Here is a 57,671-nt window from a genome sequence, read left to right as displayed (position 1 = left end):
AATTTATGGAAACTTAAAATTAGATAGTGGCTCTATAGACATTGGTGAAACAGTTAAGGTCGGATACTTCTCTCAAGGTAATTACCACATGAAAGAAGAACTTCGTGTAATAGAATATATTAAAGAAACTGCAGAATTTGTTGAAACAGCTAATGGCGATAGAATAAGTGCATCGCAAATGCTAGAAAAGTTCTTATTCCCACCTGAAACACAGTGGACACCCATTTATAAACTATCTGGTGGGGAAAAAAGAAGGTTATTTCTTTTAAAAGTATTAATAGAAGCTCCTAATGTACTTTTACTGGATGAGCCTACAAACGATTTAGATATATCAACACTTCAAATTTTAGAAGACTATATAGAAAACTTTAATGGACCTGTAATGGCCGTATCACATGATAGATACTTCCTAGATAAGATATCTAACAAGATATTCTCCTTTGAAGGAGGAGGTAATGTTCTAGAACACACCGGAAACTACTCCGACTTTATTAACTTTAAGCAGAACTTATCCACAGAAAAGGAAGAAAAATCAGAAATTAAAAAAGAAACTGTTGATAAACCTATGGATAAAAAATGTGATAAGCCAAAGAAAGCTCTAAAATTCTCCTATAAAGAACAAAGAGAATACGAAGAAATCGAAAACATAATAGCCTCAATAGAAGAAAACTTAGATAATATAAAAGTAGAAATTTCTAAAAACAGTACAAACTATTCAAAACTACAAGAATTATTGCAAGAAGAAGCTGAAACAGAAAATCTACTAGAAGAAAAAATGGAAAGATGGGAATACTTAAACGAACTCGCAGAAAAAATAGAAGAATCTAAGAAAAATTAGAAAAAATTTATATAAAGAACTAGATAAAAAAACTGTGTAGTTATGGAAATAACTTTTGTAGCTACACAGTTTTTTATTACTGATAAAATCAAATTTGATTTTCATAATATCACTTATAGTATTTTATATATTTTGTATAAATAATTTACATTTTACTAATTCCAATTAGTCTTATTCTTTAATAAATAGATTGCTTTAAGATCTTCCTTATTTTTTTCAATTCTAAAAGTTCATTCATTAAATCCTCAGAAATAACATTCTTTGAGTCCTCTAAAAAGTTATGATCTTCTTCCAATGAATCCAAACGATTACTAATAGATATTATTCATAAAAACTATATACATCTACTTAGTTATTCATATACTAGTATTTATAATATATTTTATAAATTACTTATATCTAATGCCCTTAGCTCACTATATTTAATATAATTTAATTTTTTATTAGGATATATATTTTAGTACATTAAAATAGCCAGTTAAAATTATTTTAACTGGCTATTTTCAATCTTAATTAAATTTCAAATTCTAATACACCTAAATTCCCCATAGGAAGTGATTTTAGAACCTTACCTTTTTGAAATACATAACATCCTCCGTTAGCCCTACCAGGTTCATCAACTAAACTATTTATCATACATACTGGAGAATTTATATCCTTTACCCTATTTATATATTCATCTAAAAACTTCTCATTCCATTCTTTCACTGCAAAATCAACATATAAAGGCCAAAGAACCATATCTACATTAAGTGCTTTTATTTCATGTAATCTTTTATCATCCCATAGGTCGCCACAAATTGCAGTTGCAAAAGTTTTATTCATAAATTTAAATATATGAAATTCTGATCCCTCTTTATAATAACTAGATGCTATTGGTTCCTTCCACCCTGAAGAAACCCTTTTAAATATATCAACAATTTCTCCTTTTTTATCAATAACTAAATTACTACTAAATAAATTTCCTTTATATTTCTCTATAAACCCAAAAGAAATACATTTATTATAATACTTTGCTTTGTTTTTTAACTCTACAATTTTATTATCATTAATAGATAATGCTATCTTATAATCTTCCTCAAAACTCCATGTTAGACCTTCAAATCCTTGCAAAAAGGACTCTCCAAAACATAATAAATCTATATCTGAATTAGCATATTGAACTAGATAATTTTCTATTTGTTTAATATTATAATTAATATCTCCATCTTTATTTTTTGATGATACTAATCCTATTTTCATACTTTACCCCCATAACTAAATATACTAAAAACACTAATATTTTATATTTAGATATTTATTTTTACCATATGTATAAACTTTTATATTTTTCTCCTTTAATATCTACTATTATAAGACTTATATTTTAAATATTTGTATTAACGTAAATATTAAAAATATTTAAAGTGTTTAAATATTCTTATAATATCATATACTCTCATAAATTTCAAAGAAAGTATATTAATTTATTATATAGAATCAATATATTACAAAATGTTTATAATAAAATCCGTCTTAAATAAAAAACTTAGATTTATTTAAGACGGCTAATCAATTATTTATTCTTTTTCTTTTAATAATACATTTAATATTAATGCTACAATAGTACCTGTTGAAATCCCTGATGAGAAAATCATTTTTAAAGATTCAGGTAAATTAGTTATAACTTCTGGACGGAATGTAACCCCTAATCCTAACCCTATGGATGTAGCAATAATTAACATATTACGATTGTTTAATTTTACTGTACTTAAAGTTTTTATTCCTGCAGCAGCTACAGTTCCAAACATAACTATACCTACCCCTCCTAATACAGGTTGAGGCATAATATTAATAAGTGCTGCAAACTTAGGTAATAACCCCAATATGACTAATAGCATTCCTGCCATCATAGTTACATATCTACTAGCAACTTTAGTAAGTGGAATTAATCCTATATTCTGACTAAAGCATGTATTAGGTAATGCACCAAAAACTCCTGCAAGTAAACTTCCAACTCCATCTGCTAAAACACCTGATGAAATACATTTTTCAGTAGATTTAACTTTTGAAACCTCAGTTATAGCTTTAAGACAACCTACTGTTCCAATAATAGTTACAAAATACGCTGGAATAAAGGGTAATAAAGTTTCTAAACTAAATTTAATATCTAAAACCCAAATTTTAGGAAAAGATACCCAACTCGCTTCTTTTACTGTAGCAAAATTCACCATTCCAAGTGGAATACAAATAATATACCCAATAACCATTCCTATTAAAATTGAAGCACTACTTATAAGTCCCTTTCCATAATGATTTAATAAAAGAGTAATCATCATTACACATAAAGCTATTAAAATATTTTTTAATGAACCATATCCTATAGAACCAACACCACCAGCTGCCCAATCTATAGATACAGGTAGTAGTGTTAATCCTATTAAACTAACTACAGTTCCTGTTACAATTGGAGGAAATAATTTCATTAATGGTTTTACAAAAAAACTTAATATAATTTCTATAATGGCCCCGAATACTGTAGCTCCTAAAATTCCTACTAACCCAAATTTACTACCTATTGCAATTGAAGGTGCTACAAAGGTAAAGTCTGTCCCCATAATACAAGCAACTCTTGCACCTATAGGTCCCACACCTCTTGATTGAATATAAGTTGCAAGTCCTGCTGCTAAAATTGTACTACTTATTAATAATGTTGAAGTTTTAGAGTCAAATTTTAAAGCTGTTGAGACTACAATTGGTACTACAATTATTCCACCAAAGGCAGCAAAAATATGTTGTAGTGCTAATAGAATTTGCATAAATGCATTTGGTTTATCATTTACCCCATACATTAGTTCAATATCTGTTTGATTGTTTTCCATTATATAGATCCCTCTCTTTCCTTATAACTCAAAAACTCATCGGTTATGTATACTAGTATAAGAATTCTTTTCTAAAAATATAAAACACCTCAATCTAATTGAGGTGTCATCTATAAATAAATAAAAATATTCATTTACTAAATTTCATCCCCCGTAGTCTACTAATTTATGGTTAGTAGGTAGAAACTTTCGGACCATATTACCGACGATATACGAGTTTTTATATGTAATTATAACATATTTTTTATTATTTCTATTCCTATTTTATTAAAAATTTTAATAAATCATTTATTTTAATATAATATACTCCTTAAAGTACAACATTTAAGTATTAAATTTTATTTTTGTATTATTTACTTTAACTTTTTCTAAAATAGCATATTTATACCTATGACAAGTTTCATATAAACCTTTTTAAAAAGAGCTTGTTTAAAAAGTAATACTCTTAATTTAATAGATCATTTCTTATCTTTTAAAAATCTAAGTCCACTTATGCAAATATAATAATTGTACAATACTATTGCTATATAAGAATACTTTTTATCTTTTAAAAACAATAATAAAATGAATGTATTTACTATAATACATATTATTAATAAAACTTTCTTGAAATTCATCATACAATAACCTCCTAGTACTCAAATAAAAAATATAGATATAGAAATACCACTTATTCTCTTCACATTTATACTTTTTATAATTGAGCAAATTGAACAATTGATTTTTAATTTTAATGAAAATAAGTTACTAAAACACTAAAAATTAATTTCTCATAATATAACTACATCTATATATTTTACTCCTCTTTCTTCTTTCAAAATTGAGTTTATCTTTTCAAACATTTCATTCACATATTCATCCTTAGGATCAATATCTATGGCTTTTTTTATCCATTTATAAGCATTTTTAAAATCACTAAGCTCATAGTAACAGTGAGCAATATCTATTATATTATCAATATCATCAAACTTATTCTCAACAACAAATAACAATTCATTCAATGCTTTCTCATATTCCTCTATATCAATATATGCTATACCCTTATTTCGTATAGCTTGTATACATTCATTGTCATATTTATAAGCTAATTCATATTCATCTAATGCTTCATTATCGAAGTTTAACAAATAATAGCATATTCCTAAATTCAAATGAGTTTCTGACTGTTCAATATTAATACTTAATGATTTCTTATAACATTTTATCGCTTCTTCGTATTTTTCAACCTCATAATAATATACCCCTAGATAAAAATATGCATCCTCATCATCTGGGTCTATATTAATTGCTTCATTAAACATTTTACACGCATCTGTTAACAAACCTTGCTTTAGATAAACTCTCCCTAGATTAATAACTGGTATTACTGTTTCTGGACACTCATCAATTATCTTTTTAAAAGTATCTGCTGCTAATTTATATTTTTCTAACCAAAAATAACATAATCCAATATAATTTAAACAATTATAGTAGTTATCTATACTAATGCATTTTTTAAAATGATTTAATGGCTTTTTATATTCCCCTTCTTCATAGTAACTTTCTCCAATTGCATAATATTCATCGAAATTCATATAATATAACCTCCTGTAATCCACTTAATACATACTAAATCTTTAGGAGAAAAAATATAAGTTATTACATATAAAAGAATAGGCATAGCAAAAGATGCTCCTACTTGAATTAAAGGTGGCATTTTCCCTATATTTTCTTCTGAAAAAATCATTCTACCAATAGACGCCCCCAAAATAGCTAAGCCTGCTCCTAAAATGTTAAACTTCTTTTTATGATTCATCTAATTTCATCTCTACTTTCTTATGATAATTAATTTTGATTATTTCTAAACCTTATTATATAATTTTATGTTTGTAGAAATCTCAAATATTTTGTCATAAACGTTTTTCTACAAATCAATTTATATAGTTTTTAGATATATTAATTTTAGATTTAATAAAATTCTTTTTAAAATTAAAAAATCTCTATAACTTAGTGCCAACACTAATTATAGAGGTTTAATTTTTATATAATTACACCGTAAAATTCACATTACAATTCTTTATTATCCTAATATGTATCTATAATATATATCTAGGGGACAGATATAATCTAGTTGTATTTCCTCAATATTATAATTGCAATTGTCTACAAGTCTATTAAATTCTTTAACAATTTTTAATAAGTGTTCATTTAACTCAGGATTATATAATGGATATGACCAAGTATGTGCTGTACTATATCCTTCTAACCACATGGATAATTCTTGATCGATTAAATTATCTTGCCCATCTTTTGTGGAAAACTTAATTCCTTTGCTCAATAAATTTTTCATATAAGACAATAGCTCCTTAAGCCTAATTGCATCCTTATATTTTATATAAAAGTTCTGTGACTTTAGTGTAGGAGTATAATTAGCCTTATTTATTTTATTGTCTTTATTATTATATAATAACTCCATGTCAGTTTTCTTATCCCAATATGAATATCTAAGAAGTACATCATCTTTCCCATTATCTAAATTATAAATAGTCCAAGAAGAAATCGAATGATTTAAACTATTTTTTCTATAATAAAACGCAACTGTTCCAGTTGCCTGATATGATTTCTTTGTCTTTTTTATATAAACAATATAAGGTTCTTTTGTAAAAATATTTGCTAATTGTTCAAATTGTAAAAGTTTCAAATTCATAGTTGGCTTGCATAAACTTCTTATGTTTTTAGCATTCCCCTCTTCAATTGCTAAATCATTATTAAACATAGTAACTCACCTCCGTTATTACTTATATGAATTTTTCAATCATCCAAATATTACAACTAATAATCTTAATTTTATTTTGTAATTTATTTAGGTGCTCTTTCTATAGAAGTTACTACTCCTGAAAACTTGAAATATTCTATAATCACCTTATTATTTTGATGATAATTTAACACTGACATGCTTTCATCCAAAAGAAATTTTTTTCGCTTTCCCTTTGAGTCTGTAGCAGTAATACTAGCGTACACACTTTTTTTAAAATAATCATATTCAATATCTCTATCTTTATCAATTATTGTAAATACATTTTTAATTGATTTTCTTAATATCATATCTAATAACGTTCTTAAAAATCTTAATAACAAAGGTACAAAATATCCTAAACTTATTACATAAAAAGTTGGCAAGAACACTTTTATAACTCTAGTATTGGGGGTATTAAAATCATCAGTATATATCCACACTAATCCTAAATTACCAAGTATAAATGTTATGGACATTGGTAGAGAATCTAATAAAAACTTTTTCAAAATCTTATTTTTCATAATAAAAATTAACCCCACTTTTTTAATCACAAGTTGTATGTAATATTAATAATTTTATTCTAATGATATTCTGATTCCTGTCGCAACTAAATGCTTTTTCTCTACTCCATTCTGAAAAATTCTCCACACTTCATCATCTGTGGAAGTATCCGGCATTATATCTAATACATAATTATCACTAAAGGAAATTTCCAATTCTCCAAATTGATCCAATTTAACTGATTTGACCACTAGTTTGCTTGGGTGCAACTCAAACAATTTTTTCAATATCTCATCACATAGATTTGCCCCTTCAATATCCCAATCAAATTCATCACTATACTCAATTTTACTATTAGGAATATATTTATCGTATGAGCCAACAATAATTTTTGATATATCCATTAATCTCCAAGGACATTGAACGTGTAATGCATATTCAGCTACCTCTCTGTAACTCCCCCTTCTATTATCCTTTACTTTAATCCTTCTTCCAAAACCAAACCAGATAAGATCACAAACTCTTCCTGTATCTATTAATGGAAGTCCTATAATTTTTACTAATTCTTTATATGCTATACTAAAATCCATAATATCGCCTTCTCCTTTTACTGTTTATCTAGCTGTGGAAATAAATGTATAGCCTGATACCTTATTTCTTAATAATCATACCCCTGACCAGTTATACTTTGATGTAATAGCTGATAATACTAAACTACCAAATTGATATTCATAATATAAACATTCCTAAAAAATTTTAGTGTTTACATAAATTCTTTAAAATCAACTTTTTCTATAACATTTTTGTACAAGATTTTCTCTAAAAATACACCAAATGAAACCTCCTCAGCTGCATTACCTACTCTCACAACAATCCCGTAATCTTTACATAATTCCATGCAAAGTCTCCTGTAGTTAATTTTATATACCTCCGGTTGTAAATTCTTGTTAAAGTCATTTAGTAACGCTTCATTAAACACTCTGATAATTTCAGATTCCCCCATTAAGTCAACCCTTGAAGCTATTATTGTACTTATACCATCAAACTGATTAACTATTTCTACAGCTTTTTCAATGTTATCCTTATCAAACTGTAAAAGACCGCAAAAAATGCTACCAGTATCAACTTGAAATTCTACTTCCTTGCTTTTTACGAATCCTGAAAAATCACTTCTAACTTCAACCTTTTTCCACAATTTTTTATATCTTGAAATTGATGAAATAGGATCAGATATACCACAATACATTATTATATATAACTTATACTCCCATAGTGAATTAATTGTGTCTAATAGCTTACTAAAAAAACTTGCCTGTTCTTTTATCAAACCAGCCTCATCCTCTTCAAAAACCATCTCAGCTTCTATGCTTATGCTACTTATCTGAGGATTAAAACCATTCTTTTCTGTATTCCAAAACGCAAAGTATTTTGTTGAATCTTCATAATACTCAGTCCATATATCCATTTCCTACCTCCATTAATAAAAGAAATTTAATGACTATAGTCTAATGAAATAATATCTTTTATAGAAATTAGGAATACTGAAGTTAAAGATAAAATCCTTAGAAACATTTTCTTTTATATTACTAACTTTTTATTTTTTTAATTGCTTTTTCCGTTTCTTTTCTAATCCAGCTTTTTTCATGATGTAAGAATGGCTCAATATACTTTATTAATTCATCATTCTTAAAATATCCTAAAGCCATAATAGCATGTCCATTAACATCATCATCCTTTAGTAGTTCAATGAGTATTGATATAGCTTTTAAATCATCATAACTTTCGACCTCAAAACCATAATCATTAGCTACTTCAATTAATTCTTTCATTAAAATATTATCCTTGTCCATTTTTATTCTCATTAAACTAATCTCCTATATTTTTATAAATTCATTATGATTAGTCACTGTTTAGAAAATATATTTTACTTATTTTTATTAAACATCAGATAATCATCAATTAATGTTTTTTCAAAAGCAGACCAATGGCAAGCTGGTAGACTTATTTTATCTTCTGGAATATATTCATCCTTTGGTGTAGGTAAGTCAACATAATTTCCTATAAAACTTAATTTCTTAGTTGGAATTACCCTTTTTGATGTAGATATCATTGTAGTTAGATATTTAGGGAATCCTTCTGATCTAGATGTTTGAATATATTCTAATTCTACAATTTCCTCTCTTGAGTTAGGAATTGTCTCATCTTTTGTTATTTGTATATATATAATTGGTACTGTATGCCCTGGCCACCAAATATCATTATATGCTTTTCTAATAAGTAAATATCTATTACTTAATCCTTTTTCTTTTGCATAATCACTTTCTAGTTTGTAAGCATACATATCTCCTATATTCCATTCACATTTATAAAACTTATATTGAGATATCTTTTTTTCTGGCGGCATTGGTGACATTAGTTTCTGTTCTAATTCCTGTAATACTTTCTCCCTAACTTTATATTCTCTTTGATTAATGGCTTCTTTTTCCCATCGCTCTAAATTTGTGCTACTCTTTAAATACTCAAGAGCTTTCTCCTTTACAAAAGATAAAAGTCTACCTAAATTCCATTGAGTGTCTGCTAGTGCAAACCAAAACACTGGTGCTTCATCCTCATCTAAAATAATATCTTCATTATCATCTATCAATTCTTTGGTTACTTCCTCATTTGTTTTTCCACGTTTCAATTGGTCTTTGTAATAATCTCTTACATCTTCTGCTACATCATCTTGATATAACTTTGGTCCCCAAGATGCCATTTTTCACCCTCCTTACTTTCCTGTCCAGTATAGTATTTCATTTGATATTTTATTACCTATATCTGCTTATTTTGAAATAGTATAAACAATATACCCTAGTTTACCCTAAAATTCTATTCGCTTATTATATAACATACATTAAATAATATTTTGCCTTCGTCTAATAACTTTAAATACTCGGAAAAAGTCATGGTTCCACAAACTATTTCTTTATCATGACTTTGATAACTTCCTAATATCATTATAGTTCTTTCTGGGGAAGTCTTAATCAGCCCTCTAACTATTTTCTCAAAATCAGTTCGGTATTTTTTTCTTATAATTAAAGGTGTTAAATCTTCTTTTATGTCTTCATCATCTATCCAATATGGCATAGAGACGTCTTTTATATCTTTTTCAAAATCAGAATCACATATAGTGTACGCATCAAATGCCCCATTCTGATCTTCAACTAAAGAATACCACACGCCCTTAGCCCTCGTCATAAATGGCCAAATTTTCCTATACCTACGAAAACCATCTTCTATTTCATTCTTAACTGTTATTGTAGATTCAAAATTTGTATGATATAGTTTCTTTGGTCTAACAACTAATAATTTTAAATCGTATGACATATTTTCTCCTCCTAATCTGGTAAAATGATTTATAACCACCTATAAGCAAAATTTAAATTATTAATGTACAAAATATGATGGTTGAAAATATACATTTTTTATATTATTTTCTACTAAAACTTTATATAATTTATTTGAAACAATTAATCTTTTAAACTTATTAGGTGAACTACCAAACCAATTTTTAGTATAGCAAATATCAAGTCCCCTCCATGCTTCTCTATTAAAATTTAAAAGAGTTTTACATAGAATAGAATCCTTTAATTATCCATAAAATCTAGAATAAATTCACTATAATTTCTCCTTTTAGTTTGTTATTTTTTTAATAGATATTTTTTCAAAATGAACTAAAACTGTTGCTCCTGATGCAAAAAGTATTTCATGCGATAATGTTTTTTCATCTATCTGGAAAAACTCATCATATCCATAATCATCAAATCCTTCATATACTCTCTTTTTTCTTTTAGACACATCTGATTGTTGTTGATAATTGATTGATATCTTTTTTATTTTTTTATATACAATATTCCATACATTATCCCCATTAGTAATAACTACACTGAATTCTACTGGATCTACATACCCTTTTTGCCCATGTATAACCTCAAAATTTCTTAACTCATAATCATGAAACCCATATTCTTGCTCATATATTTTTATAAATTTTTTAGGCAGCAAGCCTTTTACAATGTTAAATATTTCATAATATTCTTTGTCATTTTTATCCCACTCTAAATATGCCTTTTCTCTTTCATCTTCTGAATCACTATTTATTTTATTCCATAATTCATTAGTAAAATATCGCATTTTATTCTCCTTTAATGGATTATTAGTAAAATAATCAAATAATTCTCCTCATGTATCATAGCTATATGGAATTGAATCATATTTAACTTCAAATAAATATGAAAGAAACCATCTTAAATCGTCATTGTCAAACTTTAATACGTTATACTACTATTTTAATGAATCTCTCAAACTATCTACTTTTTGTATTCCTCTAAAATATTAAAACTTCTATATTGTAGAAATTATGGTATAATTAAGCTATAAATACAATGTAAAATATGAGGAATTGTATGAGGCGTGAATTTAAAATATTAACACCTTTAATAATAATTTTATCATTAAGTTTAACAGGTTGTGCAAGTAATTCTGGAAAAACATCAAGTAAAGAGGTAAAAACTACTTCCCAGGTTGAAACATATGATTTGATAAAATACAAAGACTCATATGTAGGTGATAATAGTTCTGTAAGAAATTTAATAGCAAAATTACCTGCTAATGAGTATAATTCAGGATTTAGTTTACAAACTAATAAAAAACCATATAGAATAACTATTAACTATAAAGCAAATCAAAATTTGGGGGAAGAAAATTATAACAAGTTTTGGAATGATAAAAAAGTTAATGAGCTTTTGGAAAAAAACGCAGTAGTATTATTATCTCTTATACAAAATGCTGATGTTATAGAATTTAATGTAGATAACATAGGCAAAACCCCTTATAAATATGATCGAAAGAGTTTAGAACAAAAATATAGTGGTAATTTAAAAGACTTATTTAAAGATAATGCTTCATTTAAAAAATTTTTAAACGAATAATAATTCAAAAATTGTATAAAGTTTATTAAGAGAAGTCATTTGACTTCGCTTAATAATGTATATGTTATAACTAATATCTTAAACCCAAGCATTAAAAAGCTGTTTCAAAATAAGCTTTTAATTATTTTAAAACAGTTTAAATAAAATATTCTAGTTTACTCTAAAAATCTATTCACGTATTATATAACATACATTAAATAATATAATTTCTTTTGTTTAACAACTAATACATTTAAATCGTATGACATATTCCCTCCATTATTTTTAATATACTAAGCCTTATTATATAATTTTATATTGTTAATGAAATCAGTAATAAACTTAATTTTATTGTGTAATTTACTTAGGTGCTCTTTCTATAGAAGTTGCTACTCTTGAAAATTTAAAGTATTCTATAATAACCTTATTTTTTTGCGATAATTTAATAATGACATACTTTCATCTACAAGAAATTTTTTTCGTTTTCCCTTTGTATCTATAGCCTTGAGAATAGTATATTTATTTTCTTTGAAATAATCAGAACCACCATCTTTATATTTGTCAATTATTGCAAACTCATTTTTAATTGATATATTTGATATGATATAAGTGATACCCTTAATACTCTTAAGGCTCTAGGTATGGAATATAACAACATTATCGTATAAAAAAATGGAAAGATAACTTTTATTACTCTAGTGTTTGGCGAATCAAAGTTATCGATATATATCCATACTTCACCAATAGTTAGAACTATACTTAGAGTAGCAAGAAACAAAGCGCCTAATAAAAAGTTTTTTAAAATTTTCTTTTTCATAATATATATTAACCCCACATTCTATATCCTAAAGCTAAAACAAATCCCGTAAACCTCATAACCCCATTACTATTTCTTTATATATGAATCAAATCTTACGCTACCTAAATATTTGTTTAATTATATCATTTTGTCTATTTCTTATATAGAAATATTTTTCTTAAAATCCCCATTTGAATCATCTTTAACTTGAAATATATTAACACTTGCATTTTTAAATATATGACTGCATTGTGATACACTCCCTGTTAAACTATATTACACTTCTATAGGTTGTTTACTTTCACAAAAAGTATCCAGAACTTCATAAATATTATTGCCTAGTTTAGCCAAATAATCATCAAATGCAACATAAAACTCCCCATTTTCAGACATTAAGAGAACCAATTGTTCATTCTGTGTTTCTCCAATAACTACAACTGATTTTCCAATTCTCTCTTCATAATCAAGTACATTCCCCCTATAAATACCATTAACACCTCTGATAGGGTCAATATATATTTTATCGGTAGACTTAGGTCTTCTGAAGGCTGGTATAATTATATCCAATCCTCCAAATCGCTTTAAAAATTCTATATTAAGCTCACTTAGATTGTAACCTTCACTCTTATATGCTTTCTCATAAACTGAAATATCAATATTACGAGAAATATCCCATCCCGATTTTTTTAAAATTTCAACTGCTTTATTTGGTTTTTCTATTTTTTATCTCCCCTCTACTACTTAGTTACTACATTTACCCCAATTATTCCATCATTTTTAATAGGTAATGTATTTATATTTTTTAATTCTTGTGATTTGAACTTTATTTCTTTATTAATCATTGTATCTATTACGTTTTTTAAAGACAAAATCATTTCTTGTGCTTGCTTATAATTAATATAAATTTTAGCTTCTCCATTTTCTTTAGAGTTAATTTCTAGCTCAATCATAGGTTTTCCTAAAATCGCAAGTGTAATAGTTCCCTTATTTTCTTCATCAAACTCCGTACCTTCAACATTCATAACTAACAATTTTTTGTATTATTCATTGATTAAGCTCCTTATATTATTTAAGTATATTAGGTAAATCTCCTGGAATAAAACAATTATACCTAGATTCTAGACTGTTAATATGATAGTATTGACCTTTATGTAAATCTGGTATTTCAGTATGGTAGGGACGTTATTCATATATAATTATAACTGTTACCAATAAGAAACATAAATCATCAGGAAAATATGGGTATTTCCAATTAAATAATCCTTTTGAAAAGTTTTTATTATTAAATTCAATTAAACTTTTATTGAATTATTTATTATTCGTTTTTGAAAAATCTAATAGTGCTTGATTTAAGAAAATATCTATGTTCTCAAAATGATACATAGGACACTCCGTTAACCCTATCCTAAAAAACTTTGGTATATTATCTGCATAAGAAGCATCATTCCCTATTACAGTTATATTCCTTTCTTTTAATTCCCTTTTAGCCCACCAACTGAGCATTCCACAATTACCATACCTTCTTCCAAGAACCATATCCTCATAATCCTGCAATGGTATGTACTCTAAATTATTCGTAATATCATATGTAGGTGGTTTATCCCCTGACCAATCATATAGACCAAATAATATACGTTCTTGAAAATACTCATCTTGTTTTAACACAGAAAAAGGATTTCTTAATACCTTTAAAACTCTAAGTAATACATATTTTCCATAATACTTTTCACCTTTTATCTTCTCATGATTTAGTTGATAACATAATACATCCCCAGGTTTCCAAGGAGATATTATTACAGTTGGTTTTCTTACTTTCTTTCTCTCTGGCATGGGAGATAATAAAGTTTCTCTTAAATTTTCTAATACCTTTTTACGTTTTTCGTAATCTTTTTCTGCCCCTTTTATATTCCATCTTTCTAAATCGTCACCAATATTTATAAACTCTATAGCAGCGTCTCTTATATCCTCCGTTAATCTTCCTTTTTTCCATTGTGCTAATGCTAAAGCAAACCAAAATATTGGTTCATCCTCTGTTCCTTCACATTCATCAAAATAATACATATTAAATATTATAGATGTGGCCTCTTCATCGCTAGCTCCCACTGATAATAAACTGTTATATTCACTTCTTATATCATCTGCCACATCATCTGAAAAAATCGCTGTTCCCCATGCTCCCATTGAACTTCCCCCTATTGTATTTGTTATTTTTTCTATGCTCATTTATATTGTTTTACTTCATAATTTTAATTTATTTTACTATATTAAGTCTTATTATATAATTTTGTGTTTATAGAAATCTAGTTTATCTTGTCGCAAGACTTCTTATACCTAGAATATAAGTAATATTTTCATACACAATTATAACAAATTTATTATAGTATTAATTTATAATTAATATGATTATAAAATATACAATCCTAACTCTTTCCTAAAAATAAGATAAAAACAATTAATTTTAACTACTTTTCTCTATTTAAGCTTTATATCATTGTAACTATATTAAATTACTAATCTACAAAATATGCTGGTTGAAAATATACATTTTTTATATTATTTTCTACTAAAATTTTATATAATTTATTTGAAATAATTATGTCTTTAAACTTACTAAGTGAACCTCCAAACCAATTTTGTGTATAGCAAATATCAAGTTCTTTCCACGTTTCTCTATTAAAATTTAGAAGGGTTTTACATAGAAAATATTCATATTCTCCACATTCATGACATAATTGTCCCTTTTCTATAATAGATGGCTCTATTATCTCTCCAATACCTTCATGCAATATCAAGTGATAAAATCCATTAACTATCTTATTTTCTTTCCCCATCTGATAAATAGGCTCATATTCTACTCCAGAAACATTTTCTTTTTCAAATAAAAGTTTTACTTTTTCTGACACAATAGTTTCTATACCTCCAACATATGTTGACATAATATCATACTTCTTTATTTTTTATAATCAACATGAATCTTTGTCCTATATAATGATAATTTATTTGTTCCACATTTATAGCATTTATTATCTTTTGAATCAACTACATAAGAGTCCTTCGCATAATCATCTGTCCAAAACCAAAGAATCTCAGAGTTTTCCAATTCCTTTTTACTAAAATTATATATTCTCCTAAAAATATAGCTGTAAATATTATTTTCCTGTAAAAATGCAATTAAATCCTTATAGTCTTTTGAATGAGTATAAAAATTATAAGCTACTAACTTTCCATTTTTGCTATCTTCTGTATCATAAACATAATATTCTTGCCACTGAAGTAGCATTTCTTTATAAACTTGGGGTATATATATCCATACCTTTTCTTTCAATTTTAGTCTACCTCCACTATTCTTCTATATGAAGGACATTATAAAATAATAATATATCACTCCTTCTTACTAAGCCTTATTATATAATTTTATGTTTGTAGAAATCCCGAATATTTTGTCATAAAAGTTTTTCTACAAATCAATTTATATGGTTTTTAGATATGTTAATTTTAGATTTAACAAAATTCTTTTTAAAATTAAAAAACCTCTATACTTGATATTCCTCTACTATCATTTTACTTCTCTCCTCTTAATAAAGGTCTATGAGTAATATTATTTGTCCTTTTATAAAAATTTAAATCTTGACCAAGTAATTTCTTACCAACTGTAATTTACGCAATCCAGACACTCCCTAAATTACATTCACTACCATGCTTCATAATAGCATCTAAATCAGGTGTATGCCATTTTATGAGGTTTTATTGATTAACTTATACTTTCCTAGGGTAGTGCTCTAGTATCTCCTTTTCGATATCAAAGCAGAGTTTTTAGAACACCTTTTTCAACTGATAATCAGCTCTCACTACAGAATAAGATACTATTTCCAAAACTCACTCCCTTTCACCAAAGCTAAATATACCTCCTTCGATGTAAAGTTACTCTCTTTTAAATCAAACTGTTCTAAAAAATATGACAAACCCTCTATCCATATATCATCATCCTCACTTAAGGATTCTATAACAGCATCCTCTAAGTATGGAATAAATACATGTTTAGGTATTGTCCCCAAAACTTCCATCACTATATTTGAACCAGGCCAGTTAATATCCTGTAACCATCTTAATAATCCTGGTATTACTTCTCTTATTTTAGGATAACCCAATTTAAATAAAACCTTTGCTGCATTTTGCCAATATTCTTTACTGCCTGGTTGTAATAATTCCTTTGGATTTAAGTCTATTATTGAAGCAATGTTACAAATAGCTTCCTCCTGAATATCCAAACTAAGATTCCAACTTAAATTTAATAATATATTACTATCCATCTTTATCCTCCTACCTTCCGTCCCAAAATATTGCTTTAATTATGGATGTATATGGATGTGTGGCATTCTCTGCATTAAGTCTAGACATAATCCAGTCACTAATAGTCAGTGGCTTAGTTGGTATAACACTACAATGATTTACCCCATCAATTTTAGCATGTACTGTACCTGTTACATTTACTGCTTGTATAGTTGTAACAACATATTTCCCTGTTCTTATTCCAGAATCATTTTATTTAAATGGTAACTAATTTACGTACAGCAGCCATGTATCTAACTAAAATAGTTACTACTTTAAACTATATGCCGTTAATTGGTATCACCATTGCAGTTAACCAAAAGTTTATTAAATTATTTACTAGACATTACTATACATAAACTTTTGCTAAACTGTATATGTTATAACTAATATCTTAAAACTAAGCATAAAAAAACTGTTTCAAAATAAGCTTTTAATTATCTTGAAACAGTTTAAATAAAATATCCTATATAATTATGAATAATCCTATGTTATATTATCTATTTTAATGCACCTCACTAGCCCTCTGGTTTGTTTACATTCTGCTATCATATTATTTATAAATCTTTATATTTTTTAAAGTTCTCTTTTAAATTTCTGTATCCACTAGTATATTCTATTTGGGGATATTTTAAAACTAGCTTGCTTAATACATCCTCTACACCTTCTATACATCCCTTCTTAAATGCATCATATTCTACAACATTATTTTTAGACATAGGCACTTTATCTGGTGATGAATATACTAGTTTTTCTCCATCATACCAAACCCCTTCTTTTTTATACCAGTTATTATCATCGATATCAGCTATTATTACATGTTCTCCTTTTTTCTCAAATACAAGTGCTCCATAAATTTGCTCTTCAGGATCTGTATACAATACTTTTCCATCTTTATTTAATTGATATGGTAGGCTTATAAGTTGTTCAATAAATACATATAATGGCCCATAAAACCCTGTACCTAAACGTAACTTTGGATCTAAGCATTCTTCTTTAAAAAAATTGTTATCGTTTATTTTAATATATACATTAGTCCATGGATTATATAATAGATTTCCATTATCAAAATCTTCAGCCATGTCCTCATAAAATTCTGGTTCTAAAATTATCTTAAACTCTTCTTTATTCATTATCTATATCCTCCTATTATTGGATATCCAGTTCTTATATCTCCCGTATCTGCATCATATGCTACTTTTACCAAACAAAATTCCCTTATACCTATATGAATTCTTTATTCCTACCGTACCCTTTAAAACCCCTTCTATGAATATCAGCTTTCCTCAGGTATCATAGTTATAAGTTACACTTCTTTTTCTGATTTATCTGTTAATGCTATTATATCATTTTGGACGTTTCTTATATAGAAATACTCTTTACCATCTACATTTTTCTCTATTCTTATTCCAAAACTATTATATTGGATGATATATTTTTATTGTTTTCACTTATAGATTTTAACTATATTCCATGCTCCCATTAAATTTTCCCCTATGAATTTGTTATGTTTTCTATGCTTATTTATATTATTTTAATTCATAATTTTAATCTATTTTACTATATTAAGCCATATTATATAATTTCGTATTTGTAGAAATCCAGTTTATCTTGTCGCAAGACTTCTTATACCTAGAATATAAGTAATATTTTCATTTACAATTATAAAAGATACTATCCTAACTTTTTCCTAAATAAAAAACTTCTAAGAATGTGCAACCATTCTTAGAAGTAAAAGTATACTTTAATTAAAATTATCTTATTTAATCTAAGATTCTAATAACGTAAAACGCTCAAAAATTACTTTTTAATACTTTGCACATATAAAATATTAATAAGCAGAATTTAAGTTATTTACTATTCATTTTTGAAAAATCTAATAGTGCTTGATTTAAGAAAATCTCTATATTCTCGAAATGATACATAGAATATTCCGTTTCCCCTGTTTTAAAAAACTTTGGTATATGATCTTCATAAGAAGAATCATGCCCTATTACAGTTATATTTTTATCCTTTAACTCTCTTTTAGACCACCAGCTTAACCTTCCACAGTTACTATACATCCTTCCTAGAACTATATCTTCGTAATCTCTTAATGGTATATACTCTAAATACTTTGTAATATCAGATGTTGGTATTTCATCTCCTGACCAATCATATAAAGCAAATAGTACTTTTTCTTCAAAATACTCATCTTGCTTTAAAACAGAAAAAGGATATCTTAATATCTTTAAAACTCTAAGTAATACATATTTTCCATAATACTTTTCACCTTTTATCTTCTCATGATTTAGTTGATAACATAGTACATCCCCAGGTTTCCAAGGAGATATTATTACAGTTGGTTTTCTTACCTTTTTTCTTTCTGGCATGGGAGATAATAAAGTTTCTCTTAAATTTTCTAATACCTTTTTACGTTTTTCGTAATCTTTTTCTGCCCCTTTTATATTCCATCTTTCTAAGTCTTCTCCACTATCTATAAAATCTATAGCAGCATCCCTTATATCCTTTGTTAGTCTCCCTTTTTTCCATTGTGCTAAAGCTAAGCCAAACCAGAATATTGGTTCATCCTCTGTTCCCTCACATTCATCAAAATAATACATGTTAAATATTATAGATGTAGCTTCTTCATCGGTAGCTCCCACTGATAATAAACTGTTATATTCACTTCTTATATCATCTGCTACATCATCTGAAAAAATTGCTGTTCCCCATGCTCCCATTGAATTTCCCCCTATTGTATTTGTTATTTTTTCTATGCTTATTTATATTATTTTACTTCTTAGCCTTAATTAATTTTAATATAGCAAGCCATATTATATAATTTTGTGTTTGTAGAAATCTAGTTTATCTTGTCGCAAGACTTCTTATACCTAGAATATAAGTAATATTTTCATATACAATTATAAAAGATACTATCCTAACTTTTTCCTAAATAAAAAACTTCTAAGAATGTGCAACCATTCTTAGAAGTAAAAATATACTTTAATTAAAATTCTAATAACCTTAAATAATTAAAAATTATTTTTTAATACTTTGCTCGTATGAAATATTAATAACCAGAATTTAAGTTATTTACTATTCATTTTTGAAAAATCTAATAGTGCTTGATTTAAGAAAATATCTATATTCTCAAAATGATACATAGAATATTCTGTTATATGTGTTCTGAAAAACTTTGGTATATTATTTTCATAAGATGAATCATTTCCTATAACAGTTATATTTTTTTCTTTTAATTCCCTTTTAGACCACCATAAGTTCCCACAATTACTATACATTCTTCCTAGAACTATATCATCAAAATCTTTAAGTGGTATATACTCTAACTCCTTTGTAATATCAGATATCGGTGGTTTGTCTCCTACCCAATCATATAGGGCAAATAATATGTCTTCTTGAAAATATTCCTCCTGTTTTATGACCGAAAAAGGTTTCTTTAACACTTTTAAAACTCTAAGTAGTACATATTTTCCATAATACTTTTCACCTTTTATCTTCTCATTATTTAGTTGATAACATAGTACATCCCCAGGTTTCCAAGGCGATATTATTACAGTTGGTTTTCTTACCTTTTTTCTTTCCGGCATAGGAGATAATAAAGTTTCCTTTAAATTCTTTAATACCTTTTTACGTTTTTCGTAATCTTTTTCTGCCCCTTTTATATTCCACCTTTCTAAGTCTTCTCCACTATCTATAAAATTTATAGCAGTGTCTCTTATATCCTTTGTTAATCTTCCTTTTTTCCATTGAGCTAAAGCTAAGGCAAACCAAAATATTGGTTCATCTTCTGTTCCTTCACATTCATCAAAATAATACATATTAAATATTATAGATGTGGCCTCTTCATCACTAGCTCCCACTGATAATAATCTGTTATATTCACTCCTTATATCATCTGCCACATCATCTGAAAAAATCGCTGTTCCCCATACTCCCATTGAACTTCCCCCTATTGTATTTGTTATATTTTCTATACTCATTTATATTATTTTACTATAACAAACCATATTATATAATTTTGTGTTTGTAGAAATCTCATGTATTTTGTTATAAAAGTCTTTCTACAAACTACTTTATATAACTTAAAAATATTTTAGTTTAATCTTTGATAAAATTCTTCTTTAAATTGACATACATCTATAATTTAAAAACCACCCTTGCTTATGCAAAGGTGGTAATAGGTTGATTAACTGTTTAGAAAATATATTTTACTTATTTTTATTAAACATCAGATAATCATCAATTAATGTTTTTTCAAAAGCAGACCAATGGCAAGCGATAAGACTTATTTTATCTTCTGGAATATATTCATCCTTTGGTGTAGGTAAGTCAACATAATTTCCTATAAAACTTAACTTCTTAGTTGGAATTACCCTTTTTGATGTAGATATCATTGTAATTAGGTATTCTGATCCTCCCTCTGCTCTAGCTGTTTGAATATATTCTAATTCTAAAATTTCTTCTTTTGAGTTTGGAATTTTCTCATCTTTTGTTATTTGGATATATATAATTGGGACTGTATGCCCTGGCCACCAAATATCATTATATGCTTTTCTAATAAGTAAATATCTATTACTTAATCCTTTTTCTTTTGCATAATCACTTTCTAGTTTGTAAGCATACATATCCCCTATATTCCATTCGCATTTATAAATCTTATATTGAGATATCTTTTTTTCTGGTGGCATTGGCGACATTAGTTTTTGTTCTAATTCCTGTAATACTTTCTCCCTAACTTTATATTCTCTTTGATTAATGGCTTCTTTTTCCCATCTCTCTAAATTTGTGCCACTCCTTAAATATTCAAGTGCTTTCTCCTTTACAAAAGGTAAAAGCCTGCCTAAATTCCATTGAGTATCTGCTAATGCAAACCAAAATACTGGTGCTTCATCCTCATCTGAAATAACATCTTCATTATCATCTATCAATTCTTTGGTTACTTCCTCATTTGTTTTTCCACGTTTTAATTGGTCTTTATAGTAATCTCTTACATCCTCTGCTACATCATCTTGATATAATTTTGGTCCCCAAGATGCCATTTTTCACTCTCCTTACTTTCCTGTCCAATATAGTATTTCATTTGATATTTGATTACCTACATAATGTGCAACTTGTCTTCCTGCTGCCATATAAATATCTCTTCTAGGATTCTTAGGGCTAATTCCATTTACAGAATTCAAATAACTCTTAGTGTTATACTCTAGCATAGCTATCTGCTCCAATCCCCTTGCCTCAAAATAAGTTAAATCAGTTGCTATTGGTATGAATTTTAACCCTGCAGTTTTACTTCCTTTTGAATTATGTGCTATTCTTCTTGTTGTTGGATTTTTTGTTCTACCTACATACTTTGTTTGTTTACTATTTTGATCAATCAACTTATAAACAGTGTGTTCTCGTCGCGACAATTTATTTGATACATTTTTGGCTACTTTGACAGTAGCAGCTGCTGCCCCTGCTCCTATTGCTACAATTGCTGCAGTCTTAGCTACTCCTGCAGCAATTCCTACTGAACCTCCAAGAACTATTCCTCCTGCTAATGCAACTGCTGGTACTGTTGCTACTACAACTGCTGCTACAGCAACCACTGCTGCTACAACAGCTACTCCAGTTAATATTGTGCTTAGCTTAGGCCAGCAACCACTTGGATCATCCAAATTAACAGGATTATTAAAAGAATATTGGAACATATTATGTCCTTGAATATTTCCAATCTGACCTACAGCTGAATCAGCATTTATAAACCTACTAATTTCAGGGTTATAATATCTTGTACTTAAATAATAAAATCCTGTTTCTATATCATATCTATATCCTCTATACCTATATGGATTTTTTATTCCTACGGTATCTTTTAAAGTCCCTTCCACAGATATCAGTTTTCCCCAGGTATCATAGTTATAAGTTACTACTTCTTTTCCTGATTTATCTGTTAATGCTATTATATCATTTTGAGCGTTTCTTATATAGAAATACTCTTCACTATTTAGGGTCATACTTACTAAGTGGTTTGATGCATCGTAGTTGTAATATATGCTGTCTTTTACTTTACCTGTGGAATCTAGAGTTTCTTCATAGGCTACATCTGAACCATTTAAGTGATATTTTGTGACTTCTCCATTTACACTTTTCTCTGTTCTTATTCCAGAATCATTGTACTTGTATGATATATTTTTATTGTTTCCACTTATAGATTTTAACTGTCTTCCATGCTGCCATGTGAACTTATATCCATCATAACTTAGTGGGTTTCCTATGGCATCATAGGTTATTTCTTTTCCATCAAAGCTTGTTAGCTTGTCTTTCCAATTAGAATCTCCATATTCATAATTATATGTTTTTATTTCTTTTCCTAATTTTTGAGAACCTACATACTCATATTCTATTTTTGAAGTAATATTGCCACCAACATCATAATTATAAACTATAGTTTTTCCTAAAGGTTCATTATCTTCTCTTATAACTTCATTTAGAGAGTTATAGTGATACTTTATTAACTTTCCTTCTGATTTTATGGTTTCTATGTTTCCATTTTTATCGTAGGTATAAAGTATCTCCTTGTTATTGTTTTTCATACTACTAATTCTGTTAGTTTGAGAACCTTTGTAACCTGCCTCAAAGGTAAATGTAGTATTTAAACTTGTTTTTCCTGTATTTACTTCATTTTTAGTTATTCTTCCTATACTATCATAGTTATTTAACACCTTACTTCCACTTGGAAGTGTAGTATCTTTAACCCTATTGTCTTTATCATAGGAGTATGATGTGGTATAGACTTTTCCATTTATTCTTTCTATTATTTTGCTCTTATTATTGTTCTTATCGTAATCTGTAGTAAAGTAATTTCCTTTTGAATCTTCAACCTTTACTAATCTATCGGCTACATCATAAATATACCTATAATTCACGCCATTTTCAAGGTCTTCTTTGTAACCTAAATTACCATTAGCATCATGCTCATACCTATATTTTAACTGCCCATTAAATCTTTTTCCTATAACGGCATCTGTACCATCATAGTCAAGACTTGTTTTATGTCCATTACCATAGGTAGATTCTAATAGTTTTCCAGTTCTAGCTTCGTATTTATTATTTATAAGTTGTTGTTTACCTACATTTACTGAGGTTGTATTACCAAAAACATCATAATTAAATATATAGCTAAACCCATTATGACTTACAGTTTTAATATTGTCATTTTCATAAGTGTAATTGTTGGTTACTTTTATGTTTTGAGACTTTATATCTTTCTTTTGCTTAAGTGTTCCTATTTCTTCTACACTTAAATTTTTATTAGAGTATACGAATCTTTCAAGATAACCTTCTAATATCTGTGTTCCCTTTGCATTACTTCCTATTGATGTAATTCCACCTGAAAAATCTTCTACATCCTTTACCTTTGCCTCGTAATTTTTATCATCTAGGTACAGGCTAAATTTATATTCATCTCCAAGCTTTTTCCAGTTAACTAGGACAAAATGCCAGTTGTCCTTTTTAATTTGATCCTTATTTACTGTTATAATATTTTTAATCTGCTTATTTTTATCTTTTACAGAAAGTTGAAGATTATTTTCTTTATCTAAATAAAGACTAAATAGGGACTTTTCTTCTTTTTCTGTAGATATTATTGTTTTAGAGTCATTCTTGTTGCCTGCTAGCTTAAAGAAACTAGAAAAAGCACCTTCTTCATCATTTATATTAAAGTTATACTTAAGACTTGTCCCCCCTGATCTTCTGTTATCAGTATATGGGGTTGGGAAAGGCTTCTCTTCTAACTGTACACCATCAAATCTAACCAATTCCTTATCTTTAACATTACTTCTAAGAACAGCTCTAACTTTTTTAGTTCCCTTTGGCACATTAAATTCTTTTGATATTCTGCACCATTTATTCTCTACGATATCTTGCATGTGTATTTTATAAGAGCCACCTATTTCATTTCCACTATTATCATAACAAACTACACTAAGCCCTGGTGTGGCATTTCCTATTCGTTTTGCATAAGCACTTAGACTAAGAATTTTTTCCTCAGTTGTTACACTTGGATATTCCACATACTGATATGCTATAGCATTGGTTATACTTCCATCAGTCTTTCCATCACTATCATAGCATTCTAACGAATATTTACCTACTGCACCATCTTGTACTAGTCTCCACTTTCCAGTAGATTTATTCCAATCAGTTAATGCCCACTCACTAGTAGTATTTTCAAAAGAGGAATTCTTACTTAGTAAGTTATATGTTGACTGGAAGGCCCCCATGCTCATATCACCTTTAAGGTCTCTCTCAAAAGTGACACTTTGGCTTTCTATAGGTTGTATTCCACTATTATTATTTAGATTATGGTTAAATGGAATTTGTACTAAACTCTCATTTTTAATATCCTTATCTACACTTATAACTCTATCTAGATTATCATATTTATAATTAGTTTCATTACCTTTAGAATCTATGGACTTATTTAATAATCCCTTTGTTTCATTCCAATCGTAACCTATCTTATTACCACTACTGTCTGTCATAGACTTCATATAGTTTCCATTTGCAGTGTATTCCGCAGAGGATTCCATAAATAAACCTGAACCAGATACTTTTGATGTAAGAGGATTTCCTTTACTGTCATAAGTGAAAGAATAAACTACATTTTCTGATGTAGTAGCTTTTGTAACATTACGCTTACCATCATACTCATACTTAAATTCATTTCCCTTTGGATCGATAGACTTTACTAGATCATTATTACCGTTATATTCAAACTTACTTTTTTGCTTCGATAGGTCTTCGACAGAAATAACATTTCCTTTTGAATCATAGGTATAGCTTTGCCCAAACTCTTCTTTAAATAATTGTATATCACTAAAGTGTGCAGTGTTGGCATTTAAATAATATAATCCATAAACCGTTATTCTATCATAATCATGCTTTGCTACAACCTTTTCAGATACAAATTGCCATTGTGATGAATCTTGATTAAATGGCACAACAGTCCACTGATATTCATTAGATCCTTTTTTCTTAATACCTACATCTAGGGCAAAGTATCTTTGTGAATGTGTAGGAACGGAATCCGATTTTCCCCAACCACTTACTACAAATGTATCTCCTTTTTTACCAGATGCTGATACAACTTGTCCTATATTTTTATTTTTAGTGGCATTTCCATTTACTTTAAATGTCTTTCTTCCCTCAAAAACTTCGTATTTATCTCCTGAGTCACATTCTGCTGCCTTAGTCCAATATAAAGGTTTGTCTCCTGAGGTATACATAAAGTTAGCATTCTCAAGCATATTATATCTATTTGCTATGCTTCCCTCTTCTAGTTGAAATGAATCAATGTAAGCTATACCAGTTTCAGACATAATCCCAGCCCTAGCTAAAACTTGATTTGAAGCTGAATCTTTTGGCAGTGTAAATTTAACTTCCAACCTATCCCAATCATTACTTCCAGAAATAAATCTTGACTCTACGGTTTCCCAACTTCCTTTGTTATTCTGATAATTTACAAATACGCCTGCTCCTTTTGAATTTTTATTACTTATATTTTTGCTTTTAACATAGGCCGATAGCGTATATGTCTTTCCTTTTTCCAAGTTTAAACTTTGACTATAGAATTGCCTTGATTTATCATTAGTTTTATTAATTTTTAAACTTTTATTTCCTAAATATTTATCTTCTGATGTTACATCTGCTGATCCACTTGATCCTGTCCATGAGTCTTTTGTCCATTCTGTATTATTAAGTTCAATATTATGATTTTTTAAATAATTCTTAGTGGTTTTTTGTAATTTTGATTCTAATTCTAGTTTATTTTTATTATTTTCCTTGTCAAAATACTTGTAATATTCAGCACTCCCATCAGTATCCTTAACAGAAACTGTATTTCCAAGATTATTAAATTGATATATATGACTTCTACCCTTTACATCTTTAAAGGTGGTTTGATTAAATCCATAAACTAAAGATAATTCTCCACCTAAGGTTCCATTTGAATGTTTTTCTAATACCTTTTTTACTCTATTAGGTTTACTTCCATAATACTCATACTGCATTTGATAGCCATCATAATTAGTTACAAGCTTTAATGTATTATCACTATTGTATTCATATAATGTATACTTACCATCTGGATATGTAATTTTACTTAATTTAATACCACTATACGTAAATGATGTTCTTCGTCCTGCTGGATCTGTTATTCCTACAAGATATCCATTAGATAGCACATCGAATTTTATCTGTTTTCCTGCTCCATCAGTTATGGATCTTACTTTGGTACCACCATAGTTAATTGTTAACTTATTATTATTCTTATCCTTAACTATATAAAGATAACCCCATTTAGTAAATGTTAAAGTATTATCATCTTTATCCTTTATCTCATAACTTCCATCAGAATTTATTTTAAATTTAAGGTCTAATCCTGAATCTTCCTTATAAATTTTTTCTTTATCATCATATTTAAAATGGTGTTTTGTACCGTCTGAATCGGTATATTCATACCATCGTTTTCCTTCTATAATCTTAGGTTCTATTGTTTGGTAATAATTAAGTCTCCAGCCTAGTCCAAAACCTATACTTTTATCTTTTTCATTACTATTATATACATGAGAAATAGATGCAGGCATTAAGTTGCCATTGGTACTTAAATCATTATGGGTAAAAACTAAATTCCCATTATAATCATTAACATGTCCTGTTCCTGCTCTACCCACTTCTTGAGAATGATAACTCCAGTAATCCTCTAAACCCGAATTATTAACATAATAAAATACGACTTGAGGTCTTATACCTTTAAAATCCTTGTGTATATCGGAGGATAAAAATTCTGTATATCCACTACTTTCATTATTGTTTTTAAGCATTAGCCCATAATTATTCCCGGAATTATACCATTCCTTTGCTATAGCCGTTATATCCCAATGAAATATTGATCCAACTTTTCCTTTTACAATTGCGTAGTCCTCTATCTTGCTACTGAAGTTAGGTTTTCTATTCCAAGTAATACTTTTAGAATCCCAATTTCCTAAGACCTTATGAACATTTATTTGAGTATTATTATTTTGATCTGAAAATAACAATGAGTAGAGTTTTGCATCTATAATCATATCAGCAGACGATATTTGTGGTAACTCAAACTTTAAAAAACTTCTTGTTGTTTTAGAGTATTTACCATTCCCCACTCCTAGGCGGTCTGCTTCTCTATAGTTTTGGGTTGGAAGTCCTGATGCAACGAAAGCATCTTGTATTTTTTTCACATCTAAGGAGCTTCTCACTGGTGGATCTATCTTTACTGGATATGCCCTTTTAGGTGCATTTAACCATTCCTTATTAGGTTTTATAACTAGTTCTTGTACACCATCTTCCTTTTCTATACACTGTACATCAATATCCTTGCTTAATTCCCCTTGATTATCTATCATATAAGGAACTTCCATGGTGAAAACTTCTTTACCATCGGTATTATCAAAAAATAAAATTTCCTTATTTTCATTAATATTGACTTTTAAGTTTTTAGTATATAGTATGTACCTAAATTCTGGGTTTTCTATAGGATTATTTAATATTATATTTTCCTTTAAAAAGTCAGATTTAATTTCAAGTTCCATATCTACATTAGGATATACATCCTTAAATTCAACTATGGAATTTAAATTTTCTAAGGTCTTTTTCTTCTCATTGTCAACTATGACTTCTTTAATCTCTTCTTTCTCTTTATTAGTTGCACTTTTAAATTTTTCTTCTGTATTTACTGTATCTTCTGCCTGTTTTTCGATATCGTTATCAATTTCTTTTTCCTTAAAAGGCTTTATATTGTATTTAGATTCACTTGCATTATAAACGCCCCAAGAAACTTCGTATTTTCCTTTTTGAATCTTTACTATTTTTTTAGCATTAGCTCTTTTAGCAATCCTAACTTTAAAATCATTATCTTTATTTTCTAGTACATTATTATGCTCATCTATTATTTCAGGTTCTACCCCTTCTTTAGCCCTTAAACCTATTTTATTATCTTTTTCTGAACTTTTAGATTTAACCCGTTCATTTTTTTTATTATTCTTTATTTCCTCTTGACTTTTATTATCCTCCTCTTGCTTTAAATCCTTATCTTGTTCTACTGTATTAATGCTCTTATTATCCTTATTTTCACCTTTCTTTTCTTCTTGTTTTATATCTACCTTTTCTTCTAAAATTTTATCTTTATTATTATTTTCTTCTTGTATCTTTTCCTTCTATGATTCTTTTAAAGTGTTATCATCTATTACTTCTTTTTCTTCAGGCTTTTGTGTTCCTTTAAACTCCTCATCTTTTGATTCAACTAAAGAGTTATCAATTTCTTTCCACTTTCCATCCTCTTTATAATGGACAGCATCTGGATATACAACGGCCTCATAGGTGGAATCTTCTTTTAAAAAGTGCTTGATATTCTTCTCCCTTTTTTCTTCTTCTTCTTTTACAATCTTAGATTCTTTTACTTCTTCTACTACTTCCTTTTCTTCGTATTTGCTAGAACTGTTCTCTACGGCTAAAACTTTTACTGGAAGCATTGTGGCTAGAAATGTAACTATAAGTGTGCTAGCTATGGTTTTCTTCATTTTTAGCATGTTTGTATCTCCTTTCTACATTTTCTGTACTATTATATAAAAGTTATAATGTAGAAGTCCCGAAAACTTTGTCATAAAAATCCACGTTTATTAACAATATATTTACATTTTTTTCACTCTTAATTAATATTTTTTAATTCAATAAAAAAATAAACCATCTCCAGCATGATATTTCACTCTGCTAAAGATAGTTTATTCGTTATACGTATCCGTATAGTCCCCTCATGGATACTTCTCCAGAGATTATTTCTTCTATTTCCCCATTTTTATATTCTACTATTAATGCACCTTCATTGCTTATATCTAAGGCTTTTACTCTCTTTTTCTTATCTCTTTCTATGATTTCTACTTCTTTTCCTAAAAGTATGGAGTTTTCTCTACAAATTTTAATACAATCTTTTATAGAATTTGTGTTTATGAATTCTTCATAGTATTTTTCAAAGTTGTTTAAGATTCTTCCTAGTAATTCTTTTCTGTTAAAGTTTTTTTTGTACAATGCTTTTAGGGATGTTGCAGTATCTTTTAGCTCATCCTCAAAGTCTTCCTTATCCATGTTAACATTTATACCTATTCCCATTACTATATAATTTAGTAGGTTAAGTTCTGCACTCATTTCTGTTAGAATACCACATAACTTTTTATTTTCTAAAATTATATCATTTGGCCACTTTATTTTACTTTCAATTCCCATTTCTTTTAAAGCTGTATTTACTGCCGCTGCTCCTATAAGTGTTGTTTTAGATAAATGAAAGGGATCTATTTTAGGTTTTAGTATAATAGATATATATATATTTCCTTTTGGTGAAATCCAATTACGTCCTAATCTCCCTTTTCCTTTTGTTTGAATTTCACTTATTACTACTGTACCTTCTTTTGCCCCATCACTTGCAAGCTCTTTTCCTTTATTGTTTGTAGAATCTATACTATGAAAATGAATTATATTTCGGCCTATATACTTAGTTTTTAAATATGGACTTACTTCTGCATAAGTTAGAATATTAGGTGATGATAATATTCTATATCCTTTTCTAGATACAGATTCTATTTCGTAGCCATCTTCTTTTATTGCATTTATATATTTCCATATGGAAGCTCTACTCACTCCAAACTGATTACTTATAAATTCTCCTGATATAAATTCTCCTGATATAAATTCATCTTTACTTTCTTTTAAAAGCTGAAGAATTTCCTCTTTCATTTGTAATTCCTCTCTTTAGAATATTTTATTTCTCTTTTACATATTCTTTTGATTCTTTTATAAAGCTATTCATCACTCTTGTCATATATTTATCCTTATGATAGACAAGGGTTAGACTTCTCTTTAATTTATGATTATTAATTTTAACCGAAGATATCTTATTAATTTTGACTTCATTTTCTATACAACGCTTTGAAATACATGATACTCCAAGATCTGCTTCCACTGCTTTTTTTATTGCCTCTGTGTTTCCAAGTTCTAGTACCATATTATATTCTAAATTTTTATCCCCAAGAAACTTTGAAACTATTTCTCTGGTGCCACTACCCAATTCTCTCATTATTACTTTTTCCTTTAAAATATCTTCCGGTTCTATGGTTTGTAACTTACTCCAAGGATGATTTTTGCTTGCTATAAACACAAGCTCATCTTCACAAAAGTCTTCCACAATAATTTCATCAGAATAAACAGGCCCCTCTACAAAGGCAAAATCTATTTTATTCTCTAAAAGAAGATTTATTATATTTTGGGTGTTTTCTATAATTAAGGAAACTTCTATTCCTTTGTACTTTCTTTTAAAATCCCCTATAAGTTCAGGAAGTATATATATTCCTATGGTGGTACTTGCACCTATATTTAGCTTTCCCTTTTCAATATTTTTTGATTCCTTTATAACCCTATCTACTTCATCATATATATTTAAAATTCTTCTTACATACTTATGAAATAATTCCCCTTCATAGGTTATATAAAGCTTTTTCCCTATTCTATCAAAAAATCTAACATCAAGCTCATTTTCAAGTTCGTGAATAGCTTGACTCACAGCTGGTTGGCTAATGTATAGTTTTTCTGCAACTTTTGTCATGTTGAGTTCTTTAACTACTTCGTGAAATATCCTAAGCTTTCTATCCTTCAATATTACCCCTTCTTTATAATATATTGTTTATCTTAAAACTTCCCTTATTACTCTTTCAGCATTTTTATACCAAATCTTTTCAATTTCATCTTCTTTAAAGCCTTCTTTTTCTAAGGCATATAATAATTTATCCATTTCCCCAATATGATTTATTTCAATATCTCCATATATACCATCAAAGTCTGTACCCATGGCCATAACATCTATGCCACCTATATTTCTAATATATTTTAAGTGATTAATCATATATTCAATTTTTGCTTTTTCATTATGACCTAAAAATGTTGGACAAAAATTAAGACCCATAACTCCACCTTTATCTGCTAGTGCCTTTATCATATCATCAGTTAAATTTCTAGGATGATTTGTAATAACTCTTGCATTAGAGTGAGATGCTACAAAGGGTTTATTTGAATATCTTAAAACATCATAAAAACCTCCATCTGAAAGATGGGATACGTCTATTAACATTCCTAATTCATTCATTTTGCTAACAACTTCTATACCTTTTTCTTTTAATCCCCTATCCATAAAATCTCTTTTGTAGTTTGGAAAACCTAAGCTATTTTCAAAATTCCAAGTTAAGGTGACTAATCTTACACCTTTATTATAAAAATACTCTAAGTTTTTCACACTACCCTCTAATGCTTCACCTTCTTCTATGGTTAAAAACGATGATATTTTCCCGCTTTTAAAATTATCTCGAAGTTCATCATAATTCCTAGCAAGTCTTATAATGTCTTTGTTATCTTCCATTTCTTTTTTAAAACGGTTAAGCAATTCTTTGCAATAAGTAAATGGAGTTTGTTTAAGTTTATCTATTTCAGTTAGTTCTACAAAAAGTGCAAAGAACTGTGCTTTAGCACCAGCTTTCTTTAACTTGTTTAAATCCACCTGAAAATTATTATTATTTAAATTTTCCTTATTTCCATTTTCGTAAAGTTTTAATATAGTATCACAATGCATATCGATTAGTTCCATATAACCACTTCCTTATGAATGTATATAATTACTTAATTATATTGTAATACTCCATAATACATAAATCAAAACTATATTAAATATAATTTACACTTTACAAAATATTGCGTAATATTAATACATATAAATAAAATTTAAATGAAGAAGGTGAGGATAAAACCGTGAAAATTGAATATGCAAGTGAAATAGATTTTAAATATATATTTGATAATGATAGGCATGTATCAAAAGATTTAATAGAAGATAAAATGAAGAAAAAAGAAATTATAATAGCAAGAAATGAAGATAACAAAAATATTGGTTGGTTAAGATATAGTTACTTTTGGGATAATACTCCATTTATGAATATGCTTTATATTGATGAAAATTATAGATATAAAGGTATTGGAAAAGATATAGTTGAGTTCTGGCATAATGAAATGAAAAGTAAAGGGTATGATTTAGTTATGACTTCAACTTTATCAAATGAGCTGGCACAACATTTTTATAGAAAATTAGGATATAAAGACTCTGGCAGCTTATTATTAGAAAACGAACCTTTAGAAATAATCTTTACTAAAAAATTATAAATTATAATATTTTCTTATAGAAAATAGAATAAGGGAAGTTACAAAATAACTTCCCTTAAAATTGTTATTATATATTTAAATGCTTTTAATATTCTATAGTTTTTGTAGCTACAAGTTGTACTCCTGTATTTAGGATATCATTTAAAACAATATCTCCTAGCTTTACTGGTGCTTGTACCTCTACAGTGTTTATAACTTCCATAGCTTTAAATAATAGTTCTTTTGGCAATGGTTCCTTTGTTTTAACTGGAAGTCTATTGCTTTTAGAACCTTGTAACTTCACTGTAGTTGTTATTATTCTAGTTGGATTTATAATTTCATTTATACCGTAAACCTCTCCTCTTTTACAAGTGTTTCCGGAAACTTTAAATTCTTCATTTATATTTTCAACAGTTAATCTACAACCTTTTGGACATACTATACATACAAGTTCTCTTTTGTCCATTTCCCTCTCCTCACTTTAAAACTTATTCTGTTTCCACATATACAAATATCTCAGAGACGTTTGTACCTTCTATATCTGATTTTTTTATAATTATATTTTCCATTTCCCCTGGGGCAAGATGAGGTTTTTTAACTTCTTTTATTATTTGCCCTTTATTATTTTTAACTACTAATTTTGAGTTTTTATATATGTCTGAAACTCTCATTAAAAGATTTATATTCTCTTCTAGATTTTCTTCTCTTATAATTTGAGGGACTACATACCTTACTCCATTTATTCCTTTAATGCATATAATATTTCCCTCAGTTTTTAATAATCCATTTACATATTTTGCTGCATTTTTGCCTGCTCTTCTACTTTCTTCAGTTACATAATCCACTAAGTCATGAACATGAACTACATTTCCACAAGCAAAGATTCCTTCTACAGAGGTTTCCATGCTTTCATTTACTATAGGTCCAGATGTAACCTTATCTAACTTAACTCCTGCCATTTCTGAAAGTCCATTCTCTGGTATAAGCCCTACCGAAAGTAGTAATGTATCACAATCAAAGTGAATATCTGTACCTTTTATTGGTTTTCTATTTTTATCTACGGCGCAAATATCTACACCTTCTACCCTGTGTTTCCCATATATTTTACTTACCGTATATCCAAGTAATAATGGTATTTTAAAATCATCAAGACACTGAACTATGTTTCTTGTAAGTCCTCCTGAATAAGGCATAAGCTCCACCACTGCCTCTACCTTTGCCCCTTCTAGAGTTAATCTTCTTGCCATTATAAGTCCTATATCTCCAGAACCTAAAATTAATATTTTCTTTCCTACTTTGTAGCCTTCCATATTTAAAAATCTTTGGGCTGTTCCTGCTGTAAATATTCCAGCTGGTCTATCTCCAGGAATGTTTATAGCTCCTCTTGTTCTTTCCCTGCACCCTGTAGACATAATTACAGCCTTTGCTTTTATTAATACATATCCTTCTTCTTTTGTTAATGCACAGACTTCCTTATTTTCATTTACTTCTAAAACTGTAGCCTCTAGCCTGTAATCTATATTATATGATTTTAGTTCATCTATAAATTTTTCTGCATATTCAGGTCCTGTAAGTTCCTCTTTAAAAATATGTAATCCGAATCCATTATGTATACACTGCTGAAGTATACCACCTAGTTCACTATCACGCTCTAAAACTAATATACTATCTACACCATTTTTCTTTGCTTCAATAGCTGCCGCGAGCCCTGCTGGACCTCCCCCTATAACTACTACGTCATAATTCATCATTTATCCACCCCCTAACTATTCTTTTGTTCTTTCCACTAATATTTTAGAATCCAAATTATCTTTTACCACGTCTTGCATATCTTCTCCAAGTTCTCTCGATAAAATTTTAATAACTTCAGGCATACAAAAACCACCTTGGCATTTGCCCATACCAGGTCTTATTCTTCTTTTTACCCCATCTACTGTAGTAGCACCGGCATTTCTATGAATTATGTCTACTATTTCACCCTCTGTTATCTTTTCACATCTACATACAATTTTGCTATATCTAAAATCTTCTTTTATAAGTTGATTTTTTTCATGAAGACTTAAATCGATAAATCTTTTAAGTTCTCTTCTTCCATTAAAACTTTTATTTTCCTCTACATTTGAAAGTTTTTCCCTTACCATATCTGACACATAAACTGCTATGGCAGGTGCTGCTGTAAGTCCTGGAGATTCTATGCAAGCTACATTTATAAAATTACTAGCAGTTTTCCCCTCTTCAATTACAAAATCTCCCTTATCTCCTGTAGCTCTTAGCCCAGAAAAGGAAGTTATAATCCTATTAAAAGGAATCTCCTCAAAAGATTTCTTAGAGGTTTCTTTTATAAAATTCAATCCTTCTTCTGTAGTTTCATTTAAATCTCGTTCATTTATATCTTCCGCGTCTGGCCCTACTAATAAATTTCCATGAACTGTAGGCGTTACAAGTACTCCTTTTCCTAGCTCACTTGGACATTGGAATATTACAGTGTCTATCATTTTCCCAGCTGATTTATCTAAGACAAAGTATTGTCCTCTTCTTGGAGTAATTTTAAAGTCCTCTGGACACACCATGTTATTTATAGTATCACCATGAATACCAGCACAATTAATAACTATAGTACTTTCTATTTCTTTCATGTTTTCATTTATGTAAATTTTATAACTCTTATCTTCTTTTTTAATACTTGTAACTTTACTATTTAGTAAAAGTTCCACTCCATTATCCATTGCATTTTCTGCAAGGGCTATGGCAAGTTCAAAAGGCCCTACTATTCCTGCTGTTTTAGCATATAGTGCCCCTTCTATATTTTTATTTAAATTAGGCTCTATTTTAAGAACTTCTTCCCTATCTAATATTTCTAAACCTTCTACACCATTAATTTCTCCTCTTTTTTTAAGCTCTTCTAAAGTGTTCATATCTTCTTTAGTGAAACCTAAAACAAAAGAACCTTTTCTTTTAAAAGGTACATCTAATTCCTTACAAAGTTCTTCATACATTTTATTACCAATCACATTGAACTTAGCTTTTTTACTTCCTGGTTTTGCATCATAACCAGCATGTACAATTGCACTATTTGCTTTAGTAGTACCATCTGCTACATCATTTTCTTTTTCTATTATAATAGTTTTCAAATTATATTTACTAAGTTCTCTTGCTATACTAGTACCTATAATTCCCGCTCCGATTATAGCCACATCATACATAAGTCTTCCTCCTAGCCATACAAAGGCATAAAACAGTTTTATTATTTTTGTATTTATACATTAAAAAAACCTAGGATAAATTAATTTAAACTAGGTTTTTTATATTCTTATAAACTATAGATATTATACTACAAAAAAAATTGTAGGTAAATCTTAGATGTTGTCATTATATGATATATTACCCACTATAAGTCTCTATGGACTTTATTTCCTTATATAGCCCTCTTAAGCTTGGATATACTTTTAAATACACCTTTTTATACAGTTTTGAATATAATTCCACATGTTCAGGATCAGGCAAAAATTCCTTTGTCCTATGAAACATATTCTCTATAGCTTCTTCATAGTTCCTATATACACCTAAGGTTACATATCCTATAATTGCTGCTCCTAAGGATGATAATTCATGGGTTTGACCCTTATATACTTTTCTATTAAACATATCTGCAGTTATTTGTGCTATAATATCACTTTGTGCTCCTCCACCGCAAATTGCTATTTCTCTTATTCTTGTTTCTGTTACTTTTTCTATCTTCTCTATACCATCTAAAAGTGCATAATTTATACCCTCAATAATTGCCCTATAAATATGGGCCTTTGTATGAACATCCCCAAAACCTACTATTGCTCCTCGAGCATCAGGATTTTTAGCTCCCCCACCCCAATAAGGTTGGAGAATAAGTCCATCACATCCTGGTGGAACTTCTTTTAATCTTTCATTTAATATTTCCTCAGGAGAGACTCCCTTTTTTTCTGCCTCTAAAATTTCCATTTGTGAAAATTCGTTTTTAAACCAGCTTATAAGCCAGTAGCCTCTAGAAATGGCTATTTCTGGGTTATATCTATCATGTATAGCTGATGGATATGCAGGCATAAATCTATCTGCCTCTACATATTCCTTAGTAGTTGTTTGTACCGTAGTGGTTGTTCCAAAGCTAATGCTTGCCTTACTCTCATTTAAACATCCATTTCCTAGGGTCTCACAGCCCTTATCTGATGCCCCGGCTATTAAATAAACACCTTCATTTATACCAGTTTCCTCACTGGCTTTTTTAGTAATTCTGCCTATAATCTCTCCAGAGTCTACCAATAAGGGTAATTTGTCCTTCTCTATACCAAATATCTTCCACCTGTAATCTAAAATCCCCTTAGCCCACTCTTTCTTTTTATAGTTAAAAGGAATATGTCCAATTTGATTACTTATAGAATCCACTAAGTTACCAGTAAGTTTATAATGAAAATAACAGGAAAGCATTATAAATTTATATGTTTTTCTCCATATTTCTGGTTGATTTTTCTTAATCCAATGTGCCTTACTACTTTTTTGGACTGTACTTAGTGTTTTTTCCATACCTATGCCTTTAAAAACAGCCTTCTCCATAAAGGATAGATTAGGTACATCTTCTTCAGTTCTTTGGTCTAACCATACAATGGCTGGTCTTAAGACCTTTCCACTTTTATCTATATTAATAAATGTATCTCTAATTGTTGTAACTACCACTGCCTTAACCTGATCCCATATTTCTAAACAATCATTCTTTAGACCATTAGTAGCTTTACATAAACTACTCCAATAAACCTCGACATCTTGTTCTGCCCAATCTATATGTTCTGAAAAATATGGTGTAAACTCTACCTGGTTTTTCCCAAGAATCTTTCCATGTTTATCAAAAATCATCGCTCTTATACTTTGAGTACCACAATCTATGGATAAAATATACTCATCCCTCATAGGCTTCCTCCTTAAATATACTAATAATATATTAACATATCTCACTAATTTCGACTAATAATCATAAAAGCTTAAATTTACTATATACTAAACAAATCCGTATAAAAATAAAGATTACTGTAAAATTTCAATATAAACTTTACAGTAATCTTATTATATAAACATCAGTTTAAATTATTTTATTTTTCTTAAATTAATTATTATAATTTAATTAATTGATTCCTTCTTCATTAACATACATATAACAATTATTGCTATGATAAGTACTATAAGTGATACTAATCCGCCTTCTACACCAAAATTTCCACCAGTTAGGATTTCATTCCCTGTAGCTATACTTTGAAGAATAGAACCTCCTTCAGCATTCATTCCACTTACTTTCCATCCAAAAACATTTCCCTGTGACCAGTTCCAAGCAGCATGCATACCACAAGCTCCCCAAATAGATCCTTCATATAAAGAATAAATTGCAAATAATGTTCCTACAACAAATATTTGTGCCAAGGCTATAACACTAACAGAAGAATTAAATATGTGCAAGAAAGAAAAAAATGCCGCTTGTACTATTAAAGATATATATATATTCCCTGTAGAGTTTTGCATTCTAGTAAATAAATACCCTCTAGTTAAGATTTCTTCTGTAGATGATTGTACAATCCATGCTGGAATAATAATTAAAACTGTACTTAAGTTTTGAAAACCAATCCACCTAATTTCGGCTTGTCCTGATATAATTAATAAAAAGGTAGATATAGCCATAAGTGAACCACCTATTAAAAATCCTATTAAAAATTTTTTAGTAGGATTCTCACTACTTAGACCTAGTGTCTTAATAGGAAGACCTTCAATTGACTTAGTATAAAAAAATATAACCAGACTAACTATGCCAAAGCTAACGAAAAGCTGAACAAAGAACTTCCAAAAGCTAGAGTTTAAAGTTAAGCCATACATTAGAGAAGATGGTATCACTCCTGCAAGCTCTCCAATTACTAATAGAAGGAAAGTTATTATAAACGTTTTAATTCCCTTAAAAATTCCCTTCTTACTACTATTATCGTAATAAAAAGACTTCATATAATACTTATGAAATATGCTGTGCTCTTTCATTGTTATCCCCCTTTAATTTTTAAAATCTCCCCATTAAGGCAGCTCCTACTATACCTGCATCATTTTTCATTTTAGCTAAAATCAACTTAGGCATTGGTAGATCCTTATTATAATTTTTCTCTATGCCTCTTTCAATATCCTCTAAAAGTTTTTCCCCCATGTTAGATATTCCACCACCAAAAGCTATAACTTCTGGATTCAATATATTTATTATGTTTCTAATGCCTATTACTAAATATTTTATAAAACGTTCATAGGCTCTTATACATACTTCATCATTTTTATTTATACCACCTAAAATTACTTCAGCATTTAAATTATTCTTAAACTCATTTAGATATTTACTATCTACACCATCATCTAAACACCTTTGAACATATTTAATTAAAGCTGTAGAAGACGCAAATGTTTCAAGACAACCATTTGCTCCACAGTTACAAGTATAAAAGTTTTCTCCAACAACCATATGGCCTATTTCAGAACCAATTCCCTGAGCTCCCCCATACATCTTTCCATTTATTATAATTCCTGAACCAATTCCTGTACCTAGTGTTAAAAGTAAGCTATTTTCATATCCTTTAAGAGCTCCTATAGCATACTCTGCAAGTCCTGCAACTCTTGCATCATTTTCAATAAATATAGGAACCCTAAAACGCTCCTCTAAGGGTTTTCTTAAACTTACCCTTCTCCATTTCAGATTTATACATCTAATTACCACACCCTCTTCATTTGAAATTCCGGGAATACCTATTCCTATAGATTTTATGTCTTTTTCATTATGTTTAGACTTCTTAATCACTTCTTCTATAAGTTTTATAATATCTTTTATTACAAATTCTGTTCCTCTTTCACATTTTGTTTCACAAGAAGACTTATATAGTATTTTTCCGTCTTCATCTACAAGACCCACTGCTATATTAGTACCACCTAAATCAATTCCTATGTACATAATCTACTCCTTAATATAAATATGCTATTAATAATAAATTTAAACTAGATATATAATATAAATTATAATATATGATAAAATATATTATATACCATAAAGGAGTGATTCACATGGAAAATTTTATATTTAAGAACCCGACAAAACTTATCTTTGGCAAAGATACCATAAAAAATATTGGTGAAGAACTAAAGAAAGATTCTATAGAGAAAGTTATGTTAGTTTACGGAAAAGGCTCTATATTTAAAAATGGAGTTTACGATGCAGTTATAAAATCACTAAAAGATAATAATTTAAACTTTGTTGAACTAAGTGGTGTTAAACCTAATCCTGTTCTATCTAAGGTTAAAGAAGCCATAGCTTTCGGAAAAGAAAATAATATAGATGCATTATTACCTATTGGTGGAGGAAGTGTATACGATACTTGCAAAGCCATAGCAGCAGGATTCTATTATGGTGGAGATGTTTGGGACTTTTTTGAAGGCACGCAAAAGACTCTAGAAAAAACACTTCCAATCTATGGGATACTTACAATATCAGCTACAGGTTCTGAAATGAATTCTGGTGGAGTTATAACAAATGAAGAAGAACAAAAGAAATGGAGTTTTGGTCACGAACTTTTATATCCTAAAGTTTCTGTAGTTGACCCAAGCATTCAATGCTCTCTACCTAAAAACCAAACAATAAATGGAACTATTGATACCATGACTCACGTTTTTGAATATTATTTTGATGGAATAAAAAATGTAGATTTAATGCAAGAATACTGTGAAGGAATTATTAGAACAGCTATGAAACATGGTGAAATTCTTATGACAGATCCTGAAAACTATAATTCTCGTGCAGAACTTGCTCTTAGTGCTACTCTAGCTCTAAACAGAACTACAGGCATGGGTAGATGTGGCGGAGATTGGGCTACACATCAAATAGAACATTCTGTAAGTGCCTTATATGACATTTCTCATGGTGCCGGACTTGCTATAATATTCCCAGCTTGGGCAAAATACGTTTATAAACATAACTTAGAAACCTTTAGTAGATTTGGAGAAAGAATTTTTAATATTACAGAAGGAACTAATGAAGAAAAGGCTTTAAAAGGTATAGATGAGTTAATGAACTTCTATAAGAAACTTGGTGCTCCAGTTTCCTTAAAAGAAATAGGAGTTACAGAAGATGCTTTAGAGAAAATAGCTGATAATGCAGCTATGTCTTGCCCATTTGGATTCCTTAAAAATTTAGAAAGAGAAGACGTTCTTGAAATCTTAAAATTAGCATATTTCTAAAATTTATAGTAGTATATAACATATTTCAAATTTTATTAAGTAAAAGTAAAGCAGTTCTAGATTTAGGAATCCCTTGGATAACTAAAATATTCTATCTTTTATTGCTTAAACAATGAAATTTCTTTACGTTATCTATGTTCTTTCTAAATAGGAACTGTAACTTTTACTTTTAAAATCTTAAATTTTGAAATATGTTTTTTTATTTTGTCTTAAAGATAACTTATTTCAAAATTTGCAGTATCACATGTATATTTAATATCTTTGGGACAAGTTACAGTTTATTTATTGATAAAATAATAAATATTATGAGATACTATAATGGATTTTTCACTTTGATTTTTAGGAGGTTACATTATGAACTGGAAAATAAAGAAATTTCATGAACTTTCTACTGATGAAATTTATAAAATTTTATATTTAAGAAATGAAGTTTTTATTGTTGAACAAAATTGTGCTTATCAAGATTGTGATGGTAAAGACCAAAAATCATATCATTTATTTTGTGAGAATGATGGAGAAATAATTGCTTACTTAAGAATTCTTGAAAAGGGTATCTCTTATAATGAGATTTCTATTGGAAGGGTTATTGTTATCAAAACTCATCGTGGTAGTGGGCTTTCTAGAGAAATGCTTATAAAGGCTATAGACTTTGTAAATAACGAGCTACATGAAAATAGAATTAGAATTTCTGCTCAAAAATATTTAAGAACTTTTTATAAAAGTTTAGGTTTTAAAGAAGTTTCCGAAGTTTATTTAGAAGATGACATTCCTCATATTGAAATGTTATATTAAAATGTACTAAAGTAATTAATATTAAGTCTTTTAAAATTGGAAGGTGATTCAAATTATTAGGAAAGCTAAAAAAGAAGATATACATGATATTATGGAAATTGTAAATAAAGTTATAAGTGAAATGAACTCTTATGGAAACTATCAGTGGGATGAGAATTATCCTAGAGAAAAAGACTTTCTAGATGATATTGAAAAAGAAGATTTATTTATTTGTGAAAGAAATGATATTATTGCTGGATTTATATCTATAAATAAATGTGAAACTCCTGAATACGGAAATCTCAATTGGTCTTTAAATACAGATTGTCTAGTCCTTCATAGAATGGCTGTTAATCCTGACTTAAGACGTACAGGAATTGCTACAGAACTAATGGATTTTGCAGAAGAATTTGCCATTAAACAAGGTATTAAGCATCTAAAAACAGATACAAATTCTTTGAATGATAAGATGAAAAATCTATTTAAAAAACTCCATTATGCATTTATAGGAGAAGTTTATTTTAAAGGGACCAATGAACCTTTTATTTGTTATGAAAAAGTTTTAAGTGAGTAACTATGTACATAACTTAGTCTATCTAAGGTATGTTTTAACAAATACTCTTAGATAGACTTTTGATTTTTAGGCTATATATGTATCTATTATAATAAACTTAATTTTTCATTTGTCACAGGATAACCTATTTCCCTCGCTGTATCCATCATAGCTTGTATATTATCAAAAGATGTTTCTACTGGAAGACTACATCCTGACATGATTACATAACCTTTTTTAGAATTATATCCTTGTTTTACACATTCTATTACTGCTTTTCTTACATCTTCAGGCTTTCCACCATACATTACTGACGCAGGATCTATATTTCCAAGAATCTTAACTCTATGCCCAACCATGTTTTTACAATTTTCTAAACTAGCTACATTATCTATACTAAGTCCTGCAATATTACAATCTACTAAGTTTTCCCATATAGCTTCTGTTTTGCCACATATATGAATAGTTACTCCTTTTCCTTTAGAATTTATATATCCTATTAATTCTCTTAAATAAGGAAGTGAAAATTCTCTAAAATGTTTTGGACTTACTACAGTACATGATGACATGGGTTCCGAAATTGTTGGTGTAAGACCGCACTCTACAATAGCATCTACATAGTTTTTACAAGTTTGAAGAGATACAGCACACAACTTATGTACAAGTTCTGGATTTTTAAACATAAGTTTTGTCATAACAGGAACCCCAACAAGGAAAAATGCATTAGTAAAAGGTCCTACAACTCCTCCAGCACAAGGAACCTCTTTCCCTACACCATCTATTAAATACTTCATGGCATCCACATGTATTGGAAGTCTACCATCCTTATATGGATTAACAGGCTTTAATTTATCTATATCATTTAAATTAGTTATAGCAGGCTCTAATAAATCTGCAGTATTATCCTCTGGAAAAGAAACCTTAGCTCCCATGGCTTCAGCCCAAGGAAAAAGATCAGTAAATACCCTAACACCGTCATATCCAAATTTTCTATAAGCTGCTATTTGAGATTCAGCAATGGCCTTACCACTTTTATTAAACTCAGAAATCTTACAACCATAAATCCTAGCAACCCCATTGGCAATATTGGGATTACAAGGTAACCTATCAACAGACTCCCCCTTACCTAAAGCAATTGCCCTCTCTATAGGCGTCATAGCATCGTTCGACATAAACTAATTCCCCCTTGTATAAAAATATTATAACTTAACCCCAAAATCAGAAATTAATGCCTTTCTTCCTCAAAATAAATAACATAGTTTTTTTAGATTTTTTATAAATATTCTATATTTTTTATATTACTTTATCTTTTTAGCTAAAAGTGCTGCCCCTATTGCTCCTGCATATCTGGCTTTTGGTGATGTTTTTATAGGTTTTCCAAGTTTACTTGAAAGACTCTCTAATACATAATCACACTCGCAAAGTCCACCTGTTAAGTAATAAATATTTCCTGATGAATGTCTACCACATAGTGATTTAACCTTATTAACTATAGAGTCTATAATGGCAAAAGCTATGTCTTCTTTCTTTTCCCCTCTACCAATTAAGCTAATAACTTCAGATTCTGCGAAAACCGTACACATGGAACTTATAGTAACTCCTCCACCTTTTGATGCAAGGTCACAAAGAGTGTTAATATCTACACTTAACACATTTGCCATTATCTCCATAAACCTTCCTGTTCCTGCTGAACACTTATCATTCATTATAAAGTCTGTAACCATACCATTTTCTATAGTTATTACCTTAGTATCTTGTCCACCTATATCTATAACGGTACAATCCTGGGAACTTAAGTAATAAGCTCCTTTTCCATGACAGGTAATCTCCGTTACGGTTTTATCTGCATAAGGTACAGATACCCTTCCATAACCTGTTGCAATCACCTTGTACTCTCCTTCTTTTATACCCATGTCTTCAATTCTAGTCTTTATGATTTTAGCAGTCTCAACACTACTCCATCCCGTTGGCATAGTGAATGTTTCCTTTAAATTTTCTTCTTCAAATATTGCAACTTTTGCAGCTGTAGAGCCTATATCCACACCTATGTAATGCATTAAATCAATCCTTCCTTTGCAACTATTTTATACATAGAAGTTTTTTATAACCCTTTTTAATGGAAAAAAACCTTCAGTATTAATCTTATTTTCTTTTACTAAACTTTTAATTTTCCCTTCGTTTTCTTTTTCATACTTTATAGAAATTCCACAACAAGATGAAAGTTGTCTTGGAGTGGGTGAAATTATATACTTAATTTTGTTTTCTTTTAAAATTGATTCCAATTTCATTCCCTCTGTATAGTTAGGGAATAATATATAATACTCTAATTTTTCCATGAGACCACCTTCTATATGTTGATAAGAGTTCCTCATAGATATTATGAAGAACTCTTTTAAAATTACATTATTTCTAAGAAAGCTTCTATTCTTGTTTTAATTTGGCCTGAATCTTCATTTGAATAATCAGTCTCTATTCTCATTACTGGAATATTTTCTTCTCTTAATTTATCCTGAATAGTCTTTCCTTCTATAGAGTATGTATGACAGAAAGATAAACCGTAATCTATAACCCCATCTACATTATATTCTTTTACATACCTTAATACATCATCAACTCTTCCATGATTTGGTGTAAAACATGCACAATTTATTTTTAAATATCTTTCACCTAAATTTTGAACCAATTCTTCTAAGGTTTCCCCTTCTTCTGATACTAAGTTTTCAAAATATCTTGTTCCTGTACAAGATTCTTCTGCTACTACATCAGCATCTAAGCTTTCAATTATTGAATGTAGTTTCCAGTTTGGAAGAGCCATTGGAGTTCCTGTGATTAATATTCTCTTTCTTCCCTTGTCTTCCATAGTCTTTATTCTGTCTTCTAATTCATCACAAAGTTCGTTAGTTTTTTCTATAAATCTTTCAGGGTTATCATAGAAAGCAATTTGTGATATAAGTAAGGAATCTAGTCCGCTTATAGGTGTTGGTTTATGTTTTCTTAAATCATAAAGTCTCTTTAAAACAGTTCTCTTTCTATTACAAAGGTCTATTGCTTTTTTTAGATTTTCTACTGTAACCTTATTTCCAGTTAACTCTTCCATCTTATCTATGAAAAGTTTAATTTCCTCTCTCCACATTTTATAGTCCTTATCCCTTTTCATTTGAGGTAAGTCCATTACATGTAGAGGCTTATATTCACTTATAATTTCCCAAGCTTTTTTCTTACCATCGCAAGTAGTTTCCCCAACTAACATATCACATGATAGGAAATATGGACATGTACGATCTACCAATGCACCTGTAAATGCTTTTATTAATGGACATAAATTTTTAGGTAGTACCTTCTCGCCACCTTCTATCCAAAATTGAGAGCCTGCACAAAGTCCAACACTTACAGCGTTAGTAGCTAATATAATTTCATCTGGAACAAAAACACAAAAAGTTCCAACTACCTTTCTACCCTGTTCTTTAGCTTCCTCTAATTCTTGAATTCTTAGGCCATGGACCTCTGATACTACAAAGTTAAAATAGTTCATACCCTCAGGTCTATTTTCTTGTTGCATATAAACTGAGCCATAAAGTTCTGGTAGAATTTCACATAGTTGATCATGTTTTTCTAAATCAACATTTAACCTTTCCCACATTTCCTTATAATCCGCCATAATACCCCTCCCAATATCTTTAAACCCTTAAGTATAATTTTACATAATATTTTAATTTTCTACTTAAGGTGTCATTAAATAGATTCTATCATATATTAAGAATATTCTTTATTTGAATTTTTCAATAGATATTAGGAATTCTATATATATTTTAAATACTATAGCATTTCTATAAATGCTGCTATTCTTGTTTTTAATTGCCCTGTATCTGCTTGTGAATAATCAGTTTCTACGCTCATATAAGGCTTTTCTTTTTCACCTGTTACAAATTCTTTTATTCTATAGGTTTCTACATTATAAGTGTGGCACGCTTGCAAGATTACATCTATTACACCATCTACTTGATATTCATCTATTAAATCATCTATTAATGCTACTCTATTATCATTTGGTGCCATAACTGAACAACCTATGTTTAAATATTTTTCAGTTAAAGCATCATAAATATCTTTATCCTCATCTACTAAACGAGCCTTTTCTTTAACTCCACCACAGTTTTCAAAGCAAACTACAACTCCACCACTTTGTTCTATTATTTCAACTACCTTTGTAGCGGCACCTCCTATTGGGCAACCTGTAACAAGTATTCTTTTAGCTTCTTTATCTACTTTTTTTCCCTCATTTTCATATTGATCCTTAATTTTATCAATCATTCCTCTTATTCTTTTATTTTGTTCCTTCTTATCTAGTGTAAAGCCTACTCCCTCTAAAACAGTTTGCATTTCACACCCCGATATAGCTGGTGGTACTAATTTTCCTAGTTCATAAAATTCTCTTAAAAGTCTTCTTTCTTCATTCTTAGTGCTTATTGCTTCTTTAATATCCTCTTCTGTTATTTCTATACCAAACTCTTTTTCTAATCTTTCTTTAAATATTATAATTTCATTTCTCCAAACCTTGAAAGCATGTTCCCTATCTATTGCTTGTGGAAGCTGCATAACATGCATAGGTTTAAGCTTACTTAAATACTCATACATTTTTTTCTTACCGTCACAAGTGGTTTCTCCAACTAATATATCTGAAAAATATGTATATGGACATTTTTCACTTAGTGCGAATCCATAAGATGATTTAATTAATGGACATAAGTTTTTTGGAAGATGTTTTTCAGCTTCTGGAATTGGTTCTTCACTAACCCCACATAATGATACTGGTATAGCATCAGCTGCATATATAATCTCTGTTGGTGTAAATGTACAAAATGTTCCTACTATGTGTTTTCCACTATCTTTTAGTTCCTTAACTTTTATAAATCCATTCCTTCTTGCCTCACTAAATTCATTAAATGCCTTTGGTAAATTAGACATCCCCTTGTCCCCCTTGTATATTTTATAAATTTATTTTATAAACACCATTATCCTTAAGTTTTAAAGGTGTTCTTTTTATACATCCATGACCTATAAACTTCACATCTTGTCTTTCTTTTACTACACTAAATATACCTTCCCCATAAGTTTTATTATTATCATATTCTATTCTTTCAGAGTTGCTAAATCCCATGTTTTCAAAAGCAGCCGAAGTTTTTCCACATAAATGAATAATCGTATCTCCTGTTTCCTTTTCTAGTTCCTTTAAGATTCTCATACTTGATTTTGCACTAACCTCTTTATACACCTTTGGTCCTACTATATCTAAAGCTCCTACAGGATCTCCATAGGATATAACTTTAGCTCCATTTTTTATTCCCTCTTTTGCATATTTAACTATACTATGCTCTATGGAATTTATAAACTTTTCTACTACTTCTTTATTTTTTCTAATCGCCTTGTAAAATATCATAGAATCAATTAGGGAAGAAATAATAGTAAAAGGTCCTTCTATATTTAAAACTACAGTTTCTCCACTTTCATTTAAAATTTTAACAGCCTTTAAGACTTCTTTTATTCTGCCGTGTTCTAAATCTATTTCCTGTATACTATCTAACTGTTCTATAGAATTAAATTTATATTCGGAAACCCTTGGTCCTGTTTTAAAATCTCCAAGCTTTATATGGGCACCTATGGCCTCTGCCTCTACTGTATTACAAAATGGAAGCCTACACACTATATCATCTTTATCTTCTTTTAGTGCTTTAGATAAGACTGCCATGTCCTCTCCATTTGTATGAACTTCAGGAAAAGTTAAACCAGTATCCTCTTGCACACTCTCTGGTATGCTCTCTAAATTATCCCCAACACATTTAAAATTTATTTTATTATCCAATTAATCCACCTCCTACTTCACTATAAATCCATCTCCCCTTTTTATAGAGGACGTATCCTTTTTATCAAATAACAATTTTAATCTAGACTCATTTAAATCTTTTCCTATTATACAAATTCTAAAAGAAACCTCTAAGTTTGAAGTTGTAACTACATAATTACCATTTACATAGTTAAACTCTAAATTTGACTTATCTCCTTTTAAAATTCCCTTTGCTCTATATATTTCACCATAATTGCCACTTTTTAAAACCTTTAACTTATTTTCTAATTCTTCTTTTAAAAAGTACTTATCTAACTTAAATCCTGAACTATGAAAACCCTCAATATATGCCTTTGCACCATGATTAAAAGAATAGTTTATTTCAATTTCCTCGGTATTTAAAAGCCTTTGTAATTGATCTATGTTAATTTTTTCTATATTTCCATCAGTGATATAGGCACTTTTGTTTATTTCTCTTAAAGACTTTATAATTTTATTTAATGTACTTTCAGATATTTTATCTACTTTACTTACAAATAAAACTTTTGCATTAGCTATCTGATCCTTAAAAAACTCCCCAAAAATCTCTTCTTGTTCTAAATAGTTCTCACCATCTACAATGGTAATTAAAGATTCCACCCTACACTTTTCTTTGAATGGCTCCATATTTAAAATATTTAGTATTTCACTTAAAATACCAAGTCCAGTAGGTTCTATTATTATATTTTCAGGATTGATATCTTCTACAATCTTTTCTAATGCATCGTAGAAATTAGTCTTCAAGCTACAACATATACATCCACTTGGAAGTTCTATAACATCATAGCCTTCTTTTTCAATAATACCTCCATCAATAGACACCTCTCCAAACTCATTTTCTAAAATTGCTGTTTTTTCACCATCTAATAAGCATATAAATTTTTTAATAAAACTAGTTTTACCAGCACCTAAAAATCCTGATATTATATGAACTTTTACCAATATTAAAACCCCCTTACTTTATTCTTAGAAGGTTATGCACTTAGTAAATAATTTTTCGTATCCTTCTTTTGTAGATAGTTCAAAATATTTTATGTCCTTTGCTGTCTTCTCCATCTCTTCTCTTATATCTTTTGATAAAAGACACATTAATGCTCCCGTCTTTGAAGAGTTTCCTATATACTCTATTCTATCTCTAAGTTTCTCAGGAATTATTCCTGTTCCAGTTAAACTACTTATCTTTAGGTGTTTTCCAAATTGGCCAGCAATAACAACTTTTTGTAAATCATCCATAGTAATTTCCATAAGATCTAGTAATGCATAGAATCCTGAAGATATAGCTCCTTTTGCTAACTGAACTTGTCTTATATCCTCTTGAGTTATTACTATAGGCTCTTCCCCCTCTAAGATTACAAACTTTCTCTTTTTATCTTCTTCTATAACCCTCTTTGAAACCTCTGTATACCCCTCTTTTTCTAAATCTGAGGCCTTCTTGATCCTTCCCGATTTAACAATTATCCTATTTTCCCAAAGCTCTGCTATAACTTCTAATATCCCACTTCCACAAATGCCTACTGGTTTTTCATCGGCAATTACTTGAATATCTACTCTTCCATCTTCCTTAGATATTTGAATACCTTCAATTGCCCCCTCTGCTGCTCTCATACCACAACTAATATTAGCTCCTTCTAAAGCTGGTCCAGCTGCACAAGAACAAGAAGTTAATTCTCCTTTCTTAGATAATATAATCTCTCCATTGGTACCTATATCAATAAATAATATATTTTCATTTGTATGCTTTAACCTCGAAACCACAGCCCCCGCTACAATGTCAGCTCCTATATAACTAGAAACCCCTGGAAGACAATATAATTTATTAAACTTTGACCCTTTTAAACCAATAGTTCTTCCATATAAATATTTCTCCCTTGAAAACACTGTAGCATATGGAGATTTTCCTATAGCACGAGTATCTATATCTAAAAGTAAATGCATCATTGTTGCATTTGCCCCTATACAAATCTCATATACATTCTCAATATCTATATGATTTGTATCACATAAACTTTCTAATAGCTCATTTAAACAATTTATAATAGCTCTATGTAATATTTTTCGTCCCTCTGGTTTCTTTTTTACAAATTCTATTCTAGATAGAACATCTAATCCATATTCCTTTTGAGGATTTATTGCTGTCTCTGCCCCAACTTCTAATCCTGTAGTTAAGTCTATTAAGGAAAGCACTACAGTAGTTGTACCTATATCTACGGCAGCTCCATAAAGCTTATCTCTAGTATCACCTTTCTCAATACCTATTATCTCTTCTCCTGAATAAACAACAGTAGCAGTTTCTTCTATAAAAGAATTGCTTAACTCCTGTAAAAATTCTGGATCTTGCAATTTAACACTTTTTCCTAAAGTTTTTTCTAAAAGTTCTTCATATGAAATATTATTTTCTAGTGTAGGCTTTTCTAAAGTTATCACTTCTTTACTTATAGTAGGACCTAATTTAAAGTTTGGAATATATCCTTCTGATAATATCTTATGCTTTTTACTCTTAGCATTTAATAGTTCTACTTCTACATTTCCTTTAGGTGTAATAAGGCAACTTAACCTTACGCCGTTTTCTAACTCCTCTTTTTTAAGGCGTCTTTTTTCTTCTTCAGTTATTTCATTAAATTCTCCACTTAGAATCTTGACTTTACATTTTCCACAAGTTCCATTTCCTCCGCAAGGACTTTCTAGTATAACCCCACTATCTTGCAAAATATCTAAAAGCTTTTCCCCTTTTCTGTACTCTATAACCTTCCCTTCAGGGTAAACCTTTATAGTGTCCATAAGTCCACACCCTTTCATATGATTTAATTAAAGGCTTTCAATATGTATTGAAAGCCTTTAATTAATCGATTATTTACTTTCTTTAGTAGCATCTACCATGGCTTTTAAATTTTGAAGACTTGTCCTAGGTCCAACTCCGCATGCTGGGGCTAGTATATTAACGCCACTTCTTATACATACCTTAGATATATTTTTAATGCTTTCTGGTGTACCTTTTTCTAAAGCTAATGTACTTACATTTCCCATTATAGCTTTATCTTTTACATTTTCCATAACTTCTCTTGTAGATGTTATAGAATCAAAACTAAGAGCATCACTTTGAAGTTCATTAAGTTCCTTATAAACACTTTTCATTCTTCCACAAATATGAATTATAGTACCACCCTTAGCTACAGGCTTCAATTCTTTTAATATCTTATTTAAATAATATGCTGCAAATTCTGAGAATAACTTAGGTCCCAAGATTTCTCCCGTCCCACTTGGATCTGATACCGTAAGAATATCTGCTCCTGCTTCTATTTGCGCTTTTCCAAAAGCTATTAGATTTTCTGTAACGAATTCCATGAATTCATGAGCTTCTTTTGGTTTACGCCTAAGTTCTTTATAATAATCCACTGGTTCTATTAAAGATGATGCAAGGCTAATTGGTCCTGTTAAGTTAGCTATAATTGGAACATCTAAATTTCTTTCTTTTAGTATTTTTATTGCATCTAATACTACTTTAGATCTACCTTTATCTACAACTATATTTGTAAGATTTCTCCATTCTGTAACGGATTTTATTGGATACTCAACAACTCTAGGCTCGTTAACTTTAGTCCCCATAAATACTTTGGCACCCATATCTTCTGCTTCTACAGTCATACAAAATGGAACTCCAAAATTTTCAAAGGCACCATTTTTGTAAATTCCTTCTGTTAAGTCTGCCATCATTTTGGGATCTGAATGAGCCTCAGGCCATTTAACACCTTCTATGTCCATTACATCTGAAATTATCATATTCATCATTCCACCTGGGCATATACATGGTGGACGATCTACAGTCTCTTTTTTCAGAGCCTTAAATAATCGCTCCTTTGGCGTCAGCAAAAAAAGCACCTCCTAATTAAATTTAAATTCTTCATTTTTTCAATTGAATTGTATAATATATTTTCTAGTTTATGCTCCAATTTTACTCTTAACTAGTTCTTTTGCAAGTCTTGCAGCTTTTGATGCCTCTGGTGCATATCCATCTGCCCCTATTTTATCAGCAAAATTTTGAGAAATTGGTCCTCCTCCAACCATAACTACTACATCATTTCTCATCTTTTCTTCCTCTAATAACTTAATTACAACTTCCATGTTATCCATAGTAGTAGTCATTAAAGTAGACATTCCTATTAAACTTGCTCCAGTTTCTTTAGCTTTTTTTATAAACTCTGATGGTGGAACATCTCTTCCTAAATCTAAAACTTCAAACCCTGTAGTTTCAAGCATAATCTTAAATAAATTTTTCCCTATATCATGAGTGTCACCTTCAACAACTCCCACTACAGCCTTATAAGTATCTTTTGTATCCTCTTTTTTTAAATAAGGTCTTAATTTATCTAAACCAGCATACATTGCATCTGAACACATCAATAATTCAGGTATGTAATATTCTTCTTCTTCAAATAATTGACCAGCTTTCTCCATTCCAACAGCTAGTCCATCTACAATTCCTTCATAAGCCTCAAAATTATTTTCAATAAATTTATCAGCAGCTTCTATTGCCAATTCTTCGTCCATGTCTACAACTGATGCTGAAAGCTCTTCTAAAATAGCTTGTTTTAAGTCTGACATTTAAGTACCCCCTAACATATAATTTTAAATAAAAACATAGTTATTATTACAATTTTCAAATATCATTTTACATTATGAAAATATATAATAAAAATAGAATATATCTATAATCTTTTTACTTATTATAGATATATTCTATGCATTACAATAATAAACCTTCTTATTAAAACCTTACAATTTAAATTTATTTACACTCTCTAGCATATTTACAGACATACTATCTAGATTTTCAGCAGAACTAGATACCCCTTTTGAAACTTCGCTCATATTAGCAGATGATGCTGCAATTTCTTCTGATGCAGCTGAGATTTCTTCAGATACTGCAGATATCTCTTCTATGGTATTTACTATTAAATCTTTTTCTTTCTCCATATTCTTTGAGTAATTATTTATCTCGTGGATTTTAGGAATTATATCTACAATTGAATTTGAAATAGTATTGAAAGAATGCATAGTTTTTTTAACTATATTTTGCTGCTTCATAAATTCATTGTTTATATGTTCAGATTCACCTACAATTTTTTCTGAGTCTTTTTCTATTTGTAATAATAATTTTTTAATATTTTCCGCAGATACCTTACTTTGCTCAGAAAGTTTTCTTATCTCATCAGCTACAACAGCGAATCCTCTTCCTGCATCTCCAGCTCTAGCTGCTTCAATAGCGGCATTTAATGCAAGTAGATTAGTTTGTTCTGATATTCCATCTATTATATAAATAATCTCGGTTACCTCTGTTATTCTATTGCCTAAGCTTTCTATAACAAAATTAAACTCACTAAATGTACTTTTAAGACTTTCCATGAAAGTTATCATTACTTCCATTTCTTTATTATTTTCTTCTGTCATATTACCTATTCCATCTATATTGTTATATACATTATCAATATAGATAGCAATTTTCCCTATTTTATCACTAAAATTATTTAATATTGTATTTACTTCAACCAATCTCTCCGCTTGATTTGTAGTTCCTTTAGATGTATCTTCTATAGCATTAGAAACTTCTACAGAAGATGCAACCATCTCTTCTGAAGATGAAAATAATACCTCTGCCTCTTTATCTATACTCATAGATTGCATTTTTATTTCATTTAATACTTTTCTAATGGAATCTTGCATAGTATTAGTTGATTTAATAATTTCTCCTACTTCATCTTTTAAGTTTAGATATTTTTTGTCAATATTTTTAGTAAAGTCTCCTTCACCTAAAAATTTCAAATGTTTTTCTACATATTTTATAGGTTTAGTAATATTAGTAGATATTAAGATACCAATTAGTATAGCACCTATCATAGCCATTACTAATATTATTAACATTGTTTTTCCTATAGCATTAGCATTTTTGTGAAATTCACCACTAGGAACTATAGTTATGTATTTCCATCCTAAATTTGTATTGCTCCCTACATTTAATTTTATATTATATTCTTTTCCATCTGGAAGTTTGGTTTTTAATTCTTTTTTCTTAAGGTTTTTTATTTCATTTAATTCGTTAATTCCTAACTCTTTAACATTTTTAAATAAGAATTTAGAATCTTTAGGGTGTGCTATTATTGTATCATTCTTATCTAATAATACTATGTATCCTTCATCACCAACTTTAACTCTTTTTATTATGTCTTGTATATTTTTAACACTCATATCAATACCTATAACCCCTCGCAAAGCCTTTTTATCATCCAATAAAGCCTTTGTGCAAGATATTACTGTGGCATTATTACTATTTATATAAACATTAGAATATACAACGTCATCTAAATTACCTTTTGATTGTGTGTACCAATCTCTTCCCCTAGGATCATAACCTTCTTTTCTTGATGAGCTGGGATACTGTAAATATCCCCCATTATCATCTACTCCAACAAAAGTCGTATCTACTTCAATATGAGCCTTTGTAAAATTTTCAAAATCTTGATATACACCTTTCTCATAATCATTAGACTTCATAGGTTCCATAGGTACTTTACCATTGGTACCCTTTTTACTTATATATTCTGTAATTCTCTTATCTATAGAAGCAATATCACGATCAGCTGCTAACATATTTACATTTTGTTTTATATTATCTGTATATTCATCTATTATTCTCTCTAAATCTGTTATCTGATTTGAAATTATAGTTTCATAGTTTTTATATGTTTCTTTTCTAACTTTGTAATATACCACACCCCCTATTATCCCAAAACCTATACATATAACTAAACAAATTGATATTATAAGTTTAATTTTGAGACTTTTAATATTAAGCCTTTTATTTATTCTTTGCACTTTGATCATCTCCGTTCTACAGTAATAGTTTCTCTATATATATTATCGAGTTTTTTTTATTTTCTTTATGTATTTGAAAGAAATATATACAATCCACTCTAAATTTGAACCTTTTTTTGAGGTAAACTTAAATTTACATTTAATTATGACTATTTTTATTTATTTTAGAAGGATTTTAGTTTTATTTGTAGAATATGTTAACAAGAAAATATTTCCAAAGATGTTTTAGAAGAGTGAGGAGATTAGTATGTGTCTTTTAGATTTCTATAAAGAAAATTTACATAAAGGTAATTTTCACGAATGGAACAACTTAATTTCAGATATTAATGAAACAATCCTAACATGTACAAATGAAGAAGATCTATACTATTCCTTAATTAATTTTTATAGTTATATTATAGATGTTGAGAATATATCAATTATACGTAGAACTAAAAATGATAATATATTTATTGATATGTCTTCTGATAGATTAGGTAAGGAACTATCAATAAATTATATTCCTTGTAAAGAGTATAACTTAAATATTGATTATTTTATAAATAAGTGTATGCATACATATTCTAATAAAAAGGAATATAAAGTTATATTTACTATGAAAGAACTTTTAAAAAAAGAGGAGAGAAATGATTATAAAGACTACCTAGACTATATATTAATACCACTAACTTTTAAAAATTCTATAGAATGCTTTGTATTTTTAAAAAGTACTTCAAAATCTATATTCAATGAACCATTTATAGTTAGTTCTTTGAATTCTATAAATATACAAATTGCATGTAGACTAAAAAACATGTCTAGTAAACATAATTGTATAAATGAATATAATATAGAACCAGCTGAACTATTAACTAGATACGATACTATGTTAAAAATGATAAATAATTCTCTAGATATACTTTGCATTACTACTATAGATGGACACATAAATCAAATAACTCCATCTTGTAAAAAAATATTGAATTATGACATGAATTACTTAGTAGGAAAAAATATATTTGATTATGTTCATAAGGAACATAGAAAGCTTTTTCAAAAAGAATTTAAAGATATGCTTATTAATAATAAAGAAAAGAATATAAAGTTACTATTTAGAAATTCACAAAATGAATATGTATGGCTTGAATGTTTATATAAATGCATCTATGACTGTCATAATAAAATAAATGGTGTAATATTCTCATTAAGGGATATAAGCGATAAGAAAAAAGCCGAGGAACTCTCTAAAAAGATGGAGGAAAATAACAGAATCCTTCAAGAAACACTAGCCCATGATAAATTAAGGGCAGAATTCTTTGCTGATATTTCACATGAACTTAGAACTCCTATTAATGTCATGTATTCAGCTCTTCAACTTTTAAATTTAGAGCTAAATAAAGAGGCTATTTGCTCTGGAAATAGTAAACTACTAAAAAGGATGGACATAATAAAACAAAACTGTTTTAGACTTATGAAGCTTATAAATAATCTAATTGATTCCACCAAAATAGATGCAGGTTATTATAAGTTAAACTTAGTTAATTGTAATATCGTTAGCATAGTTGAAAACATAACTCTTTCTGTGTCTGAGTATGTAGAAAATAAGGGACTTAATCTTATATTTGATACAGATATAGAGGAAAAATTTATTTGCTGTGATCCAGAAAAAATTGAAAGAATAATGTTAAACCTTATTTCTAATGCAGTTAAATTTACGGAAAATGGTAGTATAAAAGTTGAGATGAAAAACGTGGATGATAGTATTTATATCTATGTAAAAGATACTGGCATAGGCATATCTAAAGATAAACGTAATATTATATTTCAAAGATTTATACAAGCCGATAAGCATCTTAAAGGGGAAAAGGAAGGTAGTGGTATAGGTTTAAGTTTAGTTAACTCATTAGTAAACATGCATCATGGTGAAATCTCTGTAAAAAGCGAACTTGGCATAGGTTCTACTTTTATAATAAAACTTCCATGTAGATCCTTAGATTCGCCTAAATGCTGTAAACACCTTGCCATGCCTATATTAGATGAGAATAAGA

General features: G+C 28.9%; 53 protein-coding genes and 1 riboswitch (2 of these 54 only partly in view). Of the genes, 7 read left to right on the top strand and 46 right to left on the bottom strand.

Annotation, left to right across the window (positions count from 1 at the left end; translation table 11 throughout):
• A protein-coding gene (locus FGL08_RS01915) for an ABC-F family ATP-binding cassette domain-containing protein (RefSeq protein WP_138209202.1) crosses the window boundary here: on the top strand, positions 1-838 show its 3' end. The gene continues 1,088 nt to the left of window position 1, outside the view; 838 of the gene's 1,926 nt are visible here — the last part of the coding sequence; its start codon lies off the left edge, out of view; the stop codon is at positions 836-838.
• 513 nt (positions 839-1,351) lie between these two features.
• Here FGL08_RS01915 and FGL08_RS01910 read toward each other — a convergent pair.
• The 13 genes from FGL08_RS01910 to FGL08_RS01855 all read right to left on the bottom strand — a co-directional run bounded on the left by FGL08_RS01910 (position 1,352) and on the right by FGL08_RS01855 (position 11,149).
• Positions 1,352-2,080, bottom strand: a complete 729-nt coding sequence (locus FGL08_RS01910; protein WP_138209201.1) for a carbon-nitrogen hydrolase family protein — start codon at positions 2,078-2,080, stop codon at positions 1,352-1,354.
• Positions 2,081-2,397: 317 nt separating this feature from the next.
• Positions 2,398-3,699, bottom strand: a complete 1,302-nt coding sequence (locus FGL08_RS01905; RefSeq protein ID WP_138209200.1) for a nucleobase:cation symporter-2 family protein — start codon at positions 3,697-3,699, stop codon at positions 2,398-2,400.
• Between the two features lie 134 nt (positions 3,700-3,833).
• Positions 3,834-3,935, bottom strand: a riboswitch (purine riboswitch).
• 222 nt (positions 3,936-4,157) lie between these two features.
• On the bottom strand, positions 4,158-4,319 hold the full coding sequence (locus FGL08_RS13290) for a hypothetical protein (protein WP_171011948.1): 162 nt from the start codon (positions 4,317-4,319) through the stop codon (positions 4,158-4,160).
• Between the two features lie 150 nt (positions 4,320-4,469).
• Positions 4,470-5,273 (bottom strand): tetratricopeptide repeat protein, encoded by an 804-nt coding sequence (locus FGL08_RS01900; protein ID WP_138209199.1) that lies wholly within the window; start codon positions 5,271-5,273, stop codon positions 4,470-4,472.
• On the bottom strand, positions 5,270-5,494 hold the full coding sequence (locus FGL08_RS01895) for a hypothetical protein (protein ID WP_138209198.1): 225 nt from the start codon (positions 5,492-5,494) through the stop codon (positions 5,270-5,272). The genes FGL08_RS01900 and FGL08_RS01895 overlap by 4 nt, the downstream gene beginning before the upstream one ends.
• 264 nt (positions 5,495-5,758) lie before the next feature.
• Positions 5,759-6,454 (bottom strand): hypothetical protein, encoded by a 696-nt coding sequence (locus tag FGL08_RS01890; RefSeq protein WP_138209197.1) that lies wholly within the window; start codon positions 6,452-6,454, stop codon positions 5,759-5,761.
• 83 nt (positions 6,455-6,537) lie between these two features.
• Positions 6,538-6,996 (bottom strand): hypothetical protein, encoded by a 459-nt coding sequence (locus FGL08_RS01885; RefSeq protein WP_138209196.1) that lies wholly within the window; start codon positions 6,994-6,996, stop codon positions 6,538-6,540.
• A 54-nt stretch (positions 6,997-7,050) separates the two neighbouring features.
• Positions 7,051-7,566 (bottom strand): hypothetical protein, encoded by a 516-nt coding sequence (locus tag FGL08_RS01880; protein WP_138209195.1) that lies wholly within the window; start codon positions 7,564-7,566, stop codon positions 7,051-7,053.
• A gap of 173 nt (positions 7,567-7,739) precedes the next feature.
• On the bottom strand, positions 7,740-8,441 hold the full coding sequence (locus tag FGL08_RS01875; RefSeq protein ID WP_138209194.1) for a hypothetical protein: 702 nt from the start codon (positions 8,439-8,441) through the stop codon (positions 7,740-7,742).
• A gap of 121 nt (positions 8,442-8,562) precedes the next feature.
• Positions 8,563-8,838, bottom strand: a complete 276-nt coding sequence (locus FGL08_RS01870) for a HEAT repeat domain-containing protein (protein ID WP_138209193.1) — start codon at positions 8,836-8,838, stop codon at positions 8,563-8,565.
• 62 nt (positions 8,839-8,900) lie between these two features.
• On the bottom strand, positions 8,901-9,731 hold the full coding sequence (locus FGL08_RS01865; protein ID WP_138209192.1) for a hypothetical protein: 831 nt from the start codon (positions 9,729-9,731) through the stop codon (positions 8,901-8,903).
• A 113-nt stretch (positions 9,732-9,844) separates the two neighbouring features.
• Entirely contained in the window at positions 9,845-10,342 is a 498-nt protein-coding gene (locus FGL08_RS01860; RefSeq protein WP_138209191.1) for a hypothetical protein, read from the bottom strand.
• A 306-nt stretch (positions 10,343-10,648) separates the two neighbouring features.
• Positions 10,649-11,149, bottom strand: coding sequence for a hypothetical protein (locus tag FGL08_RS01855; protein WP_138209190.1), 501 nt, complete (start codon positions 11,147-11,149; stop codon positions 10,649-10,651).
• A 272-nt stretch (positions 11,150-11,421) separates the two neighbouring features.
• Between FGL08_RS01855 and FGL08_RS01850 the strand changes: the two genes are divergently transcribed.
• Positions 11,422-11,946 carry a DUF4825 domain-containing protein gene (locus FGL08_RS01850; protein ID WP_138209189.1) on the top strand — a complete coding sequence of 175 codons (525 nt, stop codon included), beginning with the start codon at positions 11,422-11,424 and terminating at the stop codon, positions 11,944-11,946.
• Positions 11,947-12,490: 544 nt separating this feature from the next.
• On the opposite strand, the gene FGL08_RS01845 is transcribed toward FGL08_RS01850, so the two are convergent.
• The 16 genes from FGL08_RS01845 to FGL08_RS01770 all read right to left on the bottom strand — a co-directional run bounded on the left by FGL08_RS01845 (position 12,491) and on the right by FGL08_RS01770 (position 32,753).
• The gene (locus FGL08_RS01845; protein WP_138209188.1) at positions 12,491-12,742 is read right to left on the bottom strand and encodes a hypothetical protein; all 252 of its coding nucleotides are present in this window, start codon (positions 12,740-12,742) and stop codon (positions 12,491-12,493) included.
• Positions 12,743-13,000: 258 nt separating this feature from the next.
• Positions 13,001-13,444 (bottom strand): SUKH-3 domain-containing protein, encoded by a 444-nt coding sequence (locus FGL08_RS01840; RefSeq protein WP_138209187.1) that lies wholly within the window; start codon positions 13,442-13,444, stop codon positions 13,001-13,003.
• Positions 13,445-13,461: 17 nt separating this feature from the next.
• Positions 13,462-13,746 carry a hypothetical protein gene (locus FGL08_RS01835; protein WP_138209186.1) on the bottom strand — a complete coding sequence of 95 codons (285 nt, stop codon included), beginning with the start codon at positions 13,744-13,746 and terminating at the stop codon, positions 13,462-13,464.
• 286 nt (positions 13,747-14,032) lie between these two features.
• Complete coding sequence (locus FGL08_RS01830) at positions 14,033-14,905, bottom strand: hypothetical protein (protein WP_138209185.1); 873 nt, start codon at positions 14,903-14,905, stop codon at positions 14,033-14,035.
• 329 nt (positions 14,906-15,234) lie between these two features.
• Positions 15,235-15,660 (bottom strand): hypothetical protein, encoded by a 426-nt coding sequence (locus FGL08_RS01825; RefSeq protein WP_138209184.1) that lies wholly within the window; start codon positions 15,658-15,660, stop codon positions 15,235-15,237.
• A 14-nt stretch (positions 15,661-15,674) separates the two neighbouring features.
• Positions 15,675-16,049, bottom strand: a complete 375-nt coding sequence (locus tag FGL08_RS01820) for a hypothetical protein (RefSeq protein ID WP_179951323.1) — start codon at positions 16,047-16,049, stop codon at positions 15,675-15,677.
• A gap of 538 nt (positions 16,050-16,587) precedes the next feature.
• Positions 16,588-17,034, bottom strand: coding sequence for a DUF5071 domain-containing protein (locus FGL08_RS01815; protein WP_138209183.1), 447 nt, complete (start codon positions 17,032-17,034; stop codon positions 16,588-16,590).
• 576 nt (positions 17,035-17,610) lie between these two features.
• Complete coding sequence (locus FGL08_RS01810; RefSeq protein WP_138209182.1) at positions 17,611-18,186, bottom strand: hypothetical protein; 576 nt, start codon at positions 18,184-18,186, stop codon at positions 17,611-17,613.
• Positions 18,187-18,903: 717 nt separating this feature from the next.
• On the bottom strand, positions 18,904-19,776 hold the full coding sequence (locus FGL08_RS01805; RefSeq protein ID WP_138209181.1) for a hypothetical protein: 873 nt from the start codon (positions 19,774-19,776) through the stop codon (positions 18,904-18,906).
• Between the two features lie 348 nt (positions 19,777-20,124).
• Entirely contained in the window at positions 20,125-20,994 is an 870-nt protein-coding gene (locus tag FGL08_RS01800; protein WP_138209180.1) for a hypothetical protein, read from the bottom strand.
• 270 nt (positions 20,995-21,264) lie between these two features.
• Complete coding sequence (locus FGL08_RS01795) at positions 21,265-22,095, bottom strand: hypothetical protein (protein WP_138209179.1); 831 nt, start codon at positions 22,093-22,095, stop codon at positions 21,265-21,267.
• A gap of 12 nt (positions 22,096-22,107) precedes the next feature.
• Positions 22,108-28,662, bottom strand: a complete 6,555-nt coding sequence (locus FGL08_RS01790) for a DNRLRE domain-containing protein (protein WP_138209178.1) — start codon at positions 28,660-28,662, stop codon at positions 22,108-22,110.
• Between the two features lie 624 nt (positions 28,663-29,286).
• Positions 29,287-29,658 carry a hypothetical protein gene (locus FGL08_RS01785; RefSeq protein WP_138209177.1) on the bottom strand — a complete coding sequence of 124 codons (372 nt, stop codon included), beginning with the start codon at positions 29,656-29,658 and terminating at the stop codon, positions 29,287-29,289.
• Positions 29,659-29,857: 199 nt separating this feature from the next.
• Complete coding sequence (locus FGL08_RS01780) at positions 29,858-30,856, bottom strand: biotin--[acetyl-CoA-carboxylase] ligase (protein WP_138209176.1); 999 nt, start codon at positions 30,854-30,856, stop codon at positions 29,858-29,860.
• A 25-nt stretch (positions 30,857-30,881) separates the two neighbouring features.
• The gene (locus tag FGL08_RS01775) at positions 30,882-31,772 is read right to left on the bottom strand and encodes a LysR family transcriptional regulator (RefSeq protein ID WP_138209175.1); all 891 of its coding nucleotides are present in this window, start codon (positions 31,770-31,772) and stop codon (positions 30,882-30,884) included.
• A gap of 27 nt (positions 31,773-31,799) precedes the next feature.
• Positions 31,800-32,753: a dipeptidase gene (locus FGL08_RS01770; RefSeq protein WP_138209174.1), complete on the bottom strand. Its 954-nt coding sequence runs from the start codon at positions 32,751-32,753 to the stop codon at positions 31,800-31,802.
• Between the two features lie 161 nt (positions 32,754-32,914).
• Between FGL08_RS01770 and FGL08_RS01765 the strand changes: the two genes are divergently transcribed.
• Positions 32,915-33,322: a GNAT family N-acetyltransferase gene (locus FGL08_RS01765; protein WP_138209173.1), complete on the top strand. Its 408-nt coding sequence runs from the start codon at positions 32,915-32,917 to the stop codon at positions 33,320-33,322.
• A gap of 85 nt (positions 33,323-33,407) precedes the next feature.
• Here FGL08_RS01765 and FGL08_RS01760 read toward each other — a convergent pair whose 3' ends face one another.
• The 6 genes from FGL08_RS01760 to FGL08_RS01735 all read right to left on the bottom strand — a co-directional run bounded on the left by FGL08_RS01760 (position 33,408) and on the right by FGL08_RS01735 (position 40,292).
• Positions 33,408-33,767 (bottom strand): DUF1667 domain-containing protein, encoded by a 360-nt coding sequence (locus FGL08_RS01760; protein ID WP_138209172.1) that lies wholly within the window; start codon positions 33,765-33,767, stop codon positions 33,408-33,410.
• 22 nt (positions 33,768-33,789) lie between these two features.
• Positions 33,790-35,049 carry an NAD(P)/FAD-dependent oxidoreductase gene (locus FGL08_RS01755; RefSeq protein WP_138211237.1) on the bottom strand — a complete coding sequence of 420 codons (1,260 nt, stop codon included), beginning with the start codon at positions 35,047-35,049 and terminating at the stop codon, positions 33,790-33,792.
• An 18-nt stretch (positions 35,050-35,067) separates the two neighbouring features.
• A complete protein-coding gene (locus tag FGL08_RS01750) occupies positions 35,068-36,504 on the bottom strand; it encodes an NAD(P)/FAD-dependent oxidoreductase (protein WP_138209171.1) in 1,437 nt (478 codons plus the stop codon).
• A 178-nt stretch (positions 36,505-36,682) separates the two neighbouring features.
• Positions 36,683-38,236: an FGGY-family carbohydrate kinase gene (locus FGL08_RS01745; protein WP_138209170.1), complete on the bottom strand. Its 1,554-nt coding sequence runs from the start codon at positions 38,234-38,236 to the stop codon at positions 36,683-36,685.
• A gap of 207 nt (positions 38,237-38,443) precedes the next feature.
• Positions 38,444-39,343, bottom strand: coding sequence for a CPBP family intramembrane glutamic endopeptidase (locus tag FGL08_RS01740; RefSeq protein WP_138209169.1), 900 nt, complete (start codon positions 39,341-39,343; stop codon positions 38,444-38,446).
• A gap of 19 nt (positions 39,344-39,362) precedes the next feature.
• A complete protein-coding gene (locus FGL08_RS01735; protein WP_138209168.1) occupies positions 39,363-40,292 on the bottom strand; it encodes an ROK family protein in 930 nt (309 codons plus the stop codon).
• Between the two features lie 110 nt (positions 40,293-40,402).
• On the opposite strand from FGL08_RS01735, the gene FGL08_RS01730 reads away from it, so the two are divergent.
• The 3 genes from FGL08_RS01730 (at position 40,403) to FGL08_RS01720 (ending at position 42,917) form a co-directional block, all read left to right on the top strand.
• Positions 40,403-41,572 carry an iron-containing alcohol dehydrogenase gene (locus tag FGL08_RS01730; RefSeq protein WP_138209167.1) on the top strand — a complete coding sequence of 390 codons (1,170 nt, stop codon included), beginning with the start codon at positions 40,403-40,405 and terminating at the stop codon, positions 41,570-41,572.
• A gap of 354 nt (positions 41,573-41,926) precedes the next feature.
• Positions 41,927-42,364, top strand: coding sequence for a GNAT family N-acetyltransferase (locus FGL08_RS01725; RefSeq protein ID WP_138209166.1), 438 nt, complete (start codon positions 41,927-41,929; stop codon positions 42,362-42,364).
• 43 nt (positions 42,365-42,407) lie between these two features.
• On the top strand, positions 42,408-42,917 hold the full coding sequence (locus FGL08_RS01720; RefSeq protein WP_243117923.1) for a GNAT family N-acetyltransferase: 510 nt from the start codon (positions 42,408-42,410) through the stop codon (positions 42,915-42,917).
• 86 nt (positions 42,918-43,003) lie between these two features.
• Here the strand turns inward: FGL08_RS01720 and FGL08_RS01715 are convergent, their stop codons facing one another.
• From FGL08_RS01715 to FGL08_RS01665, 11 genes are all read right to left on the bottom strand, one after another.
• Entirely contained in the window at positions 43,004-44,068 is a 1,065-nt protein-coding gene (locus tag FGL08_RS01715; protein ID WP_138209165.1) for a uroporphyrinogen decarboxylase family protein, read from the bottom strand.
• 126 nt (positions 44,069-44,194) lie between these two features.
• Positions 44,195-44,953 carry an acyl-CoA dehydratase activase gene (locus FGL08_RS01710; RefSeq protein ID WP_138209164.1) on the bottom strand — a complete coding sequence of 253 codons (759 nt, stop codon included), beginning with the start codon at positions 44,951-44,953 and terminating at the stop codon, positions 44,195-44,197.
• A gap of 27 nt (positions 44,954-44,980) precedes the next feature.
• Entirely contained in the window at positions 44,981-45,232 is a 252-nt protein-coding gene (locus FGL08_RS01705) for a putative Se/S carrier protein (RefSeq protein WP_138209163.1), read from the bottom strand.
• Positions 45,233-45,294: 62 nt separating this feature from the next.
• A complete protein-coding gene (locus FGL08_RS01700) occupies positions 45,295-46,554 on the bottom strand; it encodes a double-cubane-cluster-containing anaerobic reductase (RefSeq protein WP_138209162.1) in 1,260 nt (419 codons plus the stop codon).
• Positions 46,555-46,712: 158 nt separating this feature from the next.
• Entirely contained in the window at positions 46,713-47,861 is a 1,149-nt protein-coding gene (locus FGL08_RS01695) for a double-cubane-cluster-containing anaerobic reductase (RefSeq protein WP_138209161.1), read from the bottom strand.
• Between the two features lie 22 nt (positions 47,862-47,883).
• Complete coding sequence (locus FGL08_RS01690) at positions 47,884-48,756, bottom strand: uroporphyrinogen decarboxylase family protein (RefSeq protein ID WP_138209160.1); 873 nt, start codon at positions 48,754-48,756, stop codon at positions 47,884-47,886.
• 12 nt (positions 48,757-48,768) lie between these two features.
• Positions 48,769-49,719 carry a CobW family GTP-binding protein gene (locus tag FGL08_RS01685; protein ID WP_138209159.1) on the bottom strand — a complete coding sequence of 317 codons (951 nt, stop codon included), beginning with the start codon at positions 49,717-49,719 and terminating at the stop codon, positions 48,769-48,771.
• Between the two features lie 24 nt (positions 49,720-49,743).
• Complete coding sequence (locus FGL08_RS01680) at positions 49,744-51,555, bottom strand: ASKHA domain-containing protein (RefSeq protein ID WP_138211235.1); 1,812 nt, start codon at positions 51,553-51,555, stop codon at positions 49,744-49,746.
• 69 nt (positions 51,556-51,624) lie between these two features.
• Positions 51,625-52,644: a methylcobamide:CoM methyltransferase MtbA gene (locus FGL08_RS01675; protein WP_138209158.1), complete on the bottom strand. Its 1,020-nt coding sequence runs from the start codon at positions 52,642-52,644 to the stop codon at positions 51,625-51,627.
• 69 nt (positions 52,645-52,713) lie between these two features.
• The gene (locus FGL08_RS01670) at positions 52,714-53,376 is read right to left on the bottom strand and encodes a cobalamin B12-binding domain-containing protein (RefSeq protein WP_138209157.1); all 663 of its coding nucleotides are present in this window, start codon (positions 53,374-53,376) and stop codon (positions 52,714-52,716) included.
• Between the two features lie 171 nt (positions 53,377-53,547).
• Positions 53,548-55,542, bottom strand: a complete 1,995-nt coding sequence (locus tag FGL08_RS01665; RefSeq protein ID WP_171011947.1) for a methyl-accepting chemotaxis protein — start codon at positions 55,540-55,542, stop codon at positions 53,548-53,550.
• A gap of 349 nt (positions 55,543-55,891) precedes the next feature.
• On the opposite strand from FGL08_RS01665, the gene FGL08_RS01660 reads away from it, so the two are divergent.
• On the top strand, positions 55,892-57,671 hold the 5' portion of the coding sequence (locus tag FGL08_RS01660) for a PAS domain-containing sensor histidine kinase (protein WP_138209155.1). Its footprint extends 41 nt past the window's final position; the window shows 1,780 of its 1,821 coding nt (coding positions 1-1,780); the start codon lies at positions 55,892-55,894; its stop codon lies beyond the right edge, outside the window.

It is taken from the genome of Hathewaya histolytica, from assembly GCF_901482605.1.
GTDB classification, from domain to species: Bacteria; Bacillota; Clostridia; order Clostridiales; family Clostridiaceae; genus Hathewaya; species Hathewaya histolytica.
This window is presented reverse-complemented; position numbering and strand designations above follow the sequence as displayed.

Excerpts from the sequence above, each read along its gene's own strand:
- FGL08_RS01910 (WP_138209201.1), bottom strand. The coding sequence starts at position 2,080 with ATGAAAATAGGATTAGTATCATCAAAAAATAAAGATGGAGATATTAAT.
- FGL08_RS01905 (WP_138209200.1), bottom strand. The coding sequence starts at position 3,699 with ATGGAAAACAATCAAACAGATATTGAACTAATGTATGGGGTAAATGAT.
- FGL08_RS13290 (WP_171011948.1), bottom strand. The coding sequence starts at position 4,319 with ATGATGAATTTCAAGAAAGTTTTATTAATAATATGTATTATAGTAAAT.
- FGL08_RS01900 (WP_138209199.1), bottom strand. The coding sequence starts at position 5,273 with ATGAATTTCGATGAATATTATGCAATTGGAGAAAGTTACTATGAAGAA.
- FGL08_RS01895 (WP_138209198.1), bottom strand. The coding sequence starts at position 5,494 with ATGAATCATAAAAAGAAGTTTAACATTTTAGGAGCAGGCTTAGCTATT.
- FGL08_RS01890 (WP_138209197.1), bottom strand. The coding sequence starts at position 6,454 with ATGTTTAATAATGATTTAGCAATTGAAGAGGGGAATGCTAAAAACATA.
- FGL08_RS01885 (WP_138209196.1), bottom strand. The coding sequence starts at position 6,996 with ATGAAAAATAAGATTTTGAAAAAGTTTTTATTAGATTCTCTACCAATG.
- FGL08_RS01880 (WP_138209195.1), bottom strand. The coding sequence starts at position 7,566 with ATGGATTTTAGTATAGCATATAAAGAATTAGTAAAAATTATAGGACTT.
- FGL08_RS01875 (WP_138209194.1), bottom strand. The coding sequence starts at position 8,441 with ATGGATATATGGACTGAGTATTATGAAGATTCAACAAAATACTTTGCG.
- FGL08_RS01870 (WP_138209193.1), bottom strand. The coding sequence starts at position 8,838 with ATGAGAATAAAAATGGACAAGGATAATATTTTAATGAAAGAATTAATT.
- FGL08_RS01865 (WP_138209192.1), bottom strand. The coding sequence starts at position 9,731 with ATGGCATCTTGGGGACCAAAGTTATATCAAGATGATGTAGCAGAAGAT.
- FGL08_RS01860 (WP_138209191.1), bottom strand. The coding sequence starts at position 10,342 with ATGTCATACGATTTAAAATTATTAGTTGTTAGACCAAAGAAACTATAT.
- FGL08_RS01855 (WP_138209190.1), bottom strand. The coding sequence starts at position 11,149 with ATGCGATATTTTACTAATGAATTATGGAATAAAATAAATAGTGATTCA.
- FGL08_RS01850 (WP_138209189.1), top strand. The coding sequence starts at position 11,422 with ATGAGGCGTGAATTTAAAATATTAACACCTTTAATAATAATTTTATCA.
- FGL08_RS01845 (WP_138209188.1), bottom strand. The coding sequence starts at position 12,742 with ATGAAAAAGAAAATTTTAAAAAACTTTTTATTAGGCGCTTTGTTTCTT.
- FGL08_RS01835 (WP_138209186.1), bottom strand. The coding sequence starts at position 13,746 with ATGAATGTTGAAGGTACGGAGTTTGATGAAGAAAATAAGGGAACTATT.
- FGL08_RS01830 (WP_138209185.1), bottom strand. The coding sequence starts at position 14,905 with ATGGGAGCATGGGGAACAGCGATTTTTTCAGATGATGTGGCAGATGAT.
- FGL08_RS01825 (WP_138209184.1), bottom strand. The coding sequence starts at position 15,660 with ATGTCAACATATGTTGGAGGTATAGAAACTATTGTGTCAGAAAAAGTA.
- FGL08_RS01815 (WP_138209183.1), bottom strand. The coding sequence starts at position 17,034 with ATGGATAGTAATATATTATTAAATTTAAGTTGGAATCTTAGTTTGGAT.
- FGL08_RS01810 (WP_138209182.1), bottom strand. The coding sequence starts at position 18,186 with ATGAATAAAGAAGAGTTTAAGATAATTTTAGAACCAGAATTTTATGAG.
- FGL08_RS01805 (WP_138209181.1), bottom strand. The coding sequence starts at position 19,776 with ATGGGAGCATGGGGAACAGCAATTTTTTCAGATGATGTAGCAGATGAT.
- FGL08_RS01800 (WP_138209180.1), bottom strand. The coding sequence starts at position 20,994 with ATGGGAGTATGGGGAACAGCGATTTTTTCAGATGATGTGGCAGATGAT.
- FGL08_RS01795 (WP_138209179.1), bottom strand. The coding sequence starts at position 22,095 with ATGGCATCTTGGGGACCAAAATTATATCAAGATGATGTAGCAGAGGAT.
- FGL08_RS01790 (WP_138209178.1), bottom strand. The coding sequence starts at position 28,662 with ATGGAACTTGAAATTAAATCTGACTTTTTAAAGGAAAATATAATATTA.
- FGL08_RS01785 (WP_138209177.1), bottom strand. The coding sequence starts at position 29,658 with ATGCTAAAAATGAAGAAAACCATAGCTAGCACACTTATAGTTACATTT.
- FGL08_RS01780 (WP_138209176.1), bottom strand. The coding sequence starts at position 30,856 with ATGAAAGAGGAAATTCTTCAGCTTTTAAAAGAAAGTAAAGATGAATTT.
- FGL08_RS01770 (WP_138209174.1), bottom strand. The coding sequence starts at position 32,753 with ATGGAACTAATCGATATGCATTGTGATACTATATTAAAACTTTACGAA.
- FGL08_RS01760 (WP_138209172.1), bottom strand. The coding sequence starts at position 33,767 with ATGGACAAAAGAGAACTTGTATGTATAGTATGTCCAAAAGGTTGTAGA.
- FGL08_RS01755 (WP_138211237.1), bottom strand. The coding sequence starts at position 35,049 with ATGAATTATGACGTAGTAGTTATAGGGGGAGGTCCAGCAGGGCTCGCG.
- FGL08_RS01750 (WP_138209171.1), bottom strand. The coding sequence starts at position 36,504 with ATGTATGATGTGGCTATAATCGGAGCGGGAATTATAGGTACTAGTATA.
- FGL08_RS01745 (WP_138209170.1), bottom strand. The coding sequence starts at position 38,236 with ATGAGGGATGAGTATATTTTATCCATAGATTGTGGTACTCAAAGTATA.
- FGL08_RS01740 (WP_138209169.1), bottom strand. The coding sequence starts at position 39,343 with ATGAAAGAGCACAGCATATTTCATAAGTATTATATGAAGTCTTTTTAT.
- FGL08_RS01735 (WP_138209168.1), bottom strand. The coding sequence starts at position 40,292 with ATGTACATAGGAATTGATTTAGGTGGTACTAATATAGCAGTGGGTCTT.
- FGL08_RS01730 (WP_138209167.1), top strand. The coding sequence starts at position 40,403 with ATGGAAAATTTTATATTTAAGAACCCGACAAAACTTATCTTTGGCAAA.
- FGL08_RS01725 (WP_138209166.1), top strand. The coding sequence starts at position 41,927 with ATGAACTGGAAAATAAAGAAATTTCATGAACTTTCTACTGATGAAATT.
- FGL08_RS01715 (WP_138209165.1), bottom strand. The coding sequence starts at position 44,068 with ATGTCGAACGATGCTATGACGCCTATAGAGAGGGCAATTGCTTTAGGT.
- FGL08_RS01710 (WP_138209164.1), bottom strand. The coding sequence starts at position 44,953 with ATGCATTACATAGGTGTGGATATAGGCTCTACAGCTGCAAAAGTTGCA.
- FGL08_RS01705 (WP_138209163.1), bottom strand. The coding sequence starts at position 45,232 with ATGGAAAAATTAGAGTATTATATATTATTCCCTAACTATACAGAGGGA.
- FGL08_RS01700 (WP_138209162.1), bottom strand. The coding sequence starts at position 46,554 with ATGGCGGATTATAAGGAAATGTGGGAAAGGTTAAATGTTGATTTAGAA.
- FGL08_RS01695 (WP_138209161.1), bottom strand. The coding sequence starts at position 47,861 with ATGTCTAATTTACCAAAGGCATTTAATGAATTTAGTGAGGCAAGAAGG.
- FGL08_RS01680 (WP_138211235.1), bottom strand. The coding sequence starts at position 51,555 with ATGGACACTATAAAGGTTTACCCTGAAGGGAAGGTTATAGAGTACAGA.
- FGL08_RS01670 (WP_138209157.1), bottom strand. The coding sequence starts at position 53,376 with ATGTCAGACTTAAAACAAGCTATTTTAGAAGAGCTTTCAGCATCAGTT.